The sequence below is a fragment of the Streptomyces sp. NBC_00878 genome, from assembly GCF_026341515.1.
Classification (GTDB): domain Bacteria; phylum Actinomycetota; class Actinomycetes; order Streptomycetales; family Streptomycetaceae; genus Streptomyces.
In genome coordinates, this window is record NZ_JAPEOK010000001.1 from 974,173 (window position 1) to 1,031,843 (window position 57,671).

General features: G+C 70.0%; 41 protein-coding genes, 1 pseudogene and 2 riboswitches (1 of these 44 running past the window's edge). Of the genes and pseudogenes, 12 read left to right on the forward strand and 30 right to left on the reverse strand.

Going from position 1 to position 57,671, the window contains the following annotated elements:
* The 3 genes from OHA11_RS03925 to OHA11_RS03935 all read right to left on the reverse strand — a co-directional run.
* Positions 1 to 874, reverse strand: the 5' portion of a protein-coding gene (locus tag OHA11_RS03925) for a maleylacetate reductase (RefSeq protein ID WP_266506924.1). The gene continues 173 nt to the left of window position 1, outside the view; only the first 874 of its 1,047 coding nucleotides appear in the window; its start codon is at positions 872 to 874; its stop codon lies off the left edge, out of view.
* Between the two features lie 23 nt (positions 875 to 897).
* Complete coding sequence (locus tag OHA11_RS03930) at positions 898 to 1,779, reverse strand: intradiol ring-cleavage dioxygenase (protein WP_266491957.1); 882 nt, start codon at positions 1,777 to 1,779, stop codon at positions 898 to 900.
* 193 nt (positions 1,780 to 1,972) lie between these two features.
* Entirely contained in the window at positions 1,973 to 3,718 is a 1,746-nt protein-coding gene (locus OHA11_RS03935; protein ID WP_266491958.1) for an FAD-dependent monooxygenase, read from the reverse strand.
* A 200-nt stretch (positions 3,719 to 3,918) separates the two neighbouring features.
* Between OHA11_RS03935 and OHA11_RS03940 the strand changes: the two genes are divergently transcribed.
* Positions 3,919 to 5,697, forward strand: a complete 1,779-nt coding sequence (locus OHA11_RS03940; protein ID WP_266491959.1) for a helix-turn-helix domain-containing protein — start codon at positions 3,919 to 3,921, stop codon at positions 5,695 to 5,697.
* Positions 5,698 to 5,797: 100 nt separating this feature from the next.
* Complete coding sequence (locus OHA11_RS03945) at positions 5,798 to 6,868, forward strand: LacI family DNA-binding transcriptional regulator (RefSeq protein ID WP_266491960.1); 1,071 nt, start codon at positions 5,798 to 5,800, stop codon at positions 6,866 to 6,868.
* Between the two features lie 100 nt (positions 6,869 to 6,968).
* Here the strand turns inward: OHA11_RS03945 and OHA11_RS03950 are convergent, their stop codons facing one another.
* From OHA11_RS03950 to OHA11_RS03995, 10 genes are all read right to left on the reverse strand, one after another.
* Entirely contained in the window at positions 6,969 to 8,216 is a 1,248-nt protein-coding gene (locus OHA11_RS03950) for an alginate lyase family protein (RefSeq protein ID WP_266491962.1), read from the reverse strand.
* Positions 8,217 to 8,294: 78 nt separating this feature from the next.
* Complete coding sequence (locus tag OHA11_RS03955) at positions 8,295 to 11,630, reverse strand: alginate lyase family protein (RefSeq protein WP_266491963.1); 3,336 nt, start codon at positions 11,628 to 11,630, stop codon at positions 8,295 to 8,297.
* A 13-nt stretch (positions 11,631 to 11,643) separates the two neighbouring features.
* On the reverse strand, positions 11,644 to 13,422 hold the full coding sequence (locus tag OHA11_RS03960; RefSeq protein WP_266491964.1) for a putative Ig domain-containing protein: 1,779 nt from the start codon (positions 13,420 to 13,422) through the stop codon (positions 11,644 to 11,646).
* A gap of 30 nt (positions 13,423 to 13,452) precedes the next feature.
* Positions 13,453 to 14,277, reverse strand: a complete 825-nt coding sequence (locus OHA11_RS03965; protein WP_266506926.1) for a carbohydrate ABC transporter permease — start codon at positions 14,275 to 14,277, stop codon at positions 13,453 to 13,455.
* Between the two features lie 89 nt (positions 14,278 to 14,366).
* The gene (locus tag OHA11_RS03970; protein WP_266491966.1) at positions 14,367 to 15,362 is read right to left on the reverse strand and encodes a carbohydrate ABC transporter permease; all 996 of its coding nucleotides are present in this window, start codon (positions 15,360 to 15,362) and stop codon (positions 14,367 to 14,369) included.
* The gene (locus OHA11_RS03975) at positions 15,359 to 16,720 is read right to left on the reverse strand and encodes an extracellular solute-binding protein (protein WP_266491967.1); all 1,362 of its coding nucleotides are present in this window, start codon (positions 16,718 to 16,720) and stop codon (positions 15,359 to 15,361) included. The genes OHA11_RS03970 and OHA11_RS03975 overlap by 4 nt, the downstream gene beginning before the upstream one ends.
* A gap of 309 nt (positions 16,721 to 17,029) precedes the next feature.
* Complete coding sequence (locus OHA11_RS03980; RefSeq protein WP_266491969.1) at positions 17,030 to 18,628, reverse strand: glycoside hydrolase family 43 protein; 1,599 nt, start codon at positions 18,626 to 18,628, stop codon at positions 17,030 to 17,032.
* A gap of 123 nt (positions 18,629 to 18,751) precedes the next feature.
* Complete coding sequence (locus OHA11_RS03985; protein WP_266491970.1) at positions 18,752 to 19,624, reverse strand: carbohydrate ABC transporter permease; 873 nt, start codon at positions 19,622 to 19,624, stop codon at positions 18,752 to 18,754.
* A gap of 7 nt (positions 19,625 to 19,631) precedes the next feature.
* The gene (locus OHA11_RS03990) at positions 19,632 to 20,615 is read right to left on the reverse strand and encodes a carbohydrate ABC transporter permease (RefSeq protein ID WP_266491972.1); all 984 of its coding nucleotides are present in this window, start codon (positions 20,613 to 20,615) and stop codon (positions 19,632 to 19,634) included.
* Positions 20,616 to 20,619: 4 nt separating this feature from the next.
* Positions 20,620 to 21,897: an ABC transporter substrate-binding protein gene (locus tag OHA11_RS03995; RefSeq protein WP_266491974.1), complete on the reverse strand. Its 1,278-nt coding sequence runs from the start codon at positions 21,895 to 21,897 to the stop codon at positions 20,620 to 20,622.
* 668 nt (positions 21,898 to 22,565) lie between these two features.
* On the opposite strand from OHA11_RS03995, the gene OHA11_RS04000 reads away from it, so the two are divergent.
* Entirely contained in the window at positions 22,566 to 23,582 is a 1,017-nt protein-coding gene (locus OHA11_RS04000; protein ID WP_323186514.1) for an RNA polymerase sigma factor, read from the forward strand.
* Positions 23,583 to 23,638: 56 nt separating this feature from the next.
* Here OHA11_RS04000 and OHA11_RS04005 read toward each other — a convergent pair whose 3' ends face one another.
* The 3 genes from OHA11_RS04005 to OHA11_RS04015 all read right to left on the reverse strand — a co-directional run bounded on the left by OHA11_RS04005 (position 23,639) and on the right by OHA11_RS04015 (position 26,555).
* A complete protein-coding gene (locus OHA11_RS04005; protein WP_266491976.1) occupies positions 23,639 to 25,054 on the reverse strand; it encodes an NtaA/DmoA family FMN-dependent monooxygenase in 1,416 nt (471 codons plus the stop codon).
* A 22-nt stretch (positions 25,055 to 25,076) separates the two neighbouring features.
* On the reverse strand, positions 25,077 to 26,357 hold the full coding sequence (locus OHA11_RS04010) for an LLM class flavin-dependent oxidoreductase (RefSeq protein WP_266491978.1): 1,281 nt from the start codon (positions 26,355 to 26,357) through the stop codon (positions 25,077 to 25,079).
* Between the two features lie 75 nt (positions 26,358 to 26,432).
* On the reverse strand, positions 26,433 to 26,555 hold the full coding sequence (locus OHA11_RS04015; RefSeq protein ID WP_266491981.1) for a putative leader peptide: 123 nt from the start codon (positions 26,553 to 26,555) through the stop codon (positions 26,433 to 26,435).
* Positions 26,556 to 26,779: 224 nt separating this feature from the next.
* Positions 26,780 to 26,926, forward strand: a riboswitch (SAM riboswitch).
* Between the two features lie 220 nt (positions 26,927 to 27,146).
* Here OHA11_RS04015 and OHA11_RS04020 point away from each other — a divergent pair.
* The 3 genes from OHA11_RS04020 (at position 27,147) to OHA11_RS04030 (ending at position 32,702) form a co-directional block, all read left to right on the forward strand.
* Positions 27,147 to 27,983: a glutathione S-transferase C-terminal domain-containing protein gene (locus OHA11_RS04020; RefSeq protein ID WP_266491984.1), complete on the forward strand. Its 837-nt coding sequence runs from the start codon at positions 27,147 to 27,149 to the stop codon at positions 27,981 to 27,983.
* A gap of 130 nt (positions 27,984 to 28,113) precedes the next feature.
* Positions 28,114 to 31,662 (forward strand): tetratricopeptide repeat protein, encoded by a 3,549-nt coding sequence (locus OHA11_RS04025; RefSeq protein ID WP_266491986.1) that lies wholly within the window; start codon positions 28,114 to 28,116, stop codon positions 31,660 to 31,662.
* A gap of 179 nt (positions 31,663 to 31,841) precedes the next feature.
* The gene (locus tag OHA11_RS04030; protein WP_266491988.1) at positions 31,842 to 32,702 is read left to right on the forward strand and encodes a DUF4394 domain-containing protein; all 861 of its coding nucleotides are present in this window, start codon (positions 31,842 to 31,844) and stop codon (positions 32,700 to 32,702) included.
* 105 nt (positions 32,703 to 32,807) lie between these two features.
* Here the strand turns inward: OHA11_RS04030 and OHA11_RS04035 are convergent, their stop codons facing one another.
* The 3 genes from OHA11_RS04035 to OHA11_RS04045 form a co-directional block, all read right to left on the reverse strand.
* Positions 32,808 to 34,199: a C40 family peptidase gene (locus tag OHA11_RS04035; protein WP_266491990.1), complete on the reverse strand. Its 1,392-nt coding sequence runs from the start codon at positions 34,197 to 34,199 to the stop codon at positions 32,808 to 32,810.
* Positions 34,200 to 34,294: 95 nt separating this feature from the next.
* A riboswitch (cyclic di-AMP (ydaO/yuaA leader) is annotated at positions 34,295 to 34,466 on the reverse strand.
* A 171-nt stretch (positions 34,467 to 34,637) separates the two neighbouring features.
* Positions 34,638 to 36,107: a glycoside hydrolase family 76 protein gene (locus tag OHA11_RS04040; RefSeq protein WP_266491991.1), complete on the reverse strand. Its 1,470-nt coding sequence runs from the start codon at positions 36,105 to 36,107 to the stop codon at positions 34,638 to 34,640.
* A gap of 38 nt (positions 36,108 to 36,145) precedes the next feature.
* Positions 36,146 to 37,696 (reverse strand): ricin-type beta-trefoil lectin domain protein, encoded by a 1,551-nt coding sequence (locus tag OHA11_RS04045; protein ID WP_266491993.1) that lies wholly within the window; start codon positions 37,694 to 37,696, stop codon positions 36,146 to 36,148.
* Positions 37,697 to 38,074: 378 nt separating this feature from the next.
* Here OHA11_RS04045 and OHA11_RS04050 point away from each other — a divergent pair, with 378 nt between their 5' ends.
* The gene (locus OHA11_RS04050; protein WP_266491995.1) at positions 38,075 to 39,340 is read left to right on the forward strand and encodes a glycoside hydrolase family 76 protein; all 1,266 of its coding nucleotides are present in this window, start codon (positions 38,075 to 38,077) and stop codon (positions 39,338 to 39,340) included.
* 36 nt (positions 39,341 to 39,376) lie between these two features.
* Here OHA11_RS04050 and OHA11_RS04055 read toward each other — a convergent pair whose 3' ends face one another.
* From OHA11_RS04055 to OHA11_RS04070, 4 genes are all read right to left on the reverse strand, one after another.
* Positions 39,377 to 40,384 (reverse strand): LacI family DNA-binding transcriptional regulator, encoded by a 1,008-nt coding sequence (locus tag OHA11_RS04055; RefSeq protein WP_266491996.1) that lies wholly within the window; start codon positions 40,382 to 40,384, stop codon positions 39,377 to 39,379.
* Between the two features lie 196 nt (positions 40,385 to 40,580).
* Positions 40,581 to 41,876 (reverse strand): ABC transporter substrate-binding protein, encoded by a 1,296-nt coding sequence (locus tag OHA11_RS04060; protein WP_266491997.1) that lies wholly within the window; start codon positions 41,874 to 41,876, stop codon positions 40,581 to 40,583.
* Between the two features lie 50 nt (positions 41,877 to 41,926).
* Entirely contained in the window at positions 41,927 to 42,853 is a 927-nt protein-coding gene (locus tag OHA11_RS04065; RefSeq protein WP_266491999.1) for a carbohydrate ABC transporter permease, read from the reverse strand.
* Positions 42,837 to 43,847: a carbohydrate ABC transporter permease gene (locus OHA11_RS04070; RefSeq protein ID WP_266492000.1), complete on the reverse strand. Its 1,011-nt coding sequence runs from the start codon at positions 43,845 to 43,847 to the stop codon at positions 42,837 to 42,839. Before OHA11_RS04070 ends, OHA11_RS04065 begins: the two co-directional genes overlap by 17 nt.
* Positions 43,848 to 44,029: 182 nt before the next feature.
* Between OHA11_RS04070 and OHA11_RS04075 the strand changes: the two genes are divergently transcribed.
* On the forward strand, positions 44,030 to 45,385 hold the full coding sequence (locus OHA11_RS04075) for a glycoside hydrolase family 125 protein (protein WP_266492003.1): 1,356 nt from the start codon (positions 44,030 to 44,032) through the stop codon (positions 45,383 to 45,385).
* Positions 45,386 to 45,467: 82 nt separating this feature from the next.
* Positions 45,468 to 47,054 (forward strand): hypothetical protein, encoded by a 1,587-nt coding sequence (locus tag OHA11_RS04080; protein ID WP_266492005.1) that lies wholly within the window; start codon positions 45,468 to 45,470, stop codon positions 47,052 to 47,054.
* Between the two features lie 45 nt (positions 47,055 to 47,099).
* Here OHA11_RS04080 and OHA11_RS04085 read toward each other — a convergent pair whose 3' ends face one another.
* The gene (locus tag OHA11_RS04085; RefSeq protein WP_266492007.1) at positions 47,100 to 48,701 is read right to left on the reverse strand and encodes a glycosyl hydrolase family 28 protein; all 1,602 of its coding nucleotides are present in this window, start codon (positions 48,699 to 48,701) and stop codon (positions 47,100 to 47,102) included.
* 204 nt (positions 48,702 to 48,905) lie between these two features.
* Here OHA11_RS04085 and OHA11_RS04090 point away from each other — a divergent pair.
* Positions 48,906 to 49,031, forward strand: a pseudogene (locus tag OHA11_RS04090) (RNA polymerase subunit sigma); the annotation flags it as partial.
* Positions 49,032 to 49,114: 83 nt separating this feature from the next.
* Here the strand turns inward: OHA11_RS04090 and OHA11_RS04095 are convergent.
* Positions 49,115 to 50,041, reverse strand: coding sequence for a LysR family transcriptional regulator (locus OHA11_RS04095; RefSeq protein ID WP_266492008.1), 927 nt, complete (start codon positions 50,039 to 50,041; stop codon positions 49,115 to 49,117).
* 95 nt (positions 50,042 to 50,136) lie between these two features.
* Between OHA11_RS04095 and OHA11_RS04100 the strand changes: the two genes are divergently transcribed.
* Positions 50,137 to 51,258 (forward strand): diaminopropionate ammonia-lyase, encoded by a 1,122-nt coding sequence (locus OHA11_RS04100; RefSeq protein ID WP_266492010.1) that lies wholly within the window; start codon positions 50,137 to 50,139, stop codon positions 51,256 to 51,258.
* A 122-nt stretch (positions 51,259 to 51,380) separates the two neighbouring features.
* Positions 51,381 to 52,574 carry an ArgE/DapE family deacylase gene (locus tag OHA11_RS04105; protein WP_266492011.1) on the forward strand — a complete coding sequence of 398 codons (1,194 nt, stop codon included), beginning with the start codon at positions 51,381 to 51,383 and terminating at the stop codon, positions 52,572 to 52,574.
* Positions 52,575 to 53,135: 561 nt separating this feature from the next.
* On the opposite strand, the gene OHA11_RS04110 is transcribed toward OHA11_RS04105, so the two are convergent.
* From OHA11_RS04110 to OHA11_RS04130, 5 genes are all read right to left on the reverse strand, one after another.
* Positions 53,136 to 53,474 (reverse strand): hypothetical protein, encoded by a 339-nt coding sequence (locus tag OHA11_RS04110; RefSeq protein ID WP_266492012.1) that lies wholly within the window; start codon positions 53,472 to 53,474, stop codon positions 53,136 to 53,138.
* A gap of 27 nt (positions 53,475 to 53,501) precedes the next feature.
* Entirely contained in the window at positions 53,502 to 54,830 is a 1,329-nt protein-coding gene (locus OHA11_RS04115; RefSeq protein WP_266492013.1) for a phosphoribosyltransferase family protein, read from the reverse strand.
* A 190-nt stretch (positions 54,831 to 55,020) separates the two neighbouring features.
* The gene (locus tag OHA11_RS04120; RefSeq protein ID WP_266492015.1) at positions 55,021 to 56,142 is read right to left on the reverse strand and encodes a CapA family protein; all 1,122 of its coding nucleotides are present in this window, start codon (positions 56,140 to 56,142) and stop codon (positions 55,021 to 55,023) included.
* A gap of 193 nt (positions 56,143 to 56,335) precedes the next feature.
* The gene (locus tag OHA11_RS04125) at positions 56,336 to 56,782 is read right to left on the reverse strand and encodes an SRPBCC family protein (RefSeq protein WP_266492018.1); all 447 of its coding nucleotides are present in this window, start codon (positions 56,780 to 56,782) and stop codon (positions 56,336 to 56,338) included.
* A gap of 133 nt (positions 56,783 to 56,915) precedes the next feature.
* Entirely contained in the window at positions 56,916 to 57,593 is a 678-nt protein-coding gene (locus OHA11_RS04130; protein ID WP_266492021.1) for a GYD domain-containing protein, read from the reverse strand.
* Positions 57,594 to 57,671 lie beyond the last annotated feature (78 nt).

A 57,671-nucleotide genomic window follows, 5' to 3' on the forward strand; every position in this document is an offset into this window, starting at 1 on the left:
CGCCGAGCTGTCCGGACAAGGTCCACAGTGCCTGCGGGGCGTTGTCGGTGCCGAGGGCGCGATCGAGGGCCCTGACCGCCTCGGGAGCGGCGGGCGCGTTGTACGCGAGAGCGTACGGGAGGACCACCGTGTGCGTCTGAGCGTGCGGCAGGCCGAAGGTGCCGCCCAGCACATGGCAGAGCTTGTGGTGCAGGCCCATGGTGGTCGCACCCAGACAGGAACCGCAGAGCCAGGCCCCGTAGAGGGCGCGACCGCGGGCCTCCACAGCCGAAGGGTCGGCAGCGATCTCCGGAAGTGCCGAGGTCATCGCACGGACGCCCTCCTCGGCCATCAGGGAGACGAGGGGCGAGGTGTCGGGGGCGTACAGCGCCTCGACGGCGTGCGCGACGGCGTTGACGCCGCTCGTGACGGAGAGGGGTACGGGCATGGAGAGGGTGAGTTCGGGGTCGTACACGACGCTCCGCGGGAGGACTGACGGATCGCGGCCGGTGCGCTTCACGCCGTGCTCGGTGAGGCCCCACACAGGGGTCATCTCGGAGCCGGAGTACGTGGAGGGCACGGCGATCAGGGGCAGGCCGGTGCGCAGCGCGATCGCCTTCCCGAGGCCGATCGCCGAACCGCCGCCCACGGCGACGCAGCCGTCGGCACCGGCCGCGCGAGCCACCTCGACGGCCCGGTCGGCGACCTCCACCGGGACGTGCATCCGGGCTTCGGCGTGCAGTCCGGCACACAGCTCGCCCAGCGAGTCGGCGACCGCCCGAGCGGTGTCCGCACCCCGCCCACCCGACACCACCAACACCCTTCGCAGACCGAGCCGTTGGACCTCCTCCGCCGTCGCGGTCACCGAGGCGCCGGGCCGGAAGACGACCCGCATGGGCTGAGCCTCGTACGAGAACTTCACGCTTGTGCCCCTGTCCGAGGAGTGAGTACGAGATCGAACTGGGCGTGCCTGAAGGGGTTCGGGATGCCGAACTCCCGTGCCAGGGAAGGGTCGTCGGTCTCCGCGAAGTCCTGGACCAGGCTGCTCTTCACCGCGAAGACCGCGTCCGAGTCGAGGTAGTCGCTGCCCGCCACGAAGATGTGCGTGGTGACGGGTGTGTGGCCCTCGGCGGTGGCGATGAAGTGGATGTGGGCCGGGCGGTAGGGGTGCCGGCCGGTGGCACGGAGCAGTTCGCCGACCGGGCCGTCGGTCGGGATGGGGTACGGACTCGGCACACAGGTGCGGAACCAGAAGCGGCCCGCCTCGTCCGCCGTGAAGAGGCCGCGGCCGTTGCCCGCCGGCTGGAGGTCCGGCTGCTGCACGTCGTAGAAGCCGTCGGCGTCGGCCTGCCAGACGTCGAGGACCGCGCCGGGCAGCGGGGTGCCGTCGTGGGCGAGCACCCGCCCGCTGACGACACACGGTTCACCGCTGCCGACCAGGTCGATGTCCGCGCCGAGCTCACGGACCGGGGACTCGGTCATGTGGAAGGGGCCGAGGACGGTCGACTCGGTGGCGCCGGGCCCGCGGTCGGCGTTCAGGGTCTCGACCAGCATCGACAGTCCGAGCACGTCCGACAGGAGGATGAACTCCTGGCGGGTGTCGGTGCACGTCTGCCCGGTCGCCGTCAGGAACCCGATCGCGCGCTCCCACTCCTCCTGGGTGAGCCGCGTCTCGCGCGCGAAGTCGTGGAGGTGCCGGATCAGCCCGGTGAGCAACTCCCGCAACCGCGGATCGGTACCCGCACCGAGACTCCCGACGGCCTCCTCGGTGACCGCGGTCTCGCTGCCATCGATGGTCATGACGACTCCTGATTCACCGTGTCCCGTATTCACCGTGTCCCGATTCCCCACGATCACTGTCCTACTCCGCCCTGACGGGGCGCCCCGTCAGGGGCGCGGGGAACTGCGCGCCCAGCCACGGACGACCCGCACGAACACGACGACCCGCAGCACTCCGAAGCCCAACCGCACAACCAGCGGAGCTACCCGCGGACTACCGTCCGAGGATCCGCCGCACCGCGCCCCCCAGCAACTCCTCCGCATCGCCGGTAGCCGTCGCGTACCGAAACGCCACATACCCGTCGGGCCGCACGAGCAGCACACCCGAGTCGGAGACCTCGCTCAGCCGCGCCCAGTCACCGTACGGATCCTCGTACTGCTGACCGGGCCCGATGACAGCGGTGGCGATATCAAGGTCGGCGGCCTCCGCAGCCCGCACCCACCCCTCACCCCCGATTCCGGTGAACAGCGTGAAGCGCCCCCGCCCCGCCGCGTCGAGCGTGGACAGGGTCCGGTCCCCGGCCGTGATCCAGGCGTGCGGCAACTTGGCACCGGGCCGCGAGGAGGGCTGGTGGTACAGCTCGGGGTCCTGGTCGAACCCAGGATCCTCCGTACCGTCGGGAACGACCGCGTCCGACACGTACCGCTGATTGAGATCAACACCGTGCGCGTTGAACTCGTACACCTTGAAGGCGATCGCCTCGCGGAGCTGGGCGCGCTGCTTCTCGGCGGCCTCGGTGGCGTCCTTGCGGGCGGCGATGTTGGCCCACAGCTGCTCGGGGCTCTGCGGGGAGAGCCCGTCGAGCGCCTCGAAGATCGGGGCGGTCTCGCCGATGGACTTGTTGGCGCGGGTGACGATCTGCTTGCCGACCGGGGCGCGCTCGGTGGTGTACGTGTCGAGGAGCTTGGGCGAGGCGGTCCCGTCGAGGACGAGTTTGAGTTTCCACGCCAGGTTGTACGAGTCCTGGATGGAGGTGTTGGAGCCGAGGCCGTTGGACGGCGGGTGGCGGTGCGTGGCGTCGCCGGCGCAGAAGACTCGGCCGTCGGAGTACGTCTCGGCGTACATCTCGTTGACCGTCCACGCCGAGGAGGACTTGACGATCACCGGGATCTCGTCGTCGCCGATCAGCCGACGAACGATCGACTCCGCGTACTCGGTGGTGAGGTCCGGGGCGCCCGCGGTCACGTCGTAGCCCCAGACGATCATCCACTCGTCCCAGGGGCGGACGTTGCGGACGAGGCCCGCGCCGATGCCACCGACGGTGGCGCCGGGAGCGAGCACCCAGTACAGCGTCGAGGGCCGGTGCGCGGTGTACTTGCTCAGGTCCGCGTCGAAGACGATGTTGATGCTGCCGGCCACGCCCATCTGGCCGCCCATCGGCAGCCCGGCGTCCTCGGCGACCTTCGAGCGGCCGCCGTCGGCCCCGATCAGGTACTTGGCGCGGATCGTGTACTCGTCGCCGCGCAGCCGGTCCTCGACGGTGACGGTGACCCCGTCGGCGTCCTGGACGAAGGACTTGTAGACCGTGCTGAAGCGGAGGTGGGTGCCGCGGGCGACGGCGGCGTCGACGAGCACCGGTTCCATCATGTGCTGGGGCATGTCGCACATGCGGGTGGGGCTGGCGAGGTCGTGCGCGGCCTGGACGAGGGGGTCGTTGCCCCAGGAGCGGACGCGGCCCAGCTCCTCGCCGGCCAGGCTGGTGCAGAAGGTGGTGTTGCCCATCAGGTGCTGGGGGGTGGCCTGTGCGACGACGTCCCGCTCCACGCCGAGGTCGCGCAGGACCTCCATGGTGCGCTGGTTGGTGATGTGGGCGCGGGGCGTCTCGGCGAGGCGCGCGTAGCGGGTGACCACGATGTTGGGCACGCCGTAGGTGCTCAGTGCCAGGGCCGCCGTGGCGCCCGCCGGGCCACTGCCCACGATCAGTACGTCGGTCTCGACTACGGGCTCGACGATATGCACCACAGACGCTCCAGAGGGTGAGAACAGCACCAGCCTTCCATGATCATGGAGCGAGGTGCGGGAGCGCGGGTGTCTCATTACGAGACACCGGGGGCGGGACGGAACGTGTCGATGCACCGAACGTGCCGATGCCGGGACGGAACATTTCGAGCCGACCCCTTGTTTCTTCTTCAACCACTCCCGGTACGGTGGGAGGCGCCGTGACCACCACAGAAGAGTCCCCCGCCCGTCCCGCTCTCACGCCGCTGCGCCAGGCGCGCGAGCGGTTCCTGACCGGACGCCCGTTGCCCGCCGACGTGCCGGACGAGATCGTCGCGGCCTGGCGACGCGCCCGCTTCTTCGGTGTACGGCACGATTTGAAGGAACCCGCCGAGCCCGTGCCTCCCGCGGAGTCGGCCCTGCTGACCGCCGCGCGGCCCGTACTCGAACGGATCGCCCCCGCCCTCGCCTCCGGACAGTCGTCCCTCGCGCTCACCGACGAGCGGCTGCGCGTCCTCTGGTCTGCCGGGAACGGGCCGGGCGACGAACAGTGGCGTGACCTGTCCGAGCAGCAGGTCGGGCACAACAGCGCGGCCCTCGCCCTGCGCACCCGGCGTCGCGCCGAGGTGCACGGGCCCGAGCACTTCCTCGACCTGTGGCAGGACGTGTCCGCCGTCAGCGTGCCGGTGCTGGCCCCGGAGAACGGCCAGGTCCTGGGTACGGTGACCGTCGCGTCCGGCCTGTGTACCGGGTGTACTCCGCATCCTGGCGCCGCTCTCGCCGAGGCCACGGCGACGGCCGTCGAGGCGGAGCTGCTGGCGCGGTCCCGCACGGCGGAGCGGGCACTGCTGGACGCCTATCAGCGGGCGGCCGCACGGCCAGGCGCGGCGGTCGTGGCACTCGACGGCAAGAATCGACTACTGAGCGAGGCGGCAGCCGGGACACTGTCGCCGGGCGCGGTAGCAGTCCTGGAACGGACCGCGGCGGCCAACGGCCCGGGGCGGGGCAACACCGACCTCTCCCCGCCGTACGACTCGGCACGGAACGGGACCGGTTCCGCCGCCTTCGATCTCGAACTCCCCGACGGCACGGGCACGGCGCATGTCACCCCCGTACGCCACCTGGGCGCAGTCATCGGTGTGGTCGCCGTGGTCGAGCCGCCCTCCGACGAAGCGGTGCGACCACACACGGAGCAGCCGCGCACCGCACTCGCCGGGCGCTCGGTGCCCTGGCGCCACGCGACGGCGCAGGCCACCGAACTGGCGCGCACCCGCGAGCCCCTCCTGCTGACCGGGGAGCGCGGCACCGGAAAGACCGCCCTGGCACGGGAGTTGCTGTCGGCGCGCGGGGATCTGGATCCACTGGTGGTGGACGCGGCGGAGGGCCCGGCCGACGATCCCGACAGCTGGGCGAAGGCCTGGGCGGACAACCGCGCGATCCTCCTCCGCCACGCCGAACGCCTCGCCCAGTCCGACATCGCCGCCCTCAACTCCCTGCTCGACGAACACCCGGAGGCACCACTCCTCCTCACGTACACGCCCGGCACTCCCCCGGGCCCCTGCCTCCAGCGACTGCTCGACACACTGGCCGCCCGCTCGGTGACCCTCCCGGCCCTGCGCGAACGCCCGGACGACATCAGGGAGTTGCTCCCCGCTCTGGCACCGAAACCCGCACCGCGACAGCCTCCCCTCACCTGGACGCTGGACGCGCTACGGGCCTTGGAACGCCATCCGTGGCCCGGAAACATCACGGAACTCGCCCATCTCGTCAGGGCGTTGGCCGAACACCGCCGCCTGGCGGGCCCGGTGCGACGCGCCGAGCTCCCGGACCTGGTCAGGGAGGGCCCCGCGGCACGACAGCTGAGCCCGATGGAGAGCGCCGAGCGAACCGCCATCCTGGAGGCGCTGCGCCGCCACGGCGGCAACAAGGCACGCGCCGCCGCGGCGCTGGGCATAGCCCGCGCGACCCTGTACAGAAAGCTGCGGGGCTACTCCCTGTAGTGGTCCCCTGCCCCCTCCCCGTCTCCTCCTCCCCCTGCTAGCCTCCGGCTCGGGAACCGGTTGCCAAGAGCGTTGCCGCACTTCCCAAGGGGGGCGAGCCATGACGAGGAAGACCGCAGGCGACATCGTGGGCCGGCGCACCATCCGGGACGTGGCGGCACGGGCGGGTGTGTCGGCGTCCACGGTGTCGCGCGTCCTCGGCGGCGACTACCCGGTGAGCGCGTCGACCCGTACCCGCGTGATGCGAGCGGTACGCGAACTCGACTACGTGGCCGACGCCCGCGCCAAGGCCATCGCGGGGGCGGGCACGCCCACCCTCGCGTTCGTCCTGGACGACATCACGGGCCCGTCCTTCGCGCACATGGCGCACGGCGTGGAACGCGAGGCCACCCGCCTCGGCCATCTGTCTCTCATCTGCAGCACGGACGGCGACGCCGAACGCCAGCTGGAGTTCATCGAGATGATGCGGGCCCAGCGCGCCGCCGCGGTGATCCTGGTGGGCGGCACGGCGGACACGGTCGAGTACCGCGACCGCATGGCCCGTATCGCCGACTCCCTGGCCTCCGCGGGCTCCCGCCTGGTCCTCTGCGGCCGACCGCCCCTGGACCCGGGCACGCCGGTCACCGTCATCGAGTACGACAACGAAAGCGGGGCGTACGCACTCTGCGCCCACCTCCTCGGCCAGGGCCACCGCCGCGTCCTCTTCCTGGGCGGCAAGCCGTCCAACACCACGGCCCAGGGCCGCGAACAGGGCTACCTCGCGGCCCACCGCGCCCGCGGCACCGTTCCGGACCCGGCCCTCCGCCTCTCCGGTGACTTCACCCGCGACTCGGGCCACCGTCTGATCCGCCAGGCCCTGGCCCAGGGCCTCGACTTCACCGCGGTCATGGCGTCCACGGACATGGTCGCCTCAGGCGCCCTGACGGCCCTCCACGAGGCGGGCCTGTCCGTCCCGGAGGACGTCTCCCTGGCGGGCTACGACGACATCCCTTTCGCCCGAGACCTCAACCCTCCACTCACCACGGTCCACGTCCCCTACGAGGACCTGGGCCGCCTGGCGGTCCGCACAGCCCTGACCCGCACCCCGGACGCCCCGGACGAACACCTCCTCCTGGGCACCCACGTAGTCGTACGAGCCTCGGTGACACCCCCGACAGACACCCATCAGTGACGACCAGCCGCTCAAGGCGGCACGCCGCGTCCCCGGCACCCCCACAAACAGCGGGCGCCGACGACACGTCGCAGGCGAGACACCAGGCGAGCAGAAACGCCTACTTGGCGTACATCACCGTCCCGAAGCCAAGCTGGTCAAAGCCCCCACTGCTGCCGCCATAGTCACCACCACCCCCCTCAGGCCGCACGCTCTCCGCCATGGCGGTGATGTACGGAACGGACAGCCCACGCCGACGGGCGTAGTGATAGTGGAGGATGTCCCACACCGGCCTGACCTGCCCCCGGCTGCTGGCGGAGATCACGGTGTGCGCCTGCTGGGCGCAGTTCTGACCCGAACCCCACGTGTACCTCGTGAAGGGCACGTCCTGTCCGAGGTTGTACTTGGCGACGTACTGGGCGGCCTTCATGAACCGGTTGTCGCCGTAGCCGTACAGGTCCTCGCCCTGCGACCAGGCCATCTCGCAGAACGTGCCCATCTGGCCCATGCCCATCATGGTGTGGCCCTGATCGCGCCCGCTCTCCTGCCACTGGGCGAGCCCCTCCGAGTCGTACACGAACGGAACGGCGTGGTTGATGGAGCCGTTGCCCGCGCCGTTCTTGAAGTAGTTCACGGCCTGGTCGTACTTGGCGGCGTCGTCGCAGAGTATGCCGATGGCCAGGATCGAGTTCATGGTGCACAGATCCCAGTTGGCCCAGTAGTTGGTGATGCAGGCGTCGTTGTGACTGTTCAGGAACTGGTTGTTGAGCGGGTAGAAGACGTTGAGCATCATCCGCTTGAACCGTTCGAGGTCGAACCCGCTGTAGCCACGCATGAGTTCGGCGGCGTTCGCGAACTGGTAGCCGTAGATCCCGGCGGCCAGGAAGCGGTCGGCGTTGCCGGTGACCGTGGTGAGCGTGGCCGACCAGGCGTTGAGGATGTCGCGGGCCTTGTCGCCGTGGGCCGTCGTCCCGGCGATCCTCCAGCGCAGGGCGTTCTGGTAGGCGGCGTGGATGTCGTTGTACAGGAGGCTGTAGTTCTCGCCCGTGCCACCGCGGATGATCGTGGCCACCGGACGCGGCGTCCAGGTGCTGGCGGAGTGGGAGTTGGCGGTCAGCCGGTTCCAGCCGGACAGCCAGGGTTCGTTGCCCGCGGCGACCCGGACCTTGGCCCGGTTGAGTTCGCCGTACGCGTGCAGCATGCCCGGGTGGGTGAAGGGCGCCGGGGCCGCCGCTGCCGTACTGCCGGTGAGGGCCGTGGCGGAGGCGCCGACCGCGAGGGCGGCGGTGAGACCGCCGGCGGTCTTCAGCAGACCTCGGCGGCTCAACTCCGTGCTGGGAAGGTGCTGGTGGGGGGATGTGCGGCTCATTCTGTGCATCTCCAATCCTATGGAGGATCGGCGGCCGGGCGTGGAGCGGGAACGCGCACCCCCTCCACGCCAAGCCGCCTAGGTGGGGGTGATGCTCACCTCGTCGAACTCGGAGGTGCAGCGGACCAGTTGGCTGCGGGAGCAGACCACGAGGCCCACGTAGTAGGGGGCGTCACCGAAGCCGGGGATCTCTCCCTCGGCAAGAGAGGTCCAGGTGACGCCGTCATCGGTGGAAACGGCCGCGCTGAAGGCAGTCCCGGTGCGCTTCAGCCGCAGCAGAGTGGGGAGGGTGACGTTCGCGCCGCCGGTGAAGGCGGAGGCGCCCGCCACGGTCCTGCGGAGCATGAGCTGTGCGGTCGTCCCGCCGGTGACGATCGCCCCGGCCGCCTGGTCGAACGGCGAGAGGGACTTGGCCATGAGCAGGCCCACCCGGTCGGCACTCGTCGCCCCGTCCCGGGAAACGAGCCGGGCGGTGACCTCACAGTCGCCCGTGACCGGACACCGCACGAACTGCCCTGTCATTCCCTGGTTGTTGACAGTCAGGTCGGCCCCGGCGCCACGCACGACGAAGGTGCCGCCGTCCACGCTCGTGATCCCGGAAGTACGGACGGAAACCACCCCGTACGTGCCGAGGTCGCGCTCGTCGAGAACCACGTCGCCGAGATCCCCGTACGACCAGGGGGCGGCCGGCGGCATGCCCACGGTGATCGCAAAAGTGCCGGTCCCAGTCCCGGAGGCGTTCCCCGCGGCGGCGGTGACCGTGAACTCGCCCGTCCGGTCCGGTGTTCCGGAGACGAGGCCGGTGCGCCGGTCGACCCCGAGCCCGTCGGGCAGACCGCGCGCGGAGAACCGTACGGGCTCGTGCGAGGCCCTGAGCAGATGCCGGAACGGGACACCCCGATTGGCGTGCACGACCGCCGATGAGACGAGTTCGGGGACGGACGGCGTCGGCATCCGTGCCTCGGCCGAGGCCGAACGCGGGCCACTGCCACGGATGTTGGTCTTCGCGACAGCGTAGTGATAGGTCGTACCGGGCGCCCCGGTCGCGTCCGCGTACCGCAGGCGGGTGCCGAAGCCGACCGCGCCGACGTCGGCGGCGATCCGCGTGTACGGTCCGGCGGCGCGCGCGGCTCGCAGCACCGTGTAGCGGGCCGAGAGGTCGGGATCGGTCCAGGCCAGCTCGACGGCGTCGGAGCCACCGGCGGCCCGTAGATCGGTCGCCCTCCGCACGGGACGCGGCACGGACCAGACCACACCGGTGGAGGATGTCACGCTGACGTTGTCGAAGGCTCCGGTTCCGGTCTCCGCGTACTCCTCCGCCACGCCCAGGCAGGAGGTGAGGGCGAGTCCCGCGTACACCGTCCGGCCCAACTCGACCTCGGTGGAGCCGACTTCGGTCCAGTGCACGCCGTCCGGGGAGATGGCTCCGGTGCAGCGCCGCCCGGTGCGCCGCACCCGCACCCAGTACGGCGCCCGCAGCCGGTAGCCGTCACCCGCGCCCTCCACGTACGGCGCATCCAGCGGGGTCGCCGACTCCGGCAGGGCGCCGAGGTCGGAGATCGGGAACGACGCGCCGCTGGTGATCGCCCGCTGCTGCGACGGCGGCACGGGTGTGCTGCCGGTGCCGGTGACCGGCGCCCCCGACGACGCACGGACGGTCCACACCCCGCTCCAGGTGTGCAGGGGCAGCCCCTGGATCAGCATCGACGCGTGCGGGGCGTCCGCGTCGAGGGAGCCGCGGAGGGTGACGCCGGTCTTGGCGTACTGCGAGCTGAGCGGCCAGACGATCCGCGCGGTGACCGTGCCGTCGCCGCGCAGCGGAAGGTGCGCCAGCCGGCAGGTGTCCGCGGTACCGCTCGCCTCCAGTACGAAGCGTTCGCCGTCGAAGGCCGCCGATCCCGGGACGCGTACGGCGCCCACGTCCCGTGTCGACCAGGGCGCCGGCAGGCCGGTGGTCGCCGCCATCCACCCCGAACTGCCGCTTTCCTCCTGCGAGTCGACGGCGACGACCGTGTAGTAGTACGTGCGGCCCGCCCTGACGTCTCGGTCCGTGTAGGTCACGGTTTTGATCGCGGACGCGATGCGCCGGTACGGCCCCTCGGGTCCGGTCGCGCGCCGGACCGTGTAGCCGGTCGCCCACGCGGACGGCAGCCAGGACACGGTGACGCTGTCGTGGTCGCCGACGGCGGTCAGCCCGGTGGGGGCGGCGGGCGCCGCGGGTGCGGCCCGCGCGCCCGCGTAGGCCAGGGTCCCCCAGCTCGGCAGGTCGTCGTTGGCGCCTTCCACGACACGGGTTCCGCCGGTGCCCCGGAAGAGGACGTCTCTCGTGTACGGGGCGTCGAGGCCGCGTACGCTCGCGTAGTGCGCGTACGCCATGTCGTAGATCGGCGGGAAGCTGCCGCGGGACTTCTCCGAGACGGCCGTCTTGAGGTACTTGCCGGTGCGGTCGAGGTCGGGGGTGAAGGGGACGTCGCCGCCGAGGTTGTAGCGGGCGGCGTACTCGACGTTCGCTAGCAACCGGTTGCCGTCGAAGCCGTACAGGTCGACGCCCTGGTTCCAGGCGACCTGGGCGGCGTCGGCGAGCAGGCCGACGGCAAGTTGTTCGTGGCCCTGGTCGCGGCCGCTCTCCTGGCCCTGGCCCGCGTCGGTGACGATGCGGTGGCGGACGCCGCCGTTGCCCGCGCCGGCCGCGGCGAACCGCAGGGAGTCGTCGAAGAGCGTGCGTTCCTCGCAGAACACGCCGATGGCCAGGACGGTCTGAAGGGCCGTCAGGTCCCAGTTGCCGTTGGCGTAGAGCATGTAGCCGGACACCGCCGGGTACCACACGCGCAGGAAGGACTCCTCGCAGCGCGCGATGTCCTGATCGGGCCATCCGTCGTAGTCGCTGTGCCGCAGCAGCTCGGCCGCGTTGGCGAACTTGAAGCCCTGCAGTCCGGCGCCGAGCGGTCCGTCGGCCCCCGTGACAGCGGTGAGCGAGGCCGACCAGGCGTCGAGGATGTCCCGTGCCTTGTCCGCGTGGGCCCGGTTTCCGGTGACGCACCACATCAGGGCGTTCTGGTACGCGGCGGCGGAGTCCGCGACAGCCTGGTTCATGAAGTTGGCGGGACCGCGGCCCCAGGAGGTGATCTGTCCGGTGTTCTGGACGGTGTAGGTGTGCTGGGAGCGGGGGTGTGCGGCCAGCGCGGCGTGGCCGGCGGCGATCGGCTCGAGGCCTGCCGCCACCGCGGACCGCATCCGGTCCAGGTCCTCGCGGGAGTGGAGGAGGCCGGGATGTGTGAAGGCGTACGACGCCGCTCCGGTGGCCTGGGCCCGTGCAGGCGTGGCGGCGGTGGACAGCAGTCCGCCGCCGGCCGCGGCCACGAGCCCCGCGGTGCCGAGGAAGGAGCGTCGGCTCAGTCGGCTGAGGGGAAGCACGGCTGACTCCTCGTCACGCGTTGCGCACGGTGAGCTTGATGGACTTGGTCGCCGTGCCCACGGAGTTCGTGGCCGAGACGGTGACCGTGTGGGTGCCGGGCGCCTTCGGGGTTCCGGAGATCAATCCGGTCTCCTTGTCGACGGCCAGGCCCTTCGGCAGACCCTCGGCGTCGAACGACGTCGGCAGCGCGGTCGCGGTGACGAGGTGGTTGAAGGCGCGCTTCCTGGTGGCGGTGGCCTCGCCCGCGCTGGTGATCTCCGGGGCCACCGTCGAGGCTGCCGTCGCCCCGTCCAGGAAGCGGAGGTTCCGCACGTGTTCGTTGGCGAACATCGGCACCATGTCCGTGGTGAGGAACCAGCCGGGCTTGCGCATCTTGTCGTGGACGACCGTGCCGTTGATCTCCAGGTTCTGGAAGGTGAGGTTCTTGATGGGGCGGTCCGCGTCGTAGCCGGTCAGGATCGCCAGGTTGGCCTTGTCGCCGTCGTACGTGAGGTTCCGTACGTACACGTCCTCGATGCCGCGGCCCGGTGAGGCGTTGTACCGGTTCGCCATGACGCGCATGTTGACCAGCTGACCCCAGGTGAAGTCCTCCACCCGGACGTCCTGGATGCGGATGTTCCGGATGAGGTTGCTGTCACCGGGGTTCAGGGCGAAGCAGCCCTGGTAGAGAACCTGCGGCTCGCGGTGCTGGAGGATGTCGATGTTGCTGAAGACGATGTTCTCGATGACCTCGGGCTTCTCCGGGTTGCCGTGGGTGCCCATGTTGACCGGGTGGGCGACGTCGGCCCAGAGGGTGGAGTCGCGGACGGTGACGTTGCGGCAGTCGCCGAAGTAGTCCCAGCGGTGGGCGTAGACGGCGATGCAGTCGTCGCTGTTGCGCATGAAGACGCCCTCGATCAGGACGTCCTCGCTGCTGAACACGTCGATGCCGTCGCCCCATTGGCCGTAGCTGTAGGAGTGCAGGTTGCGGACGGTGACCTGCTGGGACTGGCCGATGGTGCAGGAGTAGCCGGTCTTCGGGTTCAGGACGAGGATGCCGTCGATCTCGATGTTCTTCGAGAACGCCACCGTGGTGCCGCCATCGGCGTCGTACAGGATGCCCCGGCCGATCAACCGGGCGTTCTCCACGTTGGTGAAGTCCACCCTGGCCTTCAGTACGGCGCCGCCTGCCAGGTAGACCGTCTTTCCGCTGGGCACCTTCAGTACGTTGTCCGGGACGGTGTGGATGCCGGGGCCGAAGTGGAGGACGTCGGGGTCGTCCGCGTCGGGCCGCTGCTTCTCGACCGGGTTGGCATGCAGGTGGAGGTTGTCGTAGAGGTTGCCGTCGATCTCTATGGAGAGGTTGCGCGGCTCGTCGAGGCTGAAGCGGATGGTGTCGCCGCTCACCTCGTGCTCGACGGCGTACGACAGGGGGCGGATCCGCGCGGAGCCGAAGGCGCCCTTGGAGGAGGTGACTTCGACCTCGACGGTGCCGGTGAAGTCGAAGCCGGCGACGGAGGAATCCCTGACGATGCCCGAGCCGGTCGCCTCGTTGATGGTCTTCGTCCGGGCGCGCAGGACGGGCACGGTCCGCCACACACCGCCGGGCTTGCGTGCCTTGACGGAGAAGCTGGTGTTGAGCGGCAGCCCGGCCGGGACGGGATGCACCACGAGCCGGTCGGCGGCCTCCGGTCTGTCCTGCGCACCGGCGGTGCCGGCCGCGGCGCCGACCAGGGAGTACGCGGCCGCGGTGGCGCCCGCGGCCTGCAGAAGGGTGCGCCGGGTCAGTCCGGTGCTCTGGGCGTCGTTCATGGCAGTTCCTTCAAAGGGGGAAGTGGGCCGCTACTTGAGGCCGGTGGTGGACATACCGGTGACGAATCCGCGCTGGGCGACGAGGAAGACGAGCAGGATGGGCACGACGTACATCACGGAGGCCGCGGCCTGGAGGTTGTTGACGGGAGTCCCGGCCGACGAGACGTAGGTGGTCATCACGGCGACGGCGAGCGTGGAGCGGTCGGTGTCGAGCAGCAGCATCGGCGCGATGAAGTCGCCCCAGGTCCAGGTGAAGGCGATCACGAAGCTGGCCGCGAGGGCCGGCCAGGACTGCGGCAGGAAGATCCGCCAGAAGATCCGGGCGTAGCCGCAGCCGTCGACGATCGCGGCCTCCTCCAGTTCACGGGGCAGGCCGGCGAAGAACTGCCGGAAGAGGAAGACGAGGTACGGGGCGGCGGACAGACCCCACAGGACCCATGGCCAGTAGGTGTTGACCATGCCGAGCTTCGCGAAGATCAGGTAGGTGGGGAAGAGGGTGATGATCTGCGGCAGCATCATCGAGCCGAGCAGTACGCCGAACAGTGTCTTCTTGCCGGGCGCTTCGAGGCGGGCGAACCCGTAGCCGACCCAGGCCGAGGTGAGGGTGACCAGGGTGGCGTAGAGGGTGGCGATGATGAGGGAGTTGCGGGCGTAGCCGAGGAAGTCGATGAGGTTGAAGGCGTCGGCGAAGTTGCCCCACTTGATCTGGTCGGGCAGCCAGTGCACGGGCGACGCGGCCAGCTCGGCCGGTGACTTGAGACCGGTGAGGACCAGCCAGCCGAAGGGGCCGAGGAACAGGCCGGTGACCGCGACCAGGACGGTGTAGAGGACGAGGCGGGACACACGTACCCGCACGTGCGCGGCGGATGTGGGGGGCGTGCCGGGCGGGGCGGGCTCGGAGGACTTCGCGGATTTGGTGGACTTGGTGGACCAGGTCGTGGCGGTCACTTCTTCGCCTCCGGGTCGACGTTGTAGAACACCACGCCGGACGTGGCCTTGAAGATGAGTCCGGTCACGATGAGGATCAGCACGAAGAGCACCCACAGGAGTGCGGAGGCATAGCCGTAGCGGCCGAACGCGAAGTACTGCGAGAAGACATGCATCATGTACATGTAGTTCGACTGCGGGATCTGGGTGACGCCGGCCGGGGTGGCGTCGGCGGAGAGCAGCAGCGGCATGATGGTCTGCACCGAGGCGATGACCCCGGTCACGGTCTGGAAGAGCAGCACCGGTGAGAGCAGCGGCACGGTCACTCTGCGGAAGGTCTGCCAGGAGCTCGCGCCGTCGATCCGGGCGGCCTCGTGGAGTTCGCGGGGCACGTCCTGCAACCCGGCCAGCGAGATGATCATGATGTTGCCGGCGCCCCACAGCACCGCCATGAGGATCACATAGCGGGCGTAGGGGTCGGCGAGCCAGCCGATGGCGTCGATGCCGAAGATGTTCAGAGCGCCGTTGGCGGCACCGGAGTTCTTGTCGAAGAGCTGCTTGAAGGCGATGCCCGCGCCCACCGGCGGCACCACGGCCGGCAGATAGAGCAGGGTGCGGAACAGACCGCGCGCCTTGAGCGGCCGGTTGACCAGGACCGCGAGGCCGAGTCCCGCGATGATCGACAGCGGCACCGAGGTCACGGCGAACAGGCCGGTCCGGCCCAGTGCGTCCCAGGTCACCGAGTCGGAGAGCAGTTCGCCGTAGTTGTCGAAGCCGACGAAGCGCCAGTGGGGCGAGAGGCCGTCGAAGGTCGTGAGGCTCAGCCACAGCGCGTACGCCATGGGCGCGACGGTCAGCAGCACGAACCCGGCGATCCACGGCGAGGCGAACATGTAGAACGCCCGGTGCTTGCGCGTGGTCATGGATGTCCGGGCACCCGGCGTCGGCGACTTGTCGGCGGGCGCGGCCGACCGGGGCCGCTCCGCGGTGGTGCTGGTCCGGTCGACCGTCATCCCACCTGCTCCTTACCGCGCTTCAGCTGCTCGTTCATGGCCGAGTTCAGCCGACCGGCCAGGGCGTCGACCGACATCCGGCCGTTCATCGCCGCGGGGGCGATCTGGTTGAAGATGGCTTCGAGCGAGTCCCATTTGGCGTAGGGGGTGAAGGAGATGACCGAGAAATGTTTCAACTCGGCCTCCTGCACCGCCAGCACCCGCTTCTGGTAGTCCTCCTGGGCGGGCATCAGCGGGCGCAGGGACTTCAGGGTGGGGATGCCCCAGCCGCCCGCCGCGCGCGCCTTGGCCGGGGCCTCGCCGAAGAACCACTCGAAGACCCGCCACGCGGCGTCCTTGTTCCGGGCCTTCTTCGGCATCCACAGGCCGGTGCCGCCCTGGCAGGAGCTGATCCGCCGGCCGCCTTCGAATACCGGGGCGGGCGCGAGACGGGACGCCTTCGCCAGCTTCTCGTCGGTGTTGATCATGCCGCCGAGCCAGTAGCCGGAGTTCGACATGGCCATGCGCCCGGCCTGGTACGTGGGACCGTCCCAGGCGTTCGGGTCGGGGTCGATGAGGCTGGGCCCGACCCTGGCACCGGCATAACCCACGTACCAGGCAAGGGCCTTGCGGGCCTCGGGGGTGGTGAAGTCGACGCGGGTGAAGTCGTCGGCGAAGAGACTGCCTCCGGCGGCCGCGGTCAGGTTCGTGAGGAGGGCGGGTCTGTTGAGGCCGTTGTAGCTGCCGCCGAAGACGGTGGTCTGGCCGTTCTCGCGCCGGGTGAGACGTTTGGCGTTCGCCAGCCACTCCTCGTACGTCACCGGTTCGGTGTCCGGCGGATGGTCGAGCCCCGCCTCGTCGAAGTGCGTGGTGTTGTACCAGTACATGGAGTCCTGGGAGAAGTCCTTCGCCATGCCGTAGCGCGGACCCTTGCCCTGGGTCGTGCCGTCGTAGCGCCACAGGTCGTTGACCGGGTCCAGGTCTTCGGCCTTGAGGATGCGGCTCCGGGCGAAGTACGGGTCGAGGTTCTCGGCCACGTCCCGGGCGACGAAGTACGGCGTGTCCAGGGCACCGATGCCGCGCACCAGGTCCGGCGGGTTGCCGGCGGTGAGCATGGCGATCAGTTTGGTGATGTCGTTCTTCACCGTGATGATCGTGATGCCGAGTTCGTTGTGCGCCTGCTTGAGCAGTTCGGGCGCGATGTCTTCCGGCTGGACCATCAGCGTGACGGTTTCGCCGCCGCCACTGCCACCGCCGCCGACTCCGGAGGACACCTGGAGCGCGCAGCCGCTCATCGCCGCCGCGCCGGCTGCCGCGCCACCCGCCGACAGGGCGAGGAACCGACGGCGGTCCAGGGACGGACCGGGATGAGAGCGCATCAACTGCTCACCTCCTGCTTCGGGTTGGGTGGGTCGAGGAGAGTTCGGCAACCGGTTGCTGTGGTGGGTGGGCAGAGCTTCTTCCTGTCCGGAAACCGCGTCAAGGGTCTGCACCGACTTTCGAAAAGAGTGGGTGTCGTTCAGGGCCGGGAATCGGAGGTCCGGTGGGTGGTTCACGCGCAGGCGGCGGACGGTCCGGGGGTGGACTCTGGCGGGGCCGGCGGCTTGCGCCGACGAGAAACCGGTTGTCGACGAGAAGGCTGCACGCGCCGAACCCCTCCGGTCTCGGCTGCTCCCGTCCGGTCTCGGCTACTCCCCTCCGTCGTGTTCCCGCATCTCGAACCAGTCGAAGTCCGCCGGGGCGCGGGTCCCGCCCAGGTCCTGCACGCAGACGCCGACGAACGCGCCGGTGAACCGCAGCCGGTCCCCGTAGTCGTCGGAGAGCTTGCTCGCGTCCAGGGCCGGGCCCACGGGATGCCAGTCCGTGCCGTCGGGCGAGGCGGCGAAGCGGAGTTCCGCGCCGTCGAAGCGGGCCCGCAGATACACCAACGGCCAGTCGTCCGTGGTGAGTTCGCTGTCCGGGAGTTCCCCGTACACCCCGTCGTCGGTGAGTACCACGCCCAGGACGCGGCCCCGGCCCTCGACGTGGGTGAGGCGGAGATAGAAGTGCGTCGAGGTGTCGTACCAGCAGATGAGGCCCGCGAGTTGACTGAAGTGCGAGGGGCGGAAGTCGACGACCGTCGTCACCTCGCTGCGCACCGAGGTGAGCCGCCGCGCGACCAGACTCTGGTCGAACCGCGAGTGCGGGCTCTGCCTGCCGCGCAGCCGCAGATGCCCGGGACGTTCCCGGAGGGTCAGCCAGTCGGGGGTCGCGGGAGCCCGGAGCGTGCTCCAACTTCCGCCCAGGGAGGGCGAGTCGAAGTCGTCCCGGGCGACGGTCGGGGCGGCGGGTCCCGGCTCCGCCCCGGTGGGCGCCGGGACCTCCAGGCTCGGCCGCCGCCCTCCGCCCGCCAGCCGCAGCCAGCCGTCGTCGGTCCAGGTCACGCGTTGCAGACAGGTCTCCCGGCCGAGGATGCAGCGCGGCCCGTCGGGCGTCTGTACGGGTCTGGAGGCGAGGTGGGCGAGGTACCACTCCCCCGCAGCCGTCTGGACCAGCTCACCGTGGCCGGCCTTCTGCAACGGCCACTCCGGGGCGTCGCGCGTCGTCAACAGCGAACCGTCCGGGTCGAGTTCGTACGGTCCGGTCAGCTCGCGCGAGCGGGCCATCAGGATGCCGTGGTTCCAGCCGGTGCCGCCCTCGGCGAGCATCAGGTAGTACCAGCCGTCGTGCCGGTAGACGTTGGGCCCCTCGATCAGCTCCTCGTGCGTGAGGATCGTGCGCGGCTGCCCGATCAGGGCCCGCTTGTCGTCGTCGTACTCCTGGAGCACGATCCCGGCGAAGGACGGATGCCCGTCGCGCGGGTCCCACTGGATGTTGAGCAGCCAGCTGCGGCCGTCCTCGTCATGGAAGAACGAGGGGTCGAAACCGGAGGAGTTGAGGAACACCGGCCGCGACCACGGGCCGTCGATCGACGGGGCCGTGATCAGGTGGTTGTCGACGTCCTTGTACGGGTGCCCGACGGTCCGCACGATGCTGTAGACGAGCCAGAACCGCCCCTCGTGGTACGAGAGCGAGGGCGCCCAGACGCCCGCCGAGTCGACGACTCCACGCAGGTCGAGCAGGTCGGGCCGGTCCAGGATGTGCCCGGCCGGCTCCCAGTGGGCGAGATCGGTGGAGCGGTGGACGGGGACGCCCGGGAACCATTCGAAGGTCGAGGTGGCGAGGAAGTACTCCGCGCCGACGCGCACGATGCTCGGGTCCGGATGGAATCCGGGCAGCACGGGGTTGCTGATGTGGCCCGCGGTCATGCAGGTCCTTTCACACAGGGTCGGTGGGGGCGCCGGAAATCCTCGGGTCTGCCCTGAAGGACTGTCGGGAACTGTCGGAAGCGGTCGTAGGCGGCCGTGGACTGTCGTGGGCGGCCGTGGGCGTCAGCCCTTGACGGCGCCCTGCATCACACCGGCGACGATCTGCCGGGACAGCAGGAGGAAGACGACGAGCAGCGGCAGTACGCCGATGGCGGCGCCGGACAGGATGAGCGTGTAGTCGAGGGCGTAGCCGCTGGCCAGCGAGGACAGCGCGGTCTGCACGGTGGGCGTGACGGACGGGTCGAGCACGATCAGCGGCCACATGAAGTCGTTCCAGCTGGCCATGAAGGTGAACATGGCCAGCACGGCGGCCTGCGGGCGGATCGCGGGCAGCGCCACGTGCCAGAAGATGCCGAGCGTGGAGCAGCCGTCGACGCGTGCGGCCTCGACGAGTTCGTACGGTACGGACTCGTCGCAGGCCTGCCGCATCCAGAAGACGGCGAAGGCGTTGACGAGGGCCGGGACGATGACGGCCTTGAGTGTGGCGATCCAGCCCAGGTCCCCCATCAGCATGTACAGGGGGATCATGCCGAGCTGCGTCGGGAGCATGGCGGTGATCACGACGGCCACGAACAGTGCGTCGCGGCCCCGGAACCGCAGCTTGGCGAACGCGAATCCGGCGAGCGAGGCGAGCAGGACGCAGCACACCGTGACCGTCGTGGAGATGATCATCGAGTTGCGCAGTGCGAGCCAGAAGTCGACGGTGTCGTAGACGCGTCGGATGTTGTGGAAGAGGTTGCCGCCCGGGGTGAGGCTGAGCAGCGAGTCGCCGATCGCCGAGTTGTCGCGGGTGGGCAGGACGAAGGAGTAGTAGAGCGGGAAGAGGGACGCGGCCAGCACGCCGACCAGCGTGGCGTAGAGGAGGTAGCCGGGCCGTCGGTCCGCCCGTTCGGCGTTCTGGCGGGACCGGGGCGCGGTGGGCTGGGCGAGGGCCATGACGGCATCAGTCCTTCGATGCGATGCGCCGCGACAGCGCGTAGTTGATGCCGGAGACGATGGCGATGAGCAGGAACATCACCCAGGCGAGGGTGGCGGCGTAGCCCGCGTTGAACTCGCGGAAGCCCTTCTCGTAGAGGTACATCATCAGCGTCTGGAACTGCCGGTCGCTGCCGCCCGTGCCCTCCGTGCCCTGGACGTCGAAGAGTTGGGGCTCGGCGAAGGTCTGCATGCCGATGATGGTCGACATGACGACGCTGAAGATGATCGTGGGGCGGATCGAGGGCACGGTGATCGACCAGAAGACGCGCCGCTTGGAGGCACCGTCGATCATCGCGGCCTCGTGGAGCTCGCGCGGGACGCCCTGCATCGCGGCGAGGAAGATCAGCCCGAAGTAGCCCGCCCAGCGCCAGATGATGATCGTCGAGACGGCGAGGACGGCGGACCAGCGGTTGGCCTGCCAGTTGATCCGGTCGATGCCGACCAGACCCAGTACGTCGTTGAAGATGCCGGTCTGGAAGCCGAAGAGCTGGGCGAAGACGAGGCTGACGGCGACCACCGACACGATGTGCGGCAGCACGATTCCGGCCCGCCAGACCGCGCTGGCGCTGAGCTTCCGGTTGAGGAGGGCGGCGAGCCAGAGCGCGACCAGGAGTTCGCCGCCGGTGCCGAGCACCAGCAGGAGCCCGGTGTTGAGCAGGGCGTTCCAGAAGTACTCGTCGGCGAAGAGGTCCTGGTAGTTGCCCAGGCCCGCCCAGCCCTGGTCGCCCTCGATGATCGCCCAGTCGTGGAGCGACATCCAGCCGGTGTGGAGAAGCGGCCAGAGCGCGAAGACACCGAAGATCACGAAGAACGGCAGGATGAACAGGTACGGGGTGCAGCGCAGGTCGAAGCGGGTGAGGCGGGAGCGCCAGGCGCGGCGTCGGTGGTGCCGCCCCGGGGCGGGAGCGATGGGAGCTCCCGTCCCGGGGCGGGTCTCGGTGACCGTCATCGGGTCATTCCCCCGCGACCTTCTTGGCGTCGTCGATCGCCTGGTCCCACGCGGCTTCCGGCTTCTGCTTGCCCTGCTCGACGCGGAGCAGCGCGTTCATGAAGGCGGAGGCGACGTCGCTGTCCTTCGTGCCGCGGTAGATGGGTTCCATCGAGTCGGCGGCCTCGGCGAAGATCTTGCCGGTGGGGGCGTCGGAGAAGTACGGGTCCTTCTTCGCCTGTACCTCGGGGTCGTTGTAGACCGCGGGGTGGCTGGAGAGGTAGCCCTTCGAGAGGAACAGCTTCTTCTGTACCTCGGAGGAGGTCAGCCAGCGGGCGAGGGCCACGGCCTCCTTGGGGTGCTTGCTCTGCTTGGGCACGAGGAGGTAGGAGCCGCCCCAGTTGCCGCCCTGCGGAGCCGCGGCCACGGACCACTTGCCGGAGTTGGCGGCGCCGGAGGCCTCCTTGGTGCGGTCGAGCTTCCAGGCCGGGCAGACAGCGGTTGCCGTTCTGCCGTTCTTCAGGGCGTTCGCCATTTCCGGGGTGAAGGGCGGATATCCGCCGCTGACCTTCTCCTCGGACATGTTCGCGGCGGTCAGGAAGTCCTTCTTGAGAGAGGTGTTCTTGTCGGCGAGGAACGAGTCGTCGGACTCGGCGAAGAACGTCTCCTTGTGCTGGTTGCCCATGCCGACCCAGACGTCTCCGGTGTTCGCCGTGAAGGCGGCGTCCTTCACCTTGGCGCGGAACTTCTCGCCGGTCTCGGTGAACTTGTCCCAGGTGGGCCAGAGTTGACCGACCTTCTCGGGGTCGGTGGGCAGTCCGGCCTTCTTGAAGAGGTCGGTGCGGTAGCAGATGCCGAGGCCGCCGATGTCGGTCCGCATCCCCATCACGTACGCGCCGCTCTCGACCGTGCCGTAGTCGTACGCCCACTTCACCCACGGGTCGTCGGTGTTGTTGACGCCGTGGTCGGCGAGGTTGAGGAAGCGCTGGTGGCTGGGCTTGAACTTGCCGATGGTGTCGTCGCCGAGGCCCACCACGTCGCTCGCTCCGCGGTTCGCCGCGAGCTGGGTGACGAGCTTCTTCGGCAGGTCCTCGATGAGGACTTCCTTGACCTTGATGCCGGGGTGGCTCTTCTCGTACTCCTTGTAGAGGTCCCGGTAGCCGTAGTCGACCTGGGTCGTGACGGTCAGCGTGACGGTTCCGTCGGCGCTCTCCGAGGAACTCCCGCCGCAGGCCGACGCCGTGAGGGCGATGACCGCGGCGCCGGCCGCCACCCGAATCCCTTGGCTGGCGTGGTGTTTCATGCCCTCACCCCTCTGTTTCCGCTTCCGGCGCATCGGCTCGCCTGTCCGCTGTTTCGAGAAATTTCGATGCGGAGGAACTGGATGAATTCCGGTCCCTTCACGCCCTGTTGAGGCGCGCTTAATGTAGGAACCGGTTGCTACTGGGTCAACGTTTCCATCGCGTAAGCAGCGCTATTCGAAACTTTCGCTGGGGATGGGGATGGGGACACGGGGACGGGGATGCGGGCGGGGACTTGGGCGCGACCGGCCCAGGACGATCCGCGCCGCACGGACCGGCGTCACCGTGACGGCGGCGGGCCGGGCAAGGTCGCGGTCGATCAGCGGCACCACGGCATGGCGCCCGCGGTGTCCGCGCCGATCTTTTGGATCTTCAGGACCGCGGGCGCACCGTACCCACGGGCCACGGAATATTTGGGGTTCAGAATCCGCTGGGAAAATCAACAGCGCGTAGCACGTGATTCATGTCACCCACATTTCGCGGCAATGCCGGGCCGCCTACCGGGGCGCTGCCGGGTGTACCGTAATGGGGCGAGCCTGATGACGATTCCCACGCCGATCAATCATCACCGTCGACGACGAGAATTCAGGATTCCTGAAGACCGAGGGTCTTGCTCAACATTGTTGAGTTTGCACCAAGAACTGAGGCACGGGAAGAGATGTTGACCGCGATGGAGACGGATACGCCAGAACAAGGGCAGGGGCAGGAGGCTCTTCCGCTGTCTCCGGACTACGACGCCGACGCTCCCGAACCCCGGCTCACCTCCGACGGCGCCTCGATCGATCCCGTTCGGGACTACCTGAAGGTGATCGGCCGGGTCCGCCTCCTCAGCGCCGCGCAGGAGGTCGATCTCGCCAAGCGGATCGAGGCCGGCCTGTTCGCCGAGCAGAAGCTGGCGGAAGAACCGGATCTGGATCCGGCGTTCCGGCGCGAGCTGGAAATCGTCGTCGAGGACGGCCACCGGGCGAAATCCCACCTCATCGAGGCGAACCTCCGTCTGGTCGTGTCCATCGCCAAGCGTTATACGAGACGGGGCCTCACTTTTCTGGACCTGATCCAAGAAGGCAACACGGGTCTGATTCGAGCCGTTGAAAAGTTCGACTATGTCAAGGGTTTCAAGTTCTCGACCTACGCGACGTGGTGGATCCGGCAGGCACTGACACGAGCCCTGGCCGACCAGAGCCGCACCATCCGCATTCCGGTCCACGCGGTGGAGATCATCAACAGAGTGGCCAGACTCCGCCGGGAAATGCTGCAGGAACTGGGCGTCGAACCCACGCTGGAGCAGGTGGCGGAGAGGATGGAGCTGCCTGCCGCCAAGATCGCCGAACTCGACGAGTACGCCAAGGACCCCGTCTCACTGCACCTGCCGCTGGGCGAGGACGGCGGCAGCGAACTCGGTGACGTCATCGAGGACAGCGAGAGCGTCTCCCCCTTCGACGCGGTGACGTTCCTCCTCCTCAAGGACACGATCCAGGAGATCCTCGCCCACATGACTCCGCGCGAGGCAGGCATCATCACCCTGCGCTACGGGCTGCTGGACGGTCAGGCGAAGACCCTGGAGGAGATCGGCCAGGTTTACGGGGTCACCCGCGAGCGCATCCGGCAGATCGAGTCCAAGACGATGTCGAAGCTGCGCCACCCCTCCCGCTCACAGGCCCTGCGCGACTACGTCGGGCTCGACTGAGGCCGAGCCCGACCATGTCACCCTGAGTACGAGCGTGATCCCATAGGGCAATCGCATCAAGTCAGATGACCACCGCCCACTCCCGCATGGGAATGGGCGTCGGCATCGGTGTTGGCATCGGCGTCGACATCGGGATGCGCCAGGCCCAGGTGGTCACGCAGGGTGGTGCCCTCGTACTCCGTACGGAACACTCCGCGCTCCTGGAGCAGCGGGACCACCGTGTCGGCGAACGCGTCGAGGCCGCCGGGGGTGATGTGCGGGACGAGGATGAAGCCGTCGCTGGCGTCGGCCTGGACGAAGTCGTCGATGGTGGCCGCGACCGTGGCCGGGGAACCGATGAAGGCCTGGCGGTTGCCGGTCTCGATGACCAGGTCGCGGATGGACCACTTGTTGGCGGCCGCGCGCTCCCGCCACTCGCGGGCGGTGGCCAGCGGGTCGCGGTACATCCGGACCTGGGCCCGGCCGCGCGCGACGGTGTGCTCGCCGAGGTCGGGGTCGATGTCGGGCAGCGGCCCGTCGGGGTCGTACGCGGACAGGTCGCGGTTCCAGACGAACTCCAGGTGCTTGATGGCGGTCGCCCCGCTGACCTGCTGCCGACGCACCTCGCGGGCCAGTTCCGCCGCTTCGGCGTCGGTGTCGCCGAGGACGAAGGTCGCGGCGGGCAGGATCAGCAGCTGGTCGGGCGTACGGCCGTAGCGGGCCAGGCGTGCCTTGACGTCCGTGTAGAACGCCTGGCCGTCCTGGAGTGTGGCGTACCGGCTGAAGATCGCGTCGGCACTGGAGGCGGCGAACTCGCGGCCTTCCTCGGAGTCGCCTGCCTGGAAGATCACCGGGCGGCCCTGCGGGGAGCGCGGGACGTTGAACTGCCCCTCGATGTCGAAGTGTTGGCCGTGGTGGACGAAGGCGCCGGCCTTCGCGTAGCGCAGGAAGGTGCCGGTGTCCGGGTCGGCGACGAGCTCGTCGCCGTGCCATGAGTCGAAGAGTTCGTTCGCGGTGGCCAGGAACTCCTTGGCCCGGGAGTAGCGCTCGTCCTGCGGGAGGAAACCGCCGCGGCGGAAGTTCTCGCCGGTGAAGGCGTCCCAGGAGGTGACGACGTTCCAGGCGGCGCGTCCGCCCGAGAGGTGGTCCAGGCTGGCGAACTGGCGGGCCACCTCATAGGGCTCGTTGAAGGTGGAGTTGATGGTGCCGGTCAGACCGAGGTGCTGGGTGACGGCGGCCAGCGCGGTGAGGACGGTGAAGGTGTCGGGTCGGCCGACGACGTCCAAGTCGTAGATCTTTCCGCCCTGTTCGCGCAGCCGCAGCCCTTCGGCGAGGAACAGGAAGTCGAACTTGGCGCGTTCGGCGGTCCGCGCGAAGTGCGCGAAGGAGCTGAACTCGATGTGGCTGCCGGCCTCCGGGTCGCTCCAGACGGTGGTGTTGTTGACGCCGGGGAAGTGGGCGGCCAGGTGGATCTGCTTCAGCGGCTTGCTCATGGTCCTGCGGTCTCCGTCCGGCTCAGGCGGTGGCGTTGGCAGCGGTGTTGGCGTTGGCAACGGCGTTGGCAACGGCGTTGGCAGCGGCGTTGGCGGCGTAACGGTTGACCGGGTGGGCGAGCCCGAGCAGTCCGCGCAGGGTGTCGGCCTCATAGGCGCGGCGGAAGACGCCCCGGCGCTGGAGTTCGGGGACCAGGCCCCGGGTGATGGCCGGCAGGTCGTGGCCGAGGACGGCGGGGCGCAGCCGGAAGCCGCTCAGCCCGGCCGACCGCAACTCCTGGAGCAGGTCGGCCAGCTGGGCGGGCGTGCCGGTGAAGACACGGGCATCGCTGGTGAACGGCTGTCCCGCGAGGGTGTCGAGGCGGTCCTTGCGGGCGGCCGCGGCGGCGGGGTCGTCGTCGAGGAAGACCACCAGGTCGCCGAAGAGGTGCAGGGGCTCGTCGGCGCGGCCCGCAACGGCCTGTTCGGCGCGGATCTCGGCGACGATCGCGCGGGCGTGGCCGGTGTCGCGCGGGGTGACGTAGCCGATGTCGGCGGAGCGGGCCACCAGCCGGTAGGGGACGGTCTGGTGCGCGAGGGCACTGACGACGGGCTGCCCCTGCGGCGGACGTGGGGTGATGGAGGGGCCCTTGACGCTGAAGTGCCTGCCCTCGAAGTCGATGTAGTGGAGCTTGTCGCGGTCGATGAAACGGCCGGTGGCCGCGTCCCGGATCTCGGCGTCGTCCTCCCAGCTGTCCCAGAGGCGACGCACGACCTCGACGTAGTCGGCCGTCTCGTCGAGGAGACCGGTCACCACGTCCTGCGTGGCCGGGCTGTCGTAGGCGTCCAGGCGGGGCAGCGTACGCCGGCCGAAGTGCGCCGCCTCGTTCTGTCGGGCCGTCAACTGCACGCGCAGACCCGCCCTGCCGGAGCTCACATAGTCGAGGGTGGCGATGGCCTTGGAGATGTGGAACGGCTCCGTGTGCGTGGCCACCACGGTTGGCACCAGACCTATATGGCGGGTCAACGGGGCGACACGGGCGGCGACGAGCACGGCGTCGAGTCGGCCGCGGACCTGGTCGATCCGCCCGTCCGGCTCGATGAAGTGCGAGGACTGCAGGCCGAGGCCGTCCTCGAAGGTCACGAGGTCGAGGAGACCGCGCTCGGCCTCGGCGACGAGATCGGCCCAGTACCGGGCGGTGAACAGTTCTTGCGGCCGGGCCACCGGTTCGCGCCAGGCGGCGGGGTGCCAGCCTGCGCCGTCGAGGGCCACGGCGAGGTGCAGGTGCGGTGAAGTGGGCAGGGCGGAGGGTGCTGAGGACACGAGAGGTGTGCCTTCCTGATCGACCGTACGAGGAGGCCGGCCCTCAGGGGAGGGCACGACCGCGGGGGCTACAGGTCAGGAGCAACAGAGCGCGCCGGCCACGCGCAGCAGGTCGATGTGCTGCCGGGAGTAGAGGCGTACGCGGTGGAGCGGAGCGGCCCTCGGGACGCTGTGGCGGGCCACGGTTCGCGCTCGCACGTGCGTCACCTCCGCCCTTCCGGCCCGGCCGACCGGGGTCCGGCCGACCTCGCTCTCGCGGGCCCTCGATCGGGCACCGTCTCGTCGTCAACGAGCACAACAGTACGGCTGTGCCTTTTCTTCCGGCGGCCGTCAGTTCGTGTCAGGAGGTTTATCGGCGGGATGCCCAGGTGCTGAGACGCAGTCTTGACGGTCCCGCGGAGCCCGCCAAGACTGACGGCGACGGTCACGATTGCCAGCGCCCGTCGTGCGGGGTTTGCCCCGTCCGTGCGGTCATCGGCCCCGGCCCGCTGGCAGGCAACCCTTCCACCGCGACGGGGTGCCCCGGGTGACGACCGGGTTCCGCCGGAGCGGCGGGACAAGCGTGGTCTCGCGTCTCGCGAGCCCCGACGGTGGGACCGGTGGGAATTGTCCAGGAAGTCCAGGAACGGCTTGACGAGGCGCTTGCACATCGACTTGTCGCGTGTCTCCAGCGCTTACTGATCCGCTACGCGTCCGACTGATCCGGACCTGTACGGCAGCGCAGTCACTCCGTTCCGCCACTGGCGCCCACGAGGCGGCCAGGGCCTCCGCGTTCCCCCCAGGAGAGTCATGCCCGAGACAGTTTCCCGCGGTTCCAGCACGGACACCTGCACGGCGGCGGCCTCCCGCACGGCCGCCTCCCGTTCAGCGGTCCCCGGCTGCTCACCCGTCCCCGGGGTGGCCGTCGGCGGCACGTCCGTCCCCCGTTCGGTCTCCCGTCCGGACCGCTTCCGCAGCCGCATCGGCGTCGGTCTCGCCGGTGGCTTCTACCCGGCGCCGCGCCGCTACCACCTCTACCTCTGCGAAACCTGTCCGCGTTCGCGGCGCATCGCGGTCGTCCTCGACCTGCTCGGTCTCAGGGACTCGCTCACGACCACGGTCCCGAAGCTCCCCGCCGAAACACCCCAGGGCTTCGCCTCACTGCGCGGAGCCTACGAAGCGACCTGGCACCGCTACGACGGTCCGCTCACCGCGCCCGCGCTGTGCGACCGCTGGAGCGGGCGCGTCGTCAGCAACCACACGCCCGACATCCTCCGCGACCTCGCCGGCCTGCTGGCCGACGCCGGGACGGATGGCGTGACCGATGGCGAGACCGACGCCGGGACCGATGGCGAGACCGATGGCGGGAGCGAAGGCGGGAGCGAAGGCGGGACCGATGGCGGAGCCAAGCCCGACGTCAGTGCCGACGGAGCCCGCCTGCCCGCGCTGGCTCGGCTCGACCGGCAACTCGCCCGCCACTCCTACGTGTTGGGCGATGAGCCCAGCATCGCGGACAGCGACATCTGGGTGACGCTCACACACCTCGACCACTTCGATGCGGCCTGCACGCTTTTTCCGTACCGCCACATCGAGGCGTACGTACGACGCCTCGCCCTTCACCCGGAGCTCTCCGGCGACCAGCTCTGAGCCGACGCCCACGGCCCGGAGGTGCGACAACTGCGCAGCACTGGGCCTGAATACGCCTTCCGGATATGCCGATCAGGGAGGTAAAGAAAGGGAATAGTGAGGGAATTGTAAAATTGGGGGCGGGGAGCGCATGCGCATTCAGGTACTCGGACCGGTCTGCGTCTGGCGGGAAGGCACCCGTCTCGACCTCGGTTCGCCCCAGCGCCGCGCGGTGCTCGCCCTGCTCGCCGTGTCCCGTGGACAGCAACTGCCGTTCTTCGGACTCGCGGACGCCCTGTGGGGCGAGCGCCCGCCGGCGACCGCGTCGAACGTGGTCCAGACCCACATCAAGCACCTGCGCCACCTGCTGGAGCCGGACCGGCAGCCCCGCGCCCGCAGCGCGGTGCTGCCCCGGCTCGGCGACGGCTACGCGCTGCGCGTCCCGTACGACGCCATCGATCTGCTGCGCTTCAGGGAACTGGTCGCCAACGCGGTGACCGTACGACGGGACGAGCAGGGCGGCGATCCGGAACGGGCCGCGGCGCTGCTGACCGACGCGCTCGGGCTGTGGCAGCAACCGCCCCTCGCGGACCTGCCCTTCCTCTCCGCGCACCCGGTTGTTGTCGCCCTCGCGGAGGAACGTCGGGGTGCCGTCGCCCAGTACGGCGATGCCATGATCGCGGCGGGCAGGTGCGCCGACGCGCTGGCCGTCCTGGAGGAGACCGCTGCCGCGCAGCCGCTGGACGAGGACGCCCAGGCCCGGCTCATCCGGGCCTACCAGGCCGTCGGGCGACGCGACCAGGCGGTCACCGTCTACCGGCGCAGCTGCCGTCGGCTGGCCGACGAACTCGGCGTCGACCCCGGCCCCGCACTGACCGAGGCCTACGCCGCCATGCTGCGCCGCCGCACCGGATCCTCCGCTCCCACTCCCGCTCCCATCCCCATCCCCATCCCCGGCTCCGGCCGCTCCGGCTCCGGCTCCGGCTCCGGCTCCGGCTCCGGCTCCGGCTCCGGCTCCGGCTCCGGCTCCGGGCACGTTCCCGTGCGCGACGCCGTCGGCGGCCCGGTCGCGAGGAGCGTCGCCGACGCGCTCCCCGCCCCTGTGTCCGTCCCTGCACCCCGGCATCCCGCGCGCCGATTACCCGCACAACTCCCCGCGGACGTACCGGACTTCGCCGGTCGTGACCCGGAACTGTCCACGCTGGACCAGTTGCTGGCCGCGGCGGCGGACAGTCCGACGGCCGGAGCCGTCTCGGTCGTCTCCGGTACGGCCGGGGTGGGCAAGACCGCACTGGCCGTCCACTGGGCGCATCGGACGCGGCGGCGGTTCCCCGACGGTCAGCTCTACGTCAACCTGCGTGGCTACGACCCGGACCGCCCCATGCCGCCCGGTGACGCCCTCACGCGGTTCCTCACCGTCCTCGGGGTGCGCGGTGACGCGATCCCACTCGATGTCGACGACCGCGCGAGCCGGTTCCGGACCGAGCTGGCCGACCGGCGGATGCTGCTGGTGCTCGACAACGCCCTGTCCGAGGAGCAGGTCCGCCCACTGCTTCCCGGTTCGCCGACCTGCGCCGTCCTGGTCACCAGCCGGGACAGCCTCGCCGGTCTGGTGGCCCTGCACGGCGCCCGCCGCGTCGGCCTGGGTCCGCTGCCGCCGCCCGACGCGGTCGCCCTGCTGCGTACGCTCGTCGGCGCGCGCGTCGACAGCGAGCCGGGCCCGGCCGCCGCCCTGGCCGAACAGTGCGCGCGTCTCCCGCTGGCGCTCCGGGTCGCGGCCGAACTCGCCGTCGCCCACCCGTCGTCGCGGTTGGCGGACCTGGTGGCGGAACTGGCCGACCAGCAACGGCGGCTCGACCTCCTGGACGCGGGCGGGGACCGGCGGGCGGCGGTGGAGGCGGTGCTCTCCTGGTCGTACGAGCGCCTCCCCGCCCCCGCCGCCCGCACCTTCCGCCTGCTGAGCCTGCACCCGGGCTCGGAGGCAGACGCCTACGCGGTCGCCGCGCTGATCGGCGAAGCGCAGGCCGAGGAGCGGGGCTCGGGGCCGGGCGCGAAACTGGGCGCGGAGTCGGTCCGTGCACCGGGCTACTGGTGGGGCGGCGCATCGAGCGACACACCGGACCAGGCACCGGGCGAGGCACGGGACAACAGACCGGGCCACACAACGGGCGGCGGCCCCAGCCACGCGCCAGGCCACAGGTCGGGCGGAGCATCGAGCAACGCACCGGACCAGGCACCGGGCGAGGCGCGCGACGAGAGACCGGGCCACGTGCCAGGCCGCGAGTCCGGCGGCGGCCCTGGCCACGCGCCGAGCCGTGCGCCGAGCCACGTGCCAGGCCAGGTGTCCGGCCCCGCGTCGGGGATCCGACCAGGTGACGAGCCGGCGAGCGTCGGTGGTCGTCCCGTCCAAGCCGCCGGGACTCTGGCACTGCTGGCCCGTGCCCACCTCGTACAGCCCGCCCGGCCGGGCCGGTTCGGCACGCACGACCTGCTGCGTGCCTACGCGTTCCGCCTGACCCGTACGCATGACTCCGAGGCCGAACGGCAGGCCGCGCTGGTCCGGCTCTTCGACCACTACCTGAGCACGGCCGCGGCGGCCATGGACGCGCTGTACCCGGCCGAGCGGCACCACAGACCCCCGGTCGGACCGCCCGTGCACGTCTCGCCCGTCGCCGGCGACGCGGCCGCGGCACGGGCCTGGCTGGACGCCGAGCGCCCGACCCTGGCCGCCGTCTGCGCGGTGGCCACGGACCGCGGCAGTCCCCGGCACGCTGTCCGTCTGGCCGCCCTGCTCTTCCGGCACCTGGACTCCGGTCACCACACCGAGGCGCTGGAGATCCACCGCCACGCCCTGCGGGCCGCCGAGACGATCGGCGACCTGGGCGGCCAGGCCCACGCGCTGACCAACCTCGGGGTCGTGCACTGGCGGCTCGCCGACGCGGGTTCGGCCGCGGACCACCTCGTACGGGCCCTCGAACTGCACCGCCGGACGGGGGATCTCGCGGGGCGGGCCAGAGCCCTGTCCAATCTCGGCAACGTTCACTGGCGGCTCAGCCGCCTCCGTGACGCCGCGCACGACCATCAACAGGCCCTCGACCTCTACCGCGAGACCGGGGACGAGGTGGGCCAGGCCCGCACTCTCACGAACCTCGGCAACGTCTGTCTCCGGCTGGGCGAGTACGAGCAGGCCGCCGACCGTCAACTGCAGGCCCTCGCCCTGCACGACCGGACCGGTGACCGCATCGGCCGCGCACGCACCCTCTCCCACCTGGGCAACGCCCTCCTGCGGCTGAGCCGGTTCGAGGCCGCGGCCGAGCGTCAGCAGCAGGCGCTCACGCTCTTCCGCCACCTCGGGCACCAGGGCGGCGAGGCGTACGCGCTGTCCGGCCTCGGCGACATCCGGCTGGGGCAGGGCGCGTTCGAGGCCGCGGTCACCTGTCAGCGACAAGCCCTCGAACTGTTCCGGGCGCACGGGGAGGGCTACGGCGAGGCGTCGGCGCTCAACGGCCTCGCCGAGGCACTGCACGGCAGCGGCCGCTTCGACGAGGCGCTCGACCACCACTCCACCGCCGCGACGGTCGCGGCCGTCACCGGGGAGCACGACCAGCTGGCACGAGCGCACGCGGGCGCCGAGCGCGCCCGCCGGGCCCTGGAGCCGTGGGCGGAGGCCGCCGCGTCGTCGACCACATCGGGGCCGTGAGCGCGCGGAACGCCTCGACGTCCGGCCGTTCAATCACCGTCCAGTGGTTGTCCAGTCCTGCGCCATAGCTTGCCGTCGCTGACCGGCGATCCGGCCTGGCACATCAGGCCGCGATGCCGCTGCCCCACCACACGCGCACGCAGACATTCACGTGCACGCCGACCGAGAGGGAAGAAGCGATGAAAGCAGGGCTCAAGAAGAGGATGGCCACGGCGATCGCGACCGCGTCCGCCATGGCGGCGCTCGTCGTGGCGACCCCGGGCACCAGCCACGCGGCGACGCCCAGCCTGCCCGCGTTCGGCATCTCGGCCGACGGCAAGCTGATGGCCCATTTCACCACCGACAGACCCGACGTGCTCAACTGGTTCAGGGTCATCAACGGGCTCGTCGGCGACACCTTTGCTGTCGGGAGCGACTTCCGTGTGCAGAACGGACTCCTGTACATCGTCGGCAACCAGGGGGGCGTCTACACGGTCAAGACCCCGCCCCAGGTCCCGGACGTTCAGGTCACCAAGGTCTCGCAGCTCAGTGTCCCGTTGCAGGGCACGAACTTCGGTGTCGACTTCAACCCCGCCGCCGACCGGCTTCGGATCATCAGCGACACCGGCCAGAACCTGGCGCACAACCTCGCCAACAGCGTCACCGCCACGAACACCCCGCTGACCACGGACGGGGCGACGACCCACGGCGTCACCGGTGCCGCCTACACCAACAACGACCTCAACTCGGCCACCGGCGCAACGCTGTTCGACATCAACACGACCTCGGACCAGGTCGTCATCCAGTCGCCGCCCGCCAACGGCACGCTGGCCGCGACCGGCTCGCTCGGCGTGAACGCCCTCGCCAACGCGGGCTTCGACATCTTCAGCGACCTGAGCGCCGGCAAGACGATCTCGAACACGGCCTTCGCCACCCTCACCCCGTACGGTGCCTCCACGTCGACGCTCTACACCGTCGATGTGCTCACCGGAGCCACGACCAGCGTGGGCCAGTTCCCCATACCCATCACCGACATCGCGGTCGCGCTCGACGCGGGCTGACACGTCTCCGACACGATCAGAGGCCGTATCGGTCGGCGCTTCGCGCCCTACGCCGGTACGGCCTCTGGGTTCGGTACGGCTTCTGGGTTCGGTACGGCTTCTGGGTCAGGCAGGCCGCACCACGCTGTGAATCGCCGCTTCCCCGGCCCAGAGGATCGACTCCTCGCGTATGGACGCGCCCGGGCTCGGTGCGTGGATCATCATGCCGTTGCCGCTGTAGATGCCGATGTGGCCGACATGGCCGTGGAACAGGACCAGGTCGCCCAGCCGGAGGTCGGTGAGAGGGACCGCCATACCGGCCGTCGCCTGGTCGTGCACGGTACGCGGCAGCGCGACCCCGGCGGCCTTCCAGGCCGACTGAGTGAGGCTGGAGCAGTCGTACGCGCCCGGTCCGGTCGCGCCCCACACACAGGGCTTGCCGATCTGCGCGCGGGCGAAGTCGACGGCCTTCGCGGCCTTCCCGCCGTACCCCGAGTCCGACGCACCGTCCGAGCCGATGGCCACACCCGCGCCGATGGACACGGGGGGATAGGCGGACAGATCCATGCCGAACGACAGATCCGGGCCGCCCATGGTCAGGCCCTGGCCGCCCATGCTCGGGGTCGTGCCGAGCAACGGATCCGGCGACATGGAGCCGATGGGCAGGTCCGTGCCGATCCCGCCCGACGGCCATGGCCACTGCGTCTGCCCGGCCTGGCGGTAGTCCTGTACCTCGGGCGTACGCCAGGCGGTCTCCACCGGCGCGGGCGCGATGGCCGCCATCGGCGCGCTCTGCTGGGCGATGCGCGCGGACAGCAGTTCACGGGCCTTCGCGAGCTTCTGCCGGGTCCGGTCCTTGGAGGTCTTCAGCGACTGCCGCGACTGCTGTGGCTGTGTCTGCGGCTGTGGCTGCTGTTGTTGCTGCTGCTGCTGCGGTTCCGTGACCAGCGCGGGCAGGAGCTCGGTGGCGTCCTGACGCGCCTGGGGCGCGGCGGGCAGCGCGGCGACGGGTCCGGCGGTCAGCTCCGCCACGGGCCGCGCGGCCGTTGCGGCGGCAGGCCCGGCGGTCAGCTCCAGGACGGGTTTGGCGGCCGCTTCCAGCGCACGGTCGGTCGGCCTGTCGGCCGGCCGGTCGGCCTGTCGGTCCCCCGGACGCCCGCCGGGGCTCTTGGGCCAGGTACCGGTCTGGCCACGCTCCGGCATTCTGTCGGAGGGCAGTACGGCGGGGATGAGGGGACCCAGTTGCGAACGCCCCACGTCGAACCACTGCTTGGCGCGGTCGCTCAGAGCGGGGTCGGGGGCGGCGACGGTGTCGGCACGTCCACGCCCGGTGTCGGGCATCGGATTCGCCCGCTCACGCGGGCGCCCCGAGGCCATCGCCCGGGTGGCGTTGTAGTTACCGCTGGCGCTCTCGGCCTGGTCGTACAGGTTGTGGATCCGCTGCTGCACCTCTTCACGGCTCGGCTCGTCGCCTCCCGGGACGGGCGTGGTGCCACCCGTCGAGGAGTACAGGTCCACCGAGGTGGCGGCCGCCGTCGCGAAGGCGGGCCGGGGGATGCCCGGGAGGTTGTCGCCTCCGGGGCGCGAAGTTCGTTCCGGCGCGATGGGAGCCGTACTCCTTCCGTGTTCCGCCTACCGAGTTAGCTGTCGGGTTCGGGCGACGATTCCGGAAGGTATGCCCTACGGCCCCTGCCCTGACGGGCAGTTGGGCCGATTCACCCCAAGTTCGGTTGGGTCCCCGGTTCCGATGGCCACGTGGGCCACCGGATTCGGCGGAGGTCGCGCAACCCGGCGAGGTTCACCGGAGGAAGTCGCGCGTCCTACCCGTCAAGTTAGCCAACTTGTGCCCCTCGTGTGAAGATTGAAGAGCGAAGTGCCCGATATGTAACTGTGACCTTCGTCGTATCGGTTCGAGACATCGACGACTTTCCGCCCGGTCAACGGGAGTTGGGGGTGTCAGTTCGCCGCGTTCATCAGGTCGAGCGCGCTCTGCTGGCGGGCGGCGTCGGTGGAGTCCAGTGGTCCGGCCCAGTGCAGCCCGTACGCGTCGAGTGCGTTGCGGTCGTTCGCGTACGCGGCGTCGGCCTGCCGCCGTATGTAGGACGTGTACGGGCGGTCGGACAGCCGGGCATTGAAGGCGCTCAGCCCCCTGATGTACGCGCCCTTGAAGGACGGGCCGTCGGCGCCGCAGCCGTTCGTCTCGCACGGCTCGCGCAGGATGCCGCCCGAGTTGAGGGCCGCGGACGTGGTCGAGGCGTTCCCGATCTGACGGCCCGTGGTGAGCAGCGCGGAGTCCCCGGTCGCCCGGTGCAGTTCCGCCAGACCGCCGAGCAGCACGCCCTGGTTGTACGACCAGGTGGTGTCGCCGTTGTTCCGGCACGTCGACAGGTCGATGCCGTCGTTGACCAGCTGGGAACCGTTGATCATGCCGGTGCCCTTGAACCAGGCCCACTCGGCGTTGGCCCGCCCGAGATAGACGGTGTCGCCCGCGATGCGGTTGTGCAGCGCGGCGTTCAGCTCCAGGTAGAGGGAGTTGGCGATGGCGTTCTTGTAGGTCTTGGCGGTGCTCCACCACACGCCGCCGCCACACGTGGAGTCCCAGTACCGTGCCATGTAATCGGCGTCCGCACGGGCGGTGTTGAGATAGCGGCTGTCGCCGGTCAGGTCGTACGCGGCGACCCAGGCCAGCCCCCACCACCCCGTGTCGTCGATGTAGTCGTTGCGGAACTGGCCGCCCTGCGCGTTCAGTTGGCGGTCGTAGGTGTTGGCGATGGCGTACCGGTAGCTGCCCATTCCGGTGACACGGATGTTGTCGATGATCGCGGTCAGGGCGTTGGCAGAGTTCCACCAGCCGGTGGTGTCGAACAGGCCGGTGGAGTTGTTGTAGGACTGCATCAGCGCGGTGGCAGCGGCGGTCGGACGGCTTTGGGCGTTCCAGGTGGTGCGGGCCCAGGCCGTACAGGCGATCTCGGTCCGGTCGCCGGCCTTGCCGCAGGCGCGCAGGGCTCCGACGCCGCGGTTGCCCCAGTCGTCGACGTTGTACATCAGGGTGCGCCAGCCGGTTTGGCCGGCCGGGATCGTGGTGGCGCCGAGCTTGCTGCCCGAGGCCCAGGTGCGGCCGCCGTCGAAGGAGCGGTCGAGCCAGACCTCGTCGGTGGGGCTCCCGTTGGAGATCGAGGCCCAGCCCATCGCGTCGGTGTCGTCGAAGTGCAGCGCGATGCTCCGGGAGAAGATACTGGCGGTCACCGGCTGCCGGTCCTGCGGGGACAGCGCCGGGTCACGGCCGTCGCAGTACGTGTTGCACACGGTCGCCGCGGCGGCGGCGACCGCTGTGCCGCCGCCGCTCGCCGGGACGAGGAGGGTGAGGGCGAGGGCGGCGATCAGACCGGCCCCGGCCCTCCGGACTCGTTCCGCTGTCGGTGTCATGCCGACTCCATGGTGTGGGGGGATACGGATGCGGGCGGTCAGCCCAGGCGCCACTGCTGGTTGGCGCCGCCGTTGCAGGTCCAGAGCTGGAGCTCGGTGCCGTTGGCGTTGCCGGCGGCCTCGTCGCCGCGGATGACGTCGAGGCAGAGCCCCGACTGGTTGCCGGTGATGGTGCCGTCGGGGTTGAGGCTCCACTTCTGGTTGGCGCCCCCGGTGCAGGACCAGAGCTGCACCTTGGTGCCGGGCGCGGTCCGGTTGTCGTAGGCGTCCAGGCACTGCGTACCGCCGTAGAGCCGCAGTTCACCGGCGGCGGTGATGGTCGCGGCCTGGTTGGCGCCGCTGCCGCAGTCCCAGATCTGGATCTTGGTGCCCGGGGTGGTCTGGTTGTCGTACGCGTCGAGGCAGCGGTTGGAGGAGGCGCCGACCAGGCGGCGGGTGGTGCCGACACTGGTGCCGCTGCCCACGGACACCCGGTACATCACCGAGCCGTGGCCGGGGACTCTGGCGGAGATGTTTCCGCTGGTGCTGCTGACGACTTTGGACCAGAGGTTGGTGAGCCGGTAGGAGGACGCCGCGGGGAGACCGGCCGCGGTCGCGGAGGTGGAGATGGTGGCGGCGGACGCGTTCTCGTTGAAGAGGAGCACCGACCGGTCGCCGTTCGCCAGCTGCTTGGTCAGCACATGGAGGCCGCCCGAGGAGGAGATCTCGGTGCCCTGCCTGCCCAGGGAGTCCTGGTCCACGGCGATGACGTCCCTGTTGCCGTAGAGGGAGAGGGTGGCGGCGGAGGCCGTGCGCATGTCGTTCCCGGCGATCAGCGGGGCGGCCATCTGGGCCCACAGGCTGAAGTGGGAACGGTCCTGGTTGAACGACATGCCCCTGCCGACTTCCAGCATGTCCGGGTCGTTCCAGGCGCCGGGCTTGGCGTACGCGGCGAGCTTGACGTTGGCCTTGAAGATCGACACCACGGTGGAGAAGTTGAGGTTGATGTCGTCGGTGGTGCGCCAGCTGTTGCCGACGTCCGCGCCCCAGGTCCACACATCGGCCAGGCCCCAGTTGCAGAGGCTGTAGACGATCGGGCGGCCGGTGTTCGCCAGGGCGTCGCGCATGGCCGTGTAGCGCTGCCGGTCGGGCACGTTCTCGTGGTTGCAGTTGTCGTACTTGAGGTAGTCGACACCCCAGGAGGCGAAGCTGTTGGCGTCGGTCTGCTCATGCCCGAGGCTGCCGGGGTAGCCCTGGCAGGTGGCGCTTCCGGCGCTCTCGTAGATGCCGAGCTTGAGGCCCTTGCTGTGGATGTAGGCGGCGGTACCGCTGATGCCGCTGGGGAACTTGACCGGGTCGGGCACCAGTTGGCCCGCGGAGTTGCGGGTCTTGGTCATCCAGCAGTCGTCGATGTTCACATAGGTGTAGCCGGCGTCCTTGAGTCCGGACGAGACGAGGTAGTCCGCGGTCTGCTTGACCAGTGCCTCGCTGACGTCGCAGCCGAAGGCGTTCCAGTCGTTCCAGCCCATCGGGGGCGTCCTGGCCAGGCCGTTCTCGAGCGCGGCGGCGGGGGGCGCGGTACTGAGGACGATCAGAGGCGGTGCGAGCACGAGAAGCAGGATCAGCGCGACCGCGGTGCTCAGCGGCCTCAGGAATCTTGACGGTCCTGACGACCTTGACGGTCCTGACGACCTTGGCGGTCGGATCGGTCGGATCGGTCGGGGCAGTCGGGACGGTCTTGAAGAGATGGTCATGTCACTGTCTCCTGCATGCCGTGTGGGGGGCGGACAGGTACACCGTGTCCAGACTCTGGAAACGTATCCATCGCGAGGGTCCACCACCCCGGCTCACAGGTCAATGGTCTGGGCCACACTCCACAACTGTGAACTACTGCTGCTGTTCTGACCGTTGACGACTCCAGAGCATCATGACAACGTTTCCCCCTCCCCTCGCCCTCCCCGCACCCACGTCCGAATGGAGACGTTCCCATGCGCAGGTATCCCTCCCGCCGGGCGCTGGTCGGCTCGGGTCTGACGGCAGCCATGGCCACGATGGCGGCGGTGTCCACCGGAAACGCGGCCGCCGCGGACAACGGCACCGCGGCCGACGGCACCGCGGCCGACGGCACGGCGGACGCTGGCACGGCGGGCGACGGCACCACGGACCGCGGCGACGCCGAGCGCCGGTCCCGCGCGCTGTCCCGCGCCAGATCCGCCTACACCACCCTGGAGAGACACTTCGGCACGACGGACGGATCCGGACTGGTCCGTGAGCAGTATCCGGCGGCTTCGGACGACCGCCCGTACTCCTACGAATGGCCCTTCTCCCAGGTGCACATCGCCGCGCTGGACCTCGCGGCGGTGGACAAGGCGTACGAGTCGGAGCTGACCGTCCGGGCGAAGGCCCAGGAGCACTACTGGAACGCCGGCGGAGGCACGACCGGGCTGCCCGGATACGACTCGTACCCCCGCGCCCCGTACGGCTCGGGCGGCGACATCTTCTACGACGACAACGAGTGGGTCGGGCTGGCGAAGATCCAGCGCCACCTCCAGACCGGGGACACCGCCGCGCTGGCCCGCGCGAAAGAGATCTTCGAACTCGTCGTGTCCGGCTGGGACACCGACACCTCCCACGCCGCACCCGGCGGCGTCTTCTGGACCCAGGCGACCTGGAGCCACGACCGCAACACCGTTTCCAACATGCCGGGCGCCCAACTCGCCCTGCGCCTCCACCTGATCACCGGCGAGCGGAAGTACCTGGACTGGGCACGACGGTTCTACGACTGGACGAACACCCATCTGCAGAGCCCCGGCGGACTGTACTGGGACCATCTCGACCTCCGGGGCGCCATCGAGAAGACCGTCTGGTCGTACAACCAGGGCGTGCCCGTCGGCGTCAACGTCCTGCTCTTCCGCGCGACCGGCGACCGCGTCCATCTGCGCCGTGCCGAGCGGATCGCCGAGGCCGCGTACGCCTACTACGTCACGCAGGGGCGGCTGTTCGGCCAGCCGGTGTTCTTCAACTCGATCTTCTTTAAGAACCTGCTGCTCCTGGAGTCGGTGTCCGGGGACGGCCGGTACCACCGCGCGATGGCCGACTACGCCGACCAGGTGTGGTCCACCATGCGCGATCCCGCGACCGGGCTGGTGCACTTCAACTCCAACGGCGGCACGGAGGCGATCCAGCAGGCGGCCCTCGCCCAGCTCTACGCCGTACTCGCGTGGCCCCGCGCCCTCTGGCCGACGCTCTACTGAGACCGAGCCAGGTTCTCCTGAGGACTGGCCGACGGTCTACTGAGGCTGAGACCGGGGCTGCGGGCCCAACTCCCCCGTGCCCCGGGCGATGAGCCGCACCGGCAGTACGGTCCTGCGGGCGGGGGCATCGTCGCCGTCGATGCGGTCGATGAGCAACCGGGCGGCGTGGCGGCCGAGTTCCTCGGTGTCGGAGGTCACCACCGTGACCGGGGTCGGGAGCATGTCGGCCAGCTTGAAGTCGTCGAACCCGACCACCGCGACGGGCGCCCGCAGCCGCTGGCTCGCCCGCAGGACGCCCTCGGTGAGGAAGCCCGTGGTCGAGAAGATCGCCGTCGGCGGCTCCGCCGATGTCAGCAGGGCGTGGGTGGCGGCGGAGGCGTCGTCGGTGGTGCCGCGCCGCAGGGTGACGACCAGGTCGTCGTCGGCGGGGATGCCACTGCGTCGCAGGGCCTTGCGGTAGCCGCGCAGTCTGCGGCCGGTGGTGTAGTACGAGGGCGCGACCAGGATCGCGATCCGCCGGTGGCCGTGGTCGATGAGATGCTGGGTCGCCGCCGCTCCCCCGTCCTCGTTGTCCACCACGACGACATCGGCCTCGGCGCCGGTGGCGGGCCGGTCGACGAAGACGATGGGCACGTGGTCGTGGGCGTTGACCTCGTTGAGAAAGGCGTGGTCGCCCTGGTCGGGCACGATGATGAGCCCGGCGACCCGCCGCCCGATGAGCTCGCCCACCGCACGGCGCTCGACCTCCGGGTCCTCGTCGGCGGTGCTGAGGAGCACCGCGTACCCGGCCCGGTTCGCCACGTCGACGGCCGCCTTCGCCAGGGACGCGTAGAACGGGTTGGTCAGGTCACCGAGCAGCAGCCCGATGGTCATGGAGTTCTGCCCGGGGCGGAGCGAACGCGCGATCTCGTTCCGCTGGTACCCGATGGCGCTGATCGCGGCGTTGACCCGGTCGGCCGTCTCCTCGCGGACCGTGCCGATGCCGTTGACGACGCGCGACACGGTGACGAGTGCGACGCCGGCCCGCTCCGCGACATCGCGCATGGTCGGCCTGGTGTTCTGGCGCTGTGGGGAACGACTGCTCACGAGTGGCGGAGACCAACTTTCATCGCCGGGGCGGCCTGCGGATCGCCCTCAGGATACGTTTCCGGGTCCGGGCGCACGCCCCGGTCAGCGGGGATGACCGGGGCTGTGCGTCCACGCGGCTCGGGTGTCCGGACCTGTCCTGGGCCCTGTCGACCTAGCCGTTGCTCTTGATCACGTCGTTGATCTTGTCGGTCATCGTCTGGAGGTCGGAGAGCGGCTTCTTGCCGTTGAGGATGTCCGGCCAGTAGGCGGTGATCAGGTCGTTGGACTGGCTGGCCCACTGGGTGGTGAAGCGCACGCCCATGGTCAGCGGGGCGTCCAGGTCCGCCTTGACGGTTGCCGCGACGGTCGTCAACTCGGCCTTGTCGAGGGCGTTGTAGTAGGCGTCCTGGGCAGCGGTGTAGGCCGGCACGGCGACGGGCGAGTCGGGGAGCACCTTGGTCCACACGGTGGAGTCGAGGTACGAGAGGACCTTGAAGGTGGCGTCCGCGTTCTTGGTGTAGGACGGGGTGCAGATGCCCACCGCGTCGTACAGGGTGGCCGCCTTGTCGACCTGGGGCAGGGGCGCGAAGCCGTACTTGATCTTCGGCTTGTCGGTGAGGTAGGCGGAGGCCAGCCACTGACCGCTCCACAGCATCGGGATCTCGCCCGCGGCGAACAGCGACTGCTGGTTGGAGATGTCGTAGCCGGGAGGAGCCACGGCACCGCTCTTGATGCCCGCCACGAGTTTGCCGACGCCTTCGGTGTAGGTCGCGTCGATGGTCGCCTTGGTGGGCTGGTGGACGCTGTCGGCGAAGGGCTTGCCGCCGGCGGACAGGGAGTAGAGGCTGGCGCTGAAGGGCCCGTCCAGAGCGGTCATGGCATCGGCGACCAGTCCGTACTTGGCGCCCTTCTTGTGCAGCTTGTCGGCGGCGGCGTACATGTCGTCCCAGGTCCAGCCGGCGGCCGGCAGGGGTATTCCGGCGGCCTTGAAGGCGTCGATGTCGTACCAGATGCCGTAGGTGTTCATCAGGGAGGGGACGCCGCCGATCTTGCCGTCGGCGGTCTTCCAGTTCTCCATCACGTTGGGGGCGAAGCTGTCGGCGGTGAAGTCACCGGAGCCCGACAGCTTGCCGGACCAGTCGGTGAGCAGGCCCTGGCCGCTGTATTGCAGCTCGGTGTCGTTGCCGCACCAGAACAGGTCGGGCAGCTTCTTGGCCTGGGTGAGGGAGGCGAGCTTGTCCGAGTAGTTGCCGTTGGGGGTGTCGATGCGCTTGACCGTGATGTCGGGGTCGTGGAAGCCGGCCAGGGCCTTGTCGATGAGCTGGTTGGTCGCGTTCGACTCCCAGGTCATCACGGTGACCGTGGTCTTCCCGCCGGACTCGTTTCCCGAGGAGCCGCCGCAGGCGGACGTGGCCAGCAGTCCGCCTGCCGCCAGCAGCACTCCGGCGACGTGCAGTGTTCGTTTCAACGTGGGCCTCCTGGTACGTGGTTGGGTCGGCCGATCGCGATCGATGCGGGTCAGCGCTGGTTGACGGTGCCCAGTGCGCTCAGGCCCTGGATGAAGTAGCGCTGGGCCACGAAGAACACGGCCAGCGGGGGGAGCATGTAGAGCAGGTTCGCGGCCATGTAGAGGTTCCAGTCCGGGGTCTGGCCGGCGAACTGGGAGACGAAGGAGGCCATGCCGACGCTCAGCGGCCATTTCTCGGACGAGTACAGGTAGATGAGCGGGTTGAGGTAGTCGTTCCACGAGAACTGGAAGGCCAGGATGGACATGGTGATCCAGGCCGGCCGGGTGATGGGCAGCATGACGCTGAAGAAGATCCGGATGTGCCCGGCGCCGTCGACCTTGGCGGCCTCGTCGATGGAGTGGGGCACCGACAGGAAGTACTGGCGGGCGAGGAAGATGAAGAGCGGATTGCCGCCCAGGAAGGCGGGGACGATCAGCGGCAGCCAGGTGTCGTACCAGCCGATGTCCTTGAAGAGCTGGAACAGCGGGATGATGCCAACCACCGGGGGCAGCATCATGGAACCGACGAAGACGTAGAACCAGAGCCTGCGGCCGGGGAAGCGGAGCCGGGCCAGGGCGTATCCGGTCATCATCGCGGTCATGACGCCGCCGAGCACCGAAAGACCGGTGATGACAAGGGAGTTCAGAAGCAGGCGGGGGAAGTGGATCGCCTTCGGTCCGTCGATGAAGTTCTCGAAGTGGAACTCGTCGGGCAGCAGCCGGGGCGGGACCTGGAAGACCGCCGATTGGCCCTTCAGCGCGATGGTGAGCATCCACAGGAGGGGCAGGACCATCACCGAGGAGATCAGCAGCGCGACGGCGTACCAGGACGCGGTCCGTACGGTCTTCCGGGGTCTCCGGGGCGCGGTGGGGGCAGGTGTCGGTCGCGGGGACGGCGCCGGCTCCGACGCCTTCGTGACGTCAGGAGACGTGGTCACTGTAGGTCCAAATCGACGAGAAGCGGGCGGTGGCGGCGATCACGACGACGATGACCAGGAAGAGCACCCACACCTGGGCGGAGGCGTAGCCGAAGTCGGCGACCTGGCCGAGCTTGGGGAAGCCGTTGTTGTAGATCGACAGCATCAGCACTCTGGTGCTGAATCCCGGTCCGCCGATGTTGTCCGGCGAGAGGATCTTCGGCTGGTTGAAGGTCTGCAGGGCGGTCACCAGTTGCAGCACGACCTGGAGCACCATGATCGGGCTGATCAGCGGCAGGGTGATCCGGAAGAACACGGTCCCGGAGCCGGCGCCGTCGAGTTTGGCCGCTTCGTAGAGCTCGGTGGGGACCGCCTGGAGCGCGGCGAGGAAGATGATCATCGTGGAGCCGACGCTCCACAGCATGACGATCACGATCGACGGCAGCGCCGAGCCCTCACCGGACAGCCACTCGCTGGTCGGCAGGTGAAGCCACGTCAGCACCTGGTTGGCCAGGCCGACCTGCGGGTTGAAGACGAACTTCCACAGCGTGATCGTGGCGACCACCGGCAGCACCACCGGCAGGTAGACCAGGGTGCGCAGGAGGCGGACGCCCCGGATGCGCCGGTTGCAGAACACCGCCAGCGCGAGGCCGATGACCAGCGACGCCGGCACATACAGGACGACCAGCAGCAGGGTGGCGCGTACCGAGGGCCAGAACGACGGGTCGGTGGTGAACATCCGGCGGAAGTTGTCGAGGCCGACGAAGGTCGGGGCGGTCAGGCCGTTGTAGCGCGTCAGCGCGAAATAGACAGAGCGGATCAGCGGGTAGACGACGAAGACCGTGAAGCCGATGAGCGCCGGCGCCATGAACGCGTACGCGGCCCGGGTGTCCGAGCCCAGCTTCCCTCGTCGACGCCACGGCGAACGTGCTGACCAGCTCGGTGACGCGTGCGGTGCCGGATTCGGCGGTGGGTGCGGGGGTCGGTTCGACTGCTGGTGCGGAGTGGCTGTCACACGGGCTCACCTTCTCCTCCGAGGAGTTGGCGATGACGCAGACCGGGACGGACCCGACCGTCTGGTGGTCTCCAGCTCCTTCAAGGTAACGTTTCCATTCCCTGTTGATCACACGGTGGCGCACGCCACAGAGGGAGTCAAGAGGCGCGATGGTAACGTTTCCCGGATCAACATCCGGAACAGTGTGGGCGGTTCCGGAGTCGCTGAGGACGCTCGGCGGCCGGCTGGCCGCCGGACTGCGGGGCAGTCCGGCGGCGGACATCGTCGAGAGTTGCCTGACCAACACATGGACCACGTCGATGAGTTGGGGCACTCCGCCACCGGGCGTCCCGGAGCTCTCGGAGGTGTTCGTCGCGACCGGCGACATCCCGGCGATGTGGCTGCGGGACAGCACGGCCCAGGTCCGCCCCTACCTCGCCGTGGCGAAGGATCCGGAGGTCGGCGACGTGCTGGCCGGCGTATCGCGCCGCCAGATCCGCTGCGTCCTGCTGGACCCGTACGCCAACGCCTTCAACGACGGCCCCACGGGCGCGCACGGCGAGCCCGGTGATCTGCCCACGCCGACGCAGTGGGTGTGGGAGCGCAAGTACGAACTCGACTCCCTCTGCGCACCGTTGCAGCTGGCGTACGCGATCCGGCGGGCGAACGGTCGCGAGGACCACCTCGACGACGCCTTTCACCGTGCTGCTTGGAGGATCGTCCGGCTGTGGCGGGCGGAGCAGTCCCACACGCACTCGCCCTACTGGTTCGTCCGGCCGTCCGGCCCCTTCGCCAGTGACAGTCTTCCCCAGGGCGGCCGCGGAGCCAGCGTCCGGCGGACCGGTATGACGTGGTCGGGCTTCCGGCCCAGCGACGACCCCTGCCGACACGGCTACCTCGTCCCGGCCAACGCGCTGGCGTCGACGACCCTGCACGGGCTGGCCGAACTGGCCTCGTCGGTCCTTCGGGATGCGGAACTCGCCCGCCAGTCCAGGAGGTTGGCCGACGAGATCGACGCCGGAATCCTGGCGCACGCGGTGGTCGAGGCCGACGGCGCGTCCGTCCTGGCCTACGAAGTGGACGGCCTGGGTGGGGTGTTGCTCAGCGACGACGCCAACCTCCCCAGTCTGCTGAGCCTCCCCCTGAGCGGCTGGTGCACACCGGAGGACCCGCTCTATCGGGCAACCCGGCGTCTCGTGCTCTCCGCGGCGAACCCCTCGTTCTTCAGCGGCCGTTGCGCGTCCGGGGTCGGCAGTACGCATACGCCCGACGGTCACATCTGGCCGCTGGCGATCGCCACGGCCGGCCTGACCGGCAACAGGAACGATGCGGCGAGCGCTCTGGAGACACTGGCGGCCACGACCGCGGGCACCGGCCTGATGCACGAGAGCTTCCACGTCGACGACCCCGGCCGGTTCACCCGGGACTGGTTCGGCTGGGCCAACGCCATGTTCTGCGAACTCGCCCTCGACCTGTGCGGGGGCGGCGTACGGCACCTGTTTCCCGTGCACCCGCGGACACTGCCCGCCGCGCCGGGCGCGGACAGCGGGCCTGCCTGACCCGTGTCGACGGCCGAAACGGCGGCGGGGACGGCGACGGCCGGGACAGCGCCGCCCCGCCAACTACTGTGAGGAGCCTGCCGTGTTGAGCCTGCCCGACAGCGTCCACGTCATGACCGGCGACACCCGGCCGCATACGGCGGCCTCGGCCACCGAAGGCGTCTGGACCGTGCGCGGCGCCCAGGTCACCGCCGAGCCGACGCCCGACGGCCTGCGGGTGTGCGCCCGCGCGGGCACCGAGGGCCTGTCGCGGATCGTGCTGCGCTGGCGGCACAGCACACCCGAGGGCGCACGCATCCTGGGAGACGCCTGGGAACGCGGCTACGGCGATCTTCAGTGGCGGACTCTGCAACCGGATCGCGCGCTGCCCTGGTACGTCCTGATCACGGGCCCGTCCGGCGGAACGACGACCGGGTGGGGGGTGCGGACCAGAGCCGGCGCCCTGTGCTCGTGGACGGTCGACGAGGGCGGCATCGCCCTCTGGGCGGACGTACGCAGCGGCGGTCTGCCAGTGCTGTCGGGTGAGCGGATCCTGGACGTGGCGACGGTGGTGACCGCCGCGGGCCCGACGCCGTTCGCCACGCACGAAGCGCTCTGCACCGTCATGAACCCGGATCAACTACCCGCCACCGGCCCCGTCGTGGGCAGCAACAACTGGTACTACGCCTACGGACGCGGCTTCGGCCCCGACGCGGTACTGCGGGACGCGCGGACGGTCGTGGAGTACGCCGACGGCCACCCCGTACACCCGTACTGCGTGATCGACGACGGCTGGACCGAGGGCGGCGGATCCGCGCCCGGCGGCCCCTGGGACACCGGACTGCCGGGCGTGTTCGACGACATGGCGGACATGGCGTCCCGCATCGCGGAGACCGGTGCGCGGCCGGGCCTGTGGTTCCGGCCGCTGCTCTCGCGGACCGAGACCGCCGCCGTCCGGCCCGGCCTGCTGAGGGACACCGGTTTCCCCCTCGACCCGTCGCTGGACCTGGCGCTCGAAACGGTCGCCGAGGACGTGACCCGGTTCCGCCGGTGGGGGTACGAACTCATCAAGCACGACTTCTCGACGTACGACGTGTTCGGCCGGTTCGCCGCCGGCTCCCCCGCCGAACTCGCCTCGCCGGGCTGGTCGTTGGCCGACCGGTCCGTCACGAGCGCCGAGATCCTGGTCCGCCTGTATCGCACGATCGCCGAGGCCGCCGGGGACACGGTGGTGATCGGCTGCAACACGGTCGGTCATCTGTCCGCGGGCATGGTGCGGGTACAGCGGTCCGGCGACGACACCTCGGGCCGCGATTGGGAGCGGACCCGGCGGATGGGCGTGAACACGCTCGCCTTCCGACTGGCCCAGCACAACAGGTTCTTCACGGTGGACGCGGACTGCGTCCCCTGCACACCGGAGACGGACTGGAACCTGAACCGGCAGTTCCTGGACCTGGTGGCGCGCTCCGGTACCGCCCTGTTCGTCTCGGTGGACCCCGCCGCCCGTACGGATCGCACGGACACCGACCTCGCCGCGGCCGTCGGGCTCGCGCTGGACGGCGGGACACCGGGGGGCGTCGAACCGCTCGACTGGCTGTCCACCACCGCTCCTCGTCGCTGGCGGGCCGGCCCGGAGACCCTCGTCTACGACTGGGCGGAACCCTGGGGAGCAGCGCCCCTGACTGTGTGAGTTCAGGGAGCGCTGCCGCCCGTGGCCCGGACCGCGCCCTGGCTCCTACGGCGCGATGGTGACGTTGCTGTTGTTCGAGAGGTTGGTGATCTTCGCCTGGTCCAGGGTGGTGGCGGGGGTCGTGCTCCCGGGCATCACGATGTTCTTCAGCGCGACTCCGGTGATGGGAGCGCCCGGCAGGCCGTTGATGCGCGCGGGGGTGATACCGGCGTCGCGTACCTTCACGTTGGAGATCGTGACCCCGGTGACCGGGCCGACGCCCGATGTGTTTCCGGTCATCAGGGCCAGCCAGGTCCGGTTGTCGTCGTTCTTGAGGGTGAGCCGTTCGATGTCGATGTCGTCGAACTTGATGTTCGTCGCACCCGCCGTCCCGTACTTGTGGTGGAGGCCGATGCCCACGGCGGCGTCGTAGACGGAGACGTGCTGGAAGGTGACCTTGTTCTGCGGTTGGAAGACGCCCTGGCCCACCTTGACGCCGTAGCAGTAGGTCCAGGAGACCAGGTCGTTGAAGGTGACGTTCTCCAGCGGGCGCGCGGTGCCGGGGACGGACTGGTAGATGTCGGCGACGTCGGGCCAGGTCTTGGTGCTGAACGGGTCGTCGAGCCCGATGCCGATGGCGTGGTCGACGGTGACGTCGGTGGACTCCATGACGTCGATGCCGTCGTTCTCGCCCATGTCGAACCTGTTGAACATCTTGATGTTGCGGAAGGTCATGTTCGAGGACCGCAGGGGGATGACCGCCCAGCTGCTGGACTCACGGAAGGTGATGCCGTCGACCGTGAAGTTCTTCGTGTAGATCGGGGCGAGGAGGTTCACGCCGAGGTTGTCGGGCGCGAGCGCGGCCTGGCCGTTCCCGTCGATGATTCCCCGGCCGTAGATCTTGATGTTCTCCGTGGAGTACCGGGTGGAGATGAACCAGGTCAGCTTCCGCCCTTGCTGCGAGTTCTTCTTCCCGGTCACCACATAGTGGGCGGCTTCTCCCGTGTAGCGGAGGACCGCGCCGGGTGCGAGGTAGAGCGCGAGGTTGCTGCGCAGATAGAGATTGCCCAGCGTGTAGACACCGGCCGGCACGTAGACGGTGCCCTGCTTGCCGTTCGCGCTGCCCCACGCGGCGGCGTCGTTCAGGGCCTTCTGAAAGCCCGTCGTGGTGTAGGCGCCGGTGTTCGGCTGGGCCGAGTAGGGCGCGCTCTGTACGTTGTAGATCCCGGTCCCGCTGGTCGCCGGACGGTTGGACTCGGCCGGGTCGGCCGCGATGACCAGCCTGGGGCGGCCGTCGAGCTGGACGATCAGATACTCGTCGCTCTGAGCCGTGAAGGTCAGGGTCGAGCCGCTGACGGACCCTTTGATGCCCAGCTTCTGCGGGGTGATGTTGTACGAGCCGATCGCCGTGTTGTTGACCTTGGTCACCGCGAAGGTGGCGGTGCCCGACCCCACGGAGAGCTGCGCGATGTCGTACCCCGGGTACTTGGTGACGGGCACGGACGTTCCGTTGACCGTCAGTTTGTAGTCGGTCGACGCCTTGTAGATCGACGGGACCGGGTACGCGTCGACGGCCCCGGGCGCGGCCTCGGCCGACCGGGGAATTCCCAGGAGCGCCGCAACGCCCAGCAGCAGGGCGGTCAGCCCTAGGGCGAGGAGATGTTTCACGCGCTTCTGGACTCTGTTGGTCGGAGCCGATGGCGTTTTCATCCGGTGTCCTATCTGTTCAGTCCATCGAGGGGCGGGCCCGTGCTCGTCGCGTGCTCGAACCCAGGTTCCGAAGGGGGGAAGGAGGGGCGCGAGGTGGCGGTGGGGAAGCTGAGCACGATGCACGAGTTGTAAGAGAGCGCTCTCGGGTCCGGCAGGCAAACAATGGATGGCCGGATGGCAAAGGAAATGTGGACGACATTGGAGAGGGGTGGGCGGCAGGGCGACCGCGACCTGGTCGGCATGTGTCTCGACGAGATCGCGCGCACGCCGCTGCTCGATGCCGCCAAGCCCGCACCGGGGACGGCTCGCGCCACCTGTCAGCGTTCACCCGCCGGCCGCACACCGTGCGGCAGCGCGGCGTGCGTCCGCCTCTACGTCACGGGCCCGGTCGTCGCCGTGACCTCTGCTGCCGCCTGCCGGAGTGCGTGCCGGCAGGCCTGGATGCCAGGGTGCCGGCTGCGACCGCGGCGTACCGCCGTGAAGATCCTGCGGGCCCGCTGGCCTTGAGGGAGTTGTCGCAGTGCGACGGTCGGGGGCCGGCCGATCCACACCAGGTCGGGCAGCAGGGCGGCGGCGTGGCCCTGCTCCACGAGGCGCAGGTGGAGCAGCAGGTCGGTGGACTCGAACCGTACGTCGGGTTCGAAACCGGCGTTGCGGCACAGGGTCATGGCCCAGTGGCGGGCGGCCGTGCCCTCCGGCTCCATGACCCAGGGGCGGTCGGCGAGTGAGCGCAGCACCGCGCCGGGGCCGTCCGCGTCGTCCGTCTCCCGGGCGGGCGCCAGGCGCATGGGGTCGTCGAGCAGATCCTCCTGCTCCAGTTCGGCGGGCCGGGGATTGGGGTTGTCCGGGTACTCCTCGGCGATGACCAGGTCGAAGTCGCGGGCCTGCAGCGCGGGAAGGGCCGTTTCCGGTTCGGCGTGCGTGACGTGCACCCGCAGACCGGGATGGATGTCGCGCAGGAGACTCAGCGCGTTCGGCAGCAGGGCGAGCGCGGCCGTCTGGAAGGCGGCGATACGCAGGGTGCCGGTGAGGTCGGTCAGGGACGCGGCGATGTCCGCCTCGGCGCGTTCCAGGCGCTCCAGCACCGCCTCGGTGTGGGCGACCAGGATCTCCGCCTGCGGAGTCAGACGCACCCGCCGCCCGACCGGCTCCAGCAGCCGGACACCGACCTCCGACTCCAACTGCGAGAGCTGCTGCGAGACGGAGGAGGGGCTGTACGAGAGGGCGGCGGCGACGGCCGCGAGGGTGCCGCGGTGTTTGAGCTCGCGCAGCAGGCGCAGCCGGTGCAGGTCGAACATCAGGAGACCTTCCCCGGATAGATCGGTTTCTCTGATGAATATAGGTGAGAAACATTCGCTGGACCGAATGGACGTGCGAGACGCACGCTCTCTGTGTGACTCAAGAGACTTCCGACGACCTCCGCGCGGCGCAGTGGTGGGCGCGGCCCACCGCCAGGTCCTGGAGCTGCCCGCCGGCCCCCGCCGAGGTACGCGCCTTCCACGCTTCCCTGCCCGATCACGCCCTCACGCCGCTGACCGAACTGCCCTTGCTGGCCGTCGAGTTGGGGGTAGGGAGGGTGTTCGTCAAGGACGAGTCGTCCCGGCTGGGCCTGCCTGCCTTCAAGGCGCTGGGCGCGTCCTGGGCGGTGCATCGCATCCTTGCGGAGCGGGCGGCACGCGACGAGGGGTCGGATCCGGTCACGCTGGTGACAGCCACGGACGGCAACCACGGACGCGCCGTGGCCCGGGTGGCACGCCTGCTCGGCCAACGAGCCCATGTCTTCGTCCCGCAGGGAGTTCATCCGCGGGCCGCGGCGGCCATCTCCGCGGAAGGGGCGGAGGTCACCCGGGTCACAGGGTCCTACGACGAGGCCGTACGGCAAGCGGCCGAGACCGCTGCCACACCGGGCGCGGTGCTGGTCCAGGACACCGCCTGGCCAGGCTACGAGCAGGTCCCGGGCTGGATCGTCGAGGGCTACTCCACCCTCTGCGCCGAGATCGACGAGCAGCTCGCGGCCGTCGGCGCGGGTCTGCCCGATCTCGTCGCCGTGCCGGTGGGCGTGGGCTCACTCGCCCAGGCGGTCGTCACCCACTACCGCAGCCGCCCGGCCGGGCAGGCAACGGCTCTGGTGGCGGTGGAACCGCGGACCGCCGCCTGCGTCATCGAGAGCCTCACACTCGGCGAACCCGTCAGCGTCACCACCGGCGAGACCATCATGGCCGGTCTGAACTGCGGTACTCCCTCCAGCATCGCCTGGCCGTACCTGCGCGACGGGCTGGACGCCGCTGTCGCCATCACCGACGCCGACAGCGCCCGCGCGGCCGGTGACCTCGCCGTCCTCGGCGTCTCCTCCGGCCCCTGCGGAGCCGCCCCGCTCGCCGGCGTCCGCGCCGCGCTCACCGGCGACGGCGCCGCCGAACGCCGCACCGCCCTGGGCATCGGCCCCACCTCAACGGTCGTACTGCTGAGCACCGAGGGCAGCACCGCCAACCCGCACGGCACCCCCGACCACTGAGCCCAGCAGCTCGCTCCCGCCTGTCCCGCCGGGCAGCGCCCGCCCTCCGGAAGGTCCCCATGCTCCCTGAGACGCCCGCGACACCCACCACTCCTGTCGCTGCCGCGACTCCCACGGCTGCCATGACTACTACGACTTCCACGATCCCGGCGGCACCCGATTCCGTGGCCACCGTCTCCCCGGACCCCGTCTCTCTCCTCGCCCAGCTCGTCGCCATCGACTCCGTCAACCCCGGCCTCGTTCCCGGCGGTGCGGGCGAGAGCGCTGTCGCCGACTTCTGCCGGGAGTGGCTGGCCGCCCGCGGATTCGAGGTGCACATCCTCGAGAAGCGCCCCGGCCGCCCCTCACTGGTCGCGATCGCCCGCGGTACGGGTGGCGGCCGGTCCCTGATGCTCAACGGCCACCTGGACATCGTCAGCCTCGCCGACTACGACGGCGACCCGCTCGACCCGCGGATCCGCGACGGCAGGATGTTCGGGCGTGGAACCTTCGACATGAAGGGCGGCATCGCGGCCATGATGATCGCCGCCGCTCGCGCCACCGCGCGGGGCCCGCTGCGCGGAGACGTCCTCCTGGCCTGTGTCGCCGACGAGGAGCACGGCAGCTTCGGTACCGAGGAGGTACTGGAGTCCTTCACCGCCGACGCGGCCATCGTCACCGAGCCCACCTGCCTCGACGTGACCCTCGCGCACAAGGGATTCGCCTGGTTCGAGGTGGAGATCGAGGGCCGCGCGGCACACGGATCGCGCCCCGACCTCGGCATCGACGCCATCGCCAAGGCCGGACATTTTCTCGTCGCCCTGGAGGAACTGGGACAGCGTCTCGCCCAGGGCCCGGCGCACCCGCTGCTCGGCACCGGCAGCGTGCACGCCTCCGTCGTCCACGGCGGCGAGGAGCCCTCGACGTACCCGGCGCACTGCCGGATCACGCTGGAGCGCCGTACGGTTCCGGGCGAAAGCCCCGACGTCGTCCACGCGGAGCTGACCGCGGTCCTGGACCAGCTCGCCGCCACGGTCCACGACTTCCGCTACCGCCTGACCCGGGGTCTGAACCGCGAGCCCTTCGAGGCCGACCCCGAGGCCACCGTCGTACGCACCCTGATGCGCCACGCGACGAAGACCCTCGGGCAGGCGCCGGCGATCCGCGCGGAACCGTTCTGGACCGACTGCGCCCTCCTGGACCGCGCGGGCATCCCCTGCCTGCTCTTCGGTGTCGACGGCGAAGGCGCCCACGCCGCCACGGAATGGGTCGACATCACCTCGCTGCACCACGTCACCGAGATCCTCACCGACACCATCACTGACTTCTGCGCCTGAGCCCCCGGCCGTCCACACCCTCCAAGCCGGAATCAACCCACTCACACAAAAAGGGCCCCAGGGCTCTCACCTGCGAAGACCCTTCGCACCGTCGGGACGACAGGATTTGAACCTGCGACCCCTTGACCTCAGGAGTGAGGATCATGGGGCCAAGGGCCCCAAGGGAGGCCGCTGCCGCTTCGCCAACGGTCACTGCCGGGCTGCCGGAAAGGCGCGAGCTGAGGGGGTCCTCCGTGAGCAGGCCGTGCCATACCGCCAGCCACCCCTTGGCCAGCCGCCTCTCGATGGTGCACGTCCAAGGTGAGGACGCCGGTCCCCCAGTCGGCCTCGACGGTCCACGTGAGCAGCACACCGAGCGTCCACGTATCCAGCCTGTCCAGGAAATCCCGGGCATCATGACGTGGGACGGCCTCGGATGCTTCCGGCACCTGCGCCGTCAGCCGGCATCTCGGAGCCCGGTCCGCCGACGCCGCTGCCGCTGCCGCTGCCGCCCGGGCCTGTTCCTCCCAGGACTCAATCAGGCGCGCCGCCTCGGCTCGGGCCGCGTCGTAGCCCTTCCGGTTACTGCGGATGCCTCGCACGATCTCGTACAAGAGGTATGTACGCGTCCCCGACCCTTCCCAGGGCCGCCCGGCCCGCGCTCTGCCACCGGCGCCACAGGCCCACGAGTGCCCGGCTGTTGCCGCCGAGCACCGCGAAAGCCGGATCCGCGTGCGGAAGCTCGGGCATGGGGAGAGCCGTCGCGGCAGCAGCCACGACAAGCACCTCCCCGTCCACGAACCGCGCCGCCTGGGCCCGAAGCGTCTCCAGATACCGCATCTTGGCCGTCAGCGACGGCTTCGCCCACTCCTCCAGCCAGGGAAAGTGAGCAAGGACGGCCTGTGCCCGATGCAGGCTCAAAACGATGCACTGGCCGTTGCTTCCGGATCAGGCCAGGTGTCTGCTGAACCAGTCCGTGGCCAGCTCGGTGACCGATTCCAGGGCGCCGGGTTCCTCGAAGAGATGAGTGGCACCCGGGACGGTGGCCAGCTGATGCTCGCAGCTCAGGCGCGCCGCGGCCTGCCGGTTGAGGTCCAGCACCAGGTGGTCGCGGCCTCCGACGATGAGCAGCGTCGGAGCCTTCACCTCGGGCAGCCTGGGGCCGGCCAGGTCCGGCCTGCCTCCGCGGGAGACGACTGCCGTGACGTCCGCGGCGGGCTCCGCCGCGGCCCACAGCGCGGCGGCGGCGCCCGTGCTGGCGCCGAAGTAGCCGAACTCCATGCCCTGGGTGTCGGGCTGCTCGCGCAGCCATTCGGTCGCCTGGGTCAGGCGGCGGGCGAGCAGCGGCGCGTCGAACACGTTGTCCCGGTTCACCGCCTCGGCCTCGGTGAGCAGATCGAACAGAAGGGTGCCCAGACCGGCGCGGTTCAGCCCGGTGGCGACGGAGCGGTTGCGCGGACTCTTCCTGCTGCTGCCGCTGCCGTGGGCGAAGAGGACGACCCCGGGGGCACCGCGGGGCACCGTGAGCCGCCCGACGAGCGCGGCGCCTTCGGCCGGTATCCGGACCGTCCTGTCATAGGGCAGGGAATCGCGCTCCGGGGAGGCGCTGCCCGCGGCCGGCGGCGCGTCGAACGTGACGTGCGCCGCGCGGCTGTGCTCCAGGCAGGCGATGACCTCCTCGTCGCTCGTCTGCCCGAAGTCCGCGTAGAACTCGCCGATCGCGCGGAACTCCCGGGGGGTGTGCAGACAGACGCCTTCGTCCACCTCGCCTCCGAGGCGGGCCGACCAGTCGAGCGGCGCCACGGGAACCGCCAGCACGATCCGCGACGCGCCGCGGGCGCGCGCAATCCGGCAGGCCGCCAGTGCCGTGGCGCCGGTCGCCAGACCGTCGTCCACCACCAGAACCGTCCGTCCCTCGTACCGGGCCGGCTGCCGCTCGCCCCGATAGCGGCGGGCGCGCTGCTCCAGGACGCCGCGCTCGTGTTCCTCCACCGCCGCCAGATCGCGGTCCGTCACACCCATGCCCCGCACCACCGGTTCATTGACGACGCGCACACCGTCCTCGCCGATGGCACCCATGGCCAGTTCCGGCTGGAAGGGCACCCCCAGCTTTCGTACGAGGCAAACGTCGAGCGGAGCGCCCAGTGCCTCTGCGATCTGCGCGGCGACCGGGACGCCGCCGCGGGGAAGCCCCACGACCACCAGGTCTTGACCCTTGAGGTGGTGCAGCTGGGCGGCGAGTCGCCGGCCCGCGTCGGTTCGGTCTGTGAAGTACATGGTCGCCTCCCGGGTGAGGTGAGGTCCTCGAGTCCCGACTGAAGTCCGTTGTGCGCGCCCGGGCGGCCGTTGCGGAGACGGTCCGGAGATCCTGACCCCGGTGAGTCCACGGCACGCCCCAACGGCGCGCCGGGCGTATGCGTCGCCGAGCAGTCCGCGCTCTCCGTCGGGTGCATGGTCCCGCTCACACCTACGGCCCCTGGGACGGCCGGACGGTGAGGGTGTCGTCCGGGTTCCGTTCGACGCGTGAGCCGTAGGCCCGGCTGATCCGGCCCAGAACGTCCTGCACCCACCGCGAGTCCTCGACCGTCGCGCGCTCCAGCCGCATCCGCCGGGACCGCATCGGGGCGATGCGCACGTCGTGGAACCTGCCGTCGTCCTGGTCCACGGTGACGAAGTACAGCAGCCGGAGGTCGTCCCGGTACTCCTCGCGGCCGCCGATGCCCTCGTAGTCGTTGAGCAGGTCGCCGCAGCCGTGGATGATGAGCCTTCCCCGGTACGACTCCAACGGCCGCGGATGGTGCGAGGAGTGCCCGTGCACAACGTCCGCGCCGCCGTCGATGAGCGCATGGCCGAAGCGGACCTGGTCCCGCGGGATGCCGTAACCCCAGTTGGAGCCCCAGTGGACCGAGAGGACCACGATGTCGCCCGGACGCTTGGCCGGACGCAGCCGGGCGGCGATCCCGGCCGCGGCGGCGTCCGACGGCTCGGCGACGAAGTCGACCCCACTGCGCTGTGCCGTGGCGGCCCAGCTGCCGGGTATGCCACTGGAGGCCATCCCCACGGAGAAGACCAGAACGCGCCGACCGCCTACGACAGGGACGATCGCGGGACGCCGGGCCTCGTGGGCGTCCCGCCCCGCCCCTGCCGAGCGAAGCCCCGCGTCCGCCAGGGCGTCGAGCGTCTCCTCCAGCCCGCGGCGGCCGTAGTCCAGCACATGGTTGTTGGCCAGGGCACAAACGTGCGGACGGGCGGCGGCCAGACTTGGCAGGTTGGCCGGGTGCATCCGGTAATGGACCTCCTTGTCGGGCGCGATCTCGTCGTTCTGCGTGACGGCGGTCTCCAGGTTGAGGATCCGGACGTCGGGCGCCGCCACGGCGAGCACGTCCAGCGCGTCGCCCCAGGGCCAGGGGAAGTCGACCGGAAGGGGAATCATGCCGTTCGCCGCCTCGGCCAGCTCCACATAGGCGCGGGCGTCCTTGATGTACGACTCCGGCAGCTTCGGATCGCCGGGGTGCGGAAGGATCTGGTCGACTCCGCGGCCGAGCATCACATCGCCGGCCAGGAACAGCGTGACGAGGTCACCGCCCATTCCTCCAGGCTAGGCCGGTCCGGCGGGTACTGCTTCCGGGCGGCGAACAGGGGCCCGCAAGCGCAAGCCCGTCCGGCGCCCGCCCCTTAGGGGCCCTTGCACTATGCCCGCCCGGGTCGCGTGGTCTGGCGCTCATAGTGCAAGGACCCCTTGGGAGCGGGGCCGGGTCGGCAGCCAGAGAGCGACGCCGGGTTCACACACTCCCCTCAAGGAGTCTCTTCAGCGTTTGCTCGTTCCTCGGCATCTCCTTCCGCACATGCGGACGGACGACGAGCGGAACGAGCACCTTGCCGATCCCATGCGTCTCGAAGTCGAGGGACATCGTCAGGCGCGACCGTTCACCGTCACCGAGCGGCTCGATCGTCCCTTTCACGTGCCCTCGGACGGGACCGTCGACGCCGTCGACCCGCCAGCTCCTCGGCGGATCAAGCTCGGTCACCTCCGAGGTCATCGGGATGTCCCGGCGCCCGATCCGCCGGGTCACCACGACCCTCGAACCCACGGCCAGAGGAGCGTCTCCCACAGGGCGTACCGACACGGCACTCTCCTGCCATTCGGGGAGGTGCGAGGGATCGGTCACGTAGGAGAAGACGTCTTCGGGGCGGCAGGAGATGTCGACGCTTTCTTTGATCGCAGACATTTCGATCCCCTTTTATCCAGTTATGGACATAATCCCACGGAGCCGACGACGCACCAACCCCACCAACCGGACGGGGCCAACGCGGCAATCAGTGGCGCGGGCGCGGGCCGTTCGACGGCCGGCAGCGGTGGCATCACGCGCCGGGCGCGTGGTACTCCAGCTTCTGACGGACGGCCTCGTCGATCTCGCCGAACGACAGCAGGACGACCGTGCTCGTGCGCACACCACCGGCCGCCGACACCACCATGCCCATGGCCGCGGCGGAGGCATCGCCCGGCAGGTCCACCGTGACGTAGACGTCGTCGTCGCCGAAGGCCCAGTACATCGACCTGAGACGACCTCCAATGCTCCGCACCATGCGATCGACGAGATGGGCCGGTACCAGCCCGGATACCGGTAGATCTCGTACTGGTTCGAGGCCGCACTCGTTCTCAGCGGCCCCGAAGGCTTCCGCGGTCGCCCCATGGGTCCCGGCGATGCACAGGAGCTCGGCGACGGCGGTGCCGTCGGGTGCGTAGGCGAGGTAGCAGGCGGTCTCGTCCGGGCGGGCCTGGCTGCGGCGGGCCAGGACCCAGCGCTGGCGGGTGGGCTGATCGCCGTCGAAGTCATCGATGGTGGACAGCCTCGCCGCGGCCCAGTCGTAGAGGCGCGGACCTTTGGCGCCGTTGCCGCAGGAGTGGCGTTCCCAGTCGTCGTCGGGCGCCTGGGCGATGGCGCATTCGATGCGGCCCAGGGCATGGACAGCTGAGACTTCGGCACGGCCAGGACAGAGCCGACACCTGCCTCCTCCAGCATGCGGCGCAGCCGTCATTCCTGGCTGCGGGCGGAGTCCGCCGTCACCCAGGCGATGACAGTAGTAAGACCAGTGCCCGCGTCAGGGCCGCAGAAA

Excerpts from the sequence above, each read along its gene's own strand:
- OHA11_RS03945 (WP_266491960.1), top strand. The coding sequence starts at position 5,798 with ATGACGAGGAAGACCGCAGGCGACATCGTGGGCCGGCGCACCATCCGG.
- OHA11_RS04020 (WP_266491984.1), top strand. The coding sequence starts at position 27,147 with ATGCCCGAGACAGTTTCCCGCGGTTCCAGCACGGACACCTGCACGGCG.
- OHA11_RS03960 (WP_266491964.1), bottom strand. The coding sequence starts at position 13,422 with ATGAACGACGCCCAGAGCACCGGACTGACCCGGCGCACCCTTCTGCAG.
- OHA11_RS04005 (WP_266491976.1), bottom strand. The coding sequence starts at position 25,054 with ATGAGCAAGCCGCTGAAGCAGATCCACCTGGCCGCCCACTTCCCCGGC.
- OHA11_RS03980 (WP_266491969.1), bottom strand. The coding sequence starts at position 18,628 with ATGACCGCGGGCCACATCAGCAACCCCGTGCTGCCCGGATTCCATCCG.
- OHA11_RS04130 (WP_266492021.1), bottom strand. The coding sequence starts at position 57,593 with ATGACGGCTGCGCCGCATGCTGGAGGAGGCAGGTGTCGGCTCTGTCCT.
- OHA11_RS04055 (WP_266491996.1), bottom strand. The coding sequence starts at position 40,384 with ATGCGCGATGTCGCGGAGCGGGCCGGCGTCGCACTCGTCACCGTGTCG.
- OHA11_RS04025 (WP_266491986.1), top strand. The coding sequence starts at position 28,114 with ATGCGCATTCAGGTACTCGGACCGGTCTGCGTCTGGCGGGAAGGCACC.
- OHA11_RS03990 (WP_266491972.1), bottom strand. The coding sequence starts at position 20,615 with ATGACGGTCACCGAGACCCGCCCCGGGACGGGAGCTCCCATCGCTCCC.
- OHA11_RS04120 (WP_266492015.1), bottom strand. The coding sequence starts at position 56,142 with ATGGGCGGTGACCTCGTCACGCTGTTCCTGGCCGGCGATGTGATGCTC.
- OHA11_RS04105 (WP_266492011.1), top strand. The coding sequence starts at position 51,381 with ATGACTACTACGACTTCCACGATCCCGGCGGCACCCGATTCCGTGGCC.
- OHA11_RS04030 (WP_266491988.1), top strand. The coding sequence starts at position 31,842 with ATGAAAGCAGGGCTCAAGAAGAGGATGGCCACGGCGATCGCGACCGCG.
- OHA11_RS03995 (WP_266491974.1), bottom strand. The coding sequence starts at position 21,897 with ATGAAACACCACGCCAGCCAAGGGATTCGGGTGGCGGCCGGCGCCGCG.
- OHA11_RS04115 (WP_266492013.1), bottom strand. The coding sequence starts at position 54,830 with ATGTACTTCACAGACCGAACCGACGCGGGCCGGCGACTCGCCGCCCAG.
- OHA11_RS04000 (WP_323186514.1), top strand. The coding sequence starts at position 22,566 with ATGGAGACGGATACGCCAGAACAAGGGCAGGGGCAGGAGGCTCTTCCG.
- OHA11_RS03950 (WP_266491962.1), bottom strand. The coding sequence starts at position 8,216 with ATGAGCCGCACATCCCCCCACCAGCACCTTCCCAGCACGGAGTTGAGC.
- OHA11_RS03970 (WP_266491966.1), bottom strand. The coding sequence starts at position 15,362 with ATGACGGTCGACCGGACCAGCACCACCGCGGAGCGGCCCCGGTCGGCC.
- OHA11_RS04040 (WP_266491991.1), bottom strand. The coding sequence starts at position 36,107 with ATGACACCGACAGCGGAACGAGTCCGGAGGGCCGGGGCCGGTCTGATC.
- OHA11_RS03975 (WP_266491967.1), bottom strand. The coding sequence starts at position 16,720 with ATGCGCTCTCATCCCGGTCCGTCCCTGGACCGCCGTCGGTTCCTCGCC.
- OHA11_RS03930 (WP_266491957.1), bottom strand. The coding sequence starts at position 1,779 with ATGACCATCGATGGCAGCGAGACCGCGGTCACCGAGGAGGCCGTCGGG.
- OHA11_RS04095 (WP_266492008.1), bottom strand. The coding sequence starts at position 50,041 with ATGTTCGACCTGCACCGGCTGCGCCTGCTGCGCGAGCTCAAACACCGC.
- OHA11_RS04050 (WP_266491995.1), top strand. The coding sequence starts at position 38,075 with ATGCGCAGGTATCCCTCCCGCCGGGCGCTGGTCGGCTCGGGTCTGACG.
- OHA11_RS03985 (WP_266491970.1), bottom strand. The coding sequence starts at position 19,624 with ATGGCCCTCGCCCAGCCCACCGCGCCCCGGTCCCGCCAGAACGCCGAA.
- OHA11_RS04125 (WP_266492018.1), bottom strand. The coding sequence starts at position 56,782 with ATGTCTGCGATCAAAGAAAGCGTCGACATCTCCTGCCGCCCCGAAGAC.